This is a genomic window from Pseudomonas sp. Sample_21 (assembly GCF_004307525.1).
Classification (GTDB): domain Bacteria; phylum Pseudomonadota; class Gammaproteobacteria; order Pseudomonadales; family Pseudomonadaceae; genus Aquipseudomonas; species Aquipseudomonas atacamensis.
In genome coordinates, this window is record NZ_RCNZ01000066.1 from 57,106 (window position 1) to 113,804 (window position 56,699).

Below are 56,699 nucleotides of genomic sequence, written 5' to 3' on the forward strand. Positions count from 1 at the left end.
TATCTGCCTGTGCCGCGATCACAAGATGCCGCTGCGCGTATTCAACATGAACAAGCCCGGCGCCCTGCTGAACATCGTGCACGGCGGCGCTGAAGGGACTTTGATCGAGGAAGGCCAACAATGATCAACGAAATCAAGAAAGACGCCCAAGCGCGTATGCAGAAATCCCTGGAATCTCTGAACCACGCGTTCGGCCAGATTCGTACCGGCAAGGCTCACCCGAGCATCCTTGGCAGCGTCATGGTGCCTTACTACGGCACTGACACTCCGCTGAGCGGCGTTGCCAACGTCACCGTGAAAGATTCGCGCACCCTGCAGGTCGTGGCCTTCGAGCGCAACATGCTCGCTGCCGTCGACAAGGCAATCCAGAGCGCCGGTCTGAACCTCAACCCGACCAATCTGGGCGAGTTGCTGTTGATCCCGATGCCTGCCCTTACCGAAGAAACGCGCAAAGGCTTCACCAAGCAGGCCCGCAGTGCAGCCGAAGACGCGCGCGTAGCCGTGCGCAACATCCGTCGCGATGCCTTGGGCGAGCTGAAAAAACTGGTCAAGGACAAGGAAATCAGCGAAGACGAAGAGCGTCGTGCCATCGCCGATATCGATAAGCTGACCAAAGAATCCGAGGCCCAGATCACCAAGGCCACGGACGAGAAAGAAAAAGACCTGATGGCCGTATAAGGGTCGAGCTTTAAATGGACAAGACCAAGCAGACTGCGCCGTCCGCGGTGCCGCGCCATGTCGCGATCATCATGGATGGCAATAATCGCTGGGCGAAAAAACGCTTTATGCCGGGTGTCGCCGGGCATAAAGCGGGCGTGGATGCTGTGCGGGCGGTGATCGAGGTGTGCGCCGAGGCCAAGGTCGAAGTCCTGACCCTGTTCGCCTTCTCCAGTGAAAACTGGCAGCGCCCGGCCGATGAGGTCAGTGCCTTGATGGATTTGTTCTTCAAGGCGCTGCGTCGTGAGGCCAAGCGTCTCAACGACAACAACATCAGCCTGCGCATCATTGGCGATCGCTCGCGCTTCCACCCTGAGCTTCAGGCGGCGATGCGCGAGGCCGAGGCCATGACCGTCGGTGCCAACCGCTTTGTCCTGCAGATCGCCGCCAACTATGGCGGTCAGTGGGATATCGCTCAGGCTGCGCAACGTCTGGCGCGTGAGGTTCAGGCCGGGCATTTGCGTCCGGAGGACATCACCCCGGATCTGCTGCAAACGTGTCTGGCGACCGGCGATCTGCCGTTGCCTGACCTGTGCATTCGCACCGGTGGCGAGCATCGCATCAGCAACTTCCTGCTGTGGCAGCTGGCCTACGCCGAGCTGTACTTCTCCGACCTGTTCTGGCCGGACTTCAAACACGACGCCATGCGCACCGCGCTGGCCGATTTCGCTTCACGCCAGCGTCGCTTCGGTAAAACGAGCGAACAGGTCGAAGCTGGAGCCCGGGTTTAATGCTTAAACAACGAATCATCACTGCACTGATCCTGCTGCCGATTGCCTTGTGCGGGTTTTTCCTGCTCAAAGGTGCCGGCTTCGCGCTGTTCATTGGCCTGGTGGTGAGCCTCGGTGCCTGGGAATGGGCGCGTCTGGCCGGCTTCACCGCACAGTCGTTCCGCGTCGGCTTTGCCGCTGTGGTCGCCTTGATGCTGTTTGTCATGTATGTGCTGCCAGGCCTTGCGCCTTGGGTGCTCGGTGCATCGGTGATCTGGTGGGCGATTGCGACTTATCTGGTGCTGACGTATCCACGCTCCAGCGCGCACTGGTCCACGGCGGCAACCAAGCTGCTGATCGGCCTGCTTATCCTGCTGCCTGCGTGGCAGGGTCTGGTGCAGATCAAGCAGTACCCGCTGGGTAACTGGTTGATCATGGCGGTGATGGTGTTGGTCTGGGGCGCGGACATCGGCGCTTATTTCTCCGGACGCAAGTTCGGCAAGCGCAAGCTGGCGCCGCAGGTCAGTCCGGGCAAGAGCTGGGAGGGTGTTTACGGTGGTCTGGCGCTGAGTCTGGTGATTGCCGCGATCGTCGGGCTGGTGCGCGACTGGACCGTGGCCGAACTGCTCAAAGGCCTGATCGGCGCGGCAGTGATCGTCTTCATTTCCGTGGTCGGTGACCTTACCGAAAGCATGTTCAAGCGCCAGTCCGGCATCAAGGACAGCAGTAATCTGCTGCCCGGGCATGGTGGCGTGCTGGATCGCATCGACAGCCTGACCGCAGCCATTCCGGTATTCGCCGTACTGCTCTGGATGGCCGCACCGTGAGTCGTCCCCAGCAGATTACGGTGTTGGGTGCGACCGGTTCGATCGGTCTGAGCACCCTGGATGTGATTGCGCGTCATCCTGAGCGTTATCAGGTTTTTGCATTGAGTGGTTTCACCCGTCTTAGCGAATTGCTCGCGCTGTGCGTTCGTCATGTACCGCAATTTGCCGTGGTGCCTGAAGGTGCTGCGGCGCGTGGGTTGCAGGATGACTTGCGTGCAGCCGGTTTGCCGACTCGTGTGCTGGTAGGCGAGGAGGGCCTGTGTCAGGTTGCCTCCGCGCCTGAAGTCGACGCGGTCATGGCGGCCATTGTCGGTGCGGCGGGTTTGCGTCCGACACTGGCGGCGGTCGAGGCGGGCAAGAAGATTCTGCTCGCCAACAAGGAAGCGCTGGTGATGTCCGGCGCGCTGTTCATGCAGGCCGTGCGCAAAAGTGGCTCGGTGCTGCTGCCGATCGACAGTGAACACAACGCGATTTTTCAGTGCATGCCTGCGGATTTCGCGCGCGGCTTGAGCTCGGTGGGGGTGCGGCGGATCTTGCTGACCGCCTCTGGCGGGCCTTTCCGGCAGACGCCGATGTCCGAGCTGGCGCATGTTTCGCCGGAGCAAGCGTGTGCGCATCCGAACTGGTCCATGGGGCGCAAGATCTCCGTGGATTCGGCAAGCATGATGAACAAGGGTCTGGAATTGATCGAAGCCTGCTGGTTGTTCGATGCCAAACCGTCTCAGGTCGAAGTTGTGATTCATCCGCAAAGCGTGATCCATTCTCTGGTCGATTACGTCGATGGCTCGGTCCTGGCGCAGTTGGGTAATCCGGACATGCGCACACCGATCGCCAACGCCCTGGCCTGGCCGGAGCGTATCGATTCCGGCGTACCGCCACTGGATCTGTTCGCCATTGCGCGACTGGATTTTGAGGCGCCTGATGAAAGCCGTTTCCCCTGTCTGCGATTGGCCCGTCAGGCGGCCGAAGCTGGCGACAGCGCGCCGGCGATGCTTAACGCGGCCAATGAAGTGGCGGTTGCAGCGTTTCTCGACGGACGGGTTCGCTACCTGGAAATCGCGAGTATCATCGAGGAAGTCTTGAATCTGGAGCCGGTGGTGGCGCTGCACGACCTCGATGCCGTATTTACGGCGGACGCGAAAGCGCGATTGCTGGCCGAGCAATGGTTGAGTCGGCACGGCCGATAGTTTTTTGTAACGCAACGGCGACACGCGACACTGAACAGGATTGCGGAGAAAGTAGATGAGCGCGCTCTATATGATTGCCGGCACCCTGATCGCCTTGGGTGTGCTGGTCACCTTCCACGAATTCGGCCACTTCTGGGTCGCGCGTCGCTGTGGCGTCAAGGTTCTGCGTTTCTCCGTGGGCTTTGGCATGCCGTTGCTGCGCTGGCATGACAAGCAAGGCACCGAGTTCGTGGTCGCCGCGATTCCGCTGGGCGGCTACGTCAAGATGCTCGACGAGCGCGAAGGCGAAGTGCCGGTCGATCAACTCGATCAGTCGTTCAATCGCAAATCGGTACGTCAGCGTATCGCCATTGTTGCCGCTGGCCCGATTGCTAACTTCCTGCTGGCGTTAGTCTTCTTTTGGGTCTTGGCGATGCTCGGCAGCGAGCAAGTGCGTCCGGTCATTGGCGCGGTCGAGTCTGGCAGCATTGCCGCCAAGGCTGGTCTGAACGCTGGCCAGGAGATTGTATCGATCGATGGCGAGCCAACGTCAGGTTGGGCTGCGGTCAATCTGCAACTGGTGCGCCGTCTCGGTGAGAGCGGCGCCATTCAATTGCTGGTGCGCGAGCAGGGTTCGACGGCAGAATCGCCGCGCACGCTGGCCCTGGATAACTGGCTAAAAGGCGCCGACGAGCCGGATCCGATCCGCTCGCTGGGCATTCGTCCTTGGCGTCCGGCCTTGCCGCCGGTGCTTGCCGAGCTGGACCCGAAAGGTCCGGCTCAGGCGGCGGGGCTGAAAACCGGCGATCGATTGCTGGCGCTTGATGGCCAGCCGCTCGATGACTGGCAGCAAGTGGTCGATACCGTTCGTACGCGTCCTGATACCAAAATCATGCTGCGCATCGAGCGCGACAATGCTCAAATCGACGTCCCTGTGACCCTGGCGGCGCGCGGTGAAAGCAAAGCGCCAAGCGGTTATCTGGGCGCTGGCGTCAAAGCCATCGACTGGCCGTCGGAAATGATCCGCGAGGTCAGTTATGGCCCGCTGGCCGCGATTGGCGAGGGTGCCCGTCGCACTTGGACCATGAGCATTCTGACGCTGGATTCACTGAAGAAAATGCTGTTCGGCGAGCTCTCGGTAAAAAACTTGAGTGGACCGATAACCATTGCTAAAGTGGCGGGCGCTTCTGCCCAGTCGGGCGTCGCTGATTTCCTGAATTTCCTTGCTTATCTGAGTATTAGCCTGGGCGTTCTGAATTTGCTGCCCATTCCTGTACTGGATGGGGGGCATTTGTTGTTTTATCTGATCGAGTGGGTGCGTGGTCGCCCCTTGTCGGATCGGGTGCAAGGTTGGGGGATACAGATCGGTATCAGTTTGGTGGTCGGGGTGATGTTGCTTGCTCTGGTCAACGATCTGGGTCGACTGTAACGCTTCGCTGAATTGCGAATCTGCCGCATTTTGCGGCAGTTTGTTTATTGCCAGTTGGAATAAGAAAGGACTTCATGAAACGTCTGCTGCTAACTGCGGTTCTCACCGTATTGATGATCGCCGAAGTTCACGCCGAGTCCTTCACTATCTCTGATATTCGCGTCAATGGCCTCCAGCGGGTCTCCGCGGGTAGCGTCTTTGGTGCCTTGCCGTTGAACGTCGGCGAGCAGGCGGATGATCGTCGCCTGGTGGAATCCACTCGTGCGTTGTTCAAAACCGGTTTCTTTCAAGATATCCAGCTGGGCCGCGAAGGCAACGTTCTGGTCATCACCGTCGTCGAGCGTCCTTCGGTCGCCAGTATTGAAATCGAAGGCAACAAGGCGATTTCCACTGAAGACCTGATGAAGGGCCTCAAGCAATCCGGTCTGGCCGAAGGCGAAATCTTCCAGCGCGCCACCCTCGAGGGTGTGCGTAACGAACTGCAGCGTCAGTACGTTGCCCAGGGTCGTTACTCCGCTACCGTCGACACCGAAGTGGTTTCGCAGCCGCGTAACCGCGTGGGTCTGAAGGTGAAGATCAACGAAGGTACCGTTGCCGCCATCCAGCACATCAACGTGGTAGGCAATACGGTTTTCCCTGAGGAAGACCTGACTGACCTGTTCGAACTGAAAACCACCAACTGGCTGTCGTTCTTCAAGAACGATGACAAATATGCCCGTGAAAAACTCTCCGGTGACCTGGAGCGTCTGCGTTCCTACTATCTGGACCGCGGCTACATCAACATGGACATCGCTTCGACCCAGGTATCGATTACCCCGGACAAGAAGCACGTCTACATCACCGTCAACGTCACCGAAGGCGAGAAGTACACCGTTCGTGACGTCAAGCTCAGTGGCGACCTGAAAGTCCCTGAAGAGCAGATCAAGTCGCTGTTGCTCGTGCAGAAGGGCCAGGTGTTCTCGCGCAAGCTGATGACCACCACCTCCGAGCTGATCACCCGTCGTCTGGGTAACGAGGGCTACACCTTCGCCAACGTCAACGGCGTGCCTCAGCCGCACGATGATGACCACACTGTGGACATCCTCTTCGCTGTCGACCCGGGCAAGCGTGCCTACGTCAACCGCATCAATTTCCGTGGCAACACCAAGTCCGAGGACGAAGTGCTGCGTCGTGAAATGCGTCAGATGGAAGGTGGCTGGGCTTCGACCTACCTGATCGACCAGTCCAAGACCCGTCTGGAGCGTCTGGGCTTCTTCAAGGAAGTCAACGTTGAAACCCCGGCCGTGCCAGGTGTCGACGACCAGGTTGATGTGAACTACGCCGTTGAAGAACAGGCTTCCGGTTCGATCACCGCCAGCGTCGGTTTCGCCCAGAGCGCCGGTCTGATCCTCGGTGGCTCGATCACCCAGAACAACTTCCTCGGTACCGGTAACCGCGTCAGCATCGGTCTGACCCGCAGCGAATACCAGAGCCGCTACAACTTTGGCTATGTGGACCCGTACTGGACCGCTGATGGCGTGAGCCTGGGTTACAACGCGTTCTATCGCACCACTGACTACGATGAGCTCGATGCCGATATTTCCAGCTATGCGGTAGACAGCCTCGGTGCGGGCGTGAACGTCGGCTACCCGATCAGTGAGACTTCGCGTCTGACGTTCGGTCTGTCTGCCCAGCAGGACAAGATCAACACCGGTCGCTATACCGTTGACGAGATTTTCGATTTCGTCGAGAAGGAAGGCGACAACTACCTGAACTTCAAGGCCTCGGCCGGTTGGTCCGAGTCGACCCTGAACAAAGGCGTGTTGCCGACCCGTGGTCGTTCCCAGAGCCTGACCCTGGAAACCACCATTCCTGGCAGCGACCTGTCGTTCTTCAAACTCGACTACCGTGGTCAGTTGTTCCAGCCGATCACTGAAAACTACACCCTGCGCCTGCACTCCGAACTCGGTTATGGCGATGGTTACGGTTCGACCGATGGTCTGCCGTTCTATGAAAACTACTATGCAGGTGGTTTCAACTCGGTTCGTGGCTTCAAGGACAGCACCCTGGGCCCGCGCAGTACGCCGAGCCGTGGTAACAACCCGGGCACTATTGCAGACCCGGACCAGGATCCACTGCCGTTCGGTGGTAACGTCCTGATCCAGGGTGGCGTGGAAGTCCTGTTCCCGTTGCCATTCGTCAAGGATCAGCGTTCCCTGCGTACTTCGGTCTTCTGGGATGTCGGTAACGTCTTTGACTCGCAGTGCAAGGACACTACGAACGCCAATGGTTCGTCGTCCAACACCAAGTGCAACGACATCAGCCTGAGCAACATGGCCAGCTCCGTAGGTGTGGGCGTGACCTGGGTCACCGCACTGGGACCGTTGAGCTTCGCGCTGGCGATGCCGGTGAAGAAACCGGATGACGCTGAAACTCAAGTGTTCCAATTCTCCCTCGGCCAGACGTTCTAAGCGTCTGACCCAAGATAACGACAATGGATTTTGTAGGAGTGCATCGTGCGTAAGTTGACTCAATTGGTTCTCCTGGCCTCCGTACTGGTGGCAGGCCCGGCGTTCGCCGACATGAAAATTGCCGTGCTGAACTATCAGATGGCTCTGCTGGAATCCGACGCGGCGAAGAAGTACGCCGTGGATGCCGAGAAGAAGTTCGGTCCGCAACTGACCAAGCTGAAAACCCTGGAAAGCAGCGCCAAAGGCATTCAGGACCGTCTGATGGCCGGTGGCGACAAAATGCAGCAGGGCGAGCGTGAGCGTCTGGAGCTGGAATTCAAGCAAAAGGCCCGCGACTTCCAGTTCCAGTCCAAGGAGCTGAACGAAGCCAAAGCCGTTGCCGACCGTGAAATGCTCAAGCAACTGAAGCCGAAACTGGACAGCGCTGTGGAAGAAGTCATCAAGAAGGGTGGTTTTGACCTGGTGTTCGAGCGTGGCGCAGTCATTGATGTCAAACCTCAGTACGACATCACGCGCCAGGTTATCGAGCGCATGAATCAGCTGAAGTAACCCATGACCGTGACTATCAGGCTCGGCCAGTTGGCCGAGCACCTCGGCGCCACCCTGCGTGGCGACCCCGAGAGGCAAATTACTGGGCTAGCCACTTTGCAAGAGGCTGGCCCAGCTCAGTTGAGCTTTCTGGCAAATCCCCAATACCGCAAATACCTGGCCGGTTCTCAGGCAGCTGCACTGCTGCTCAAGGAAGCCGACGCTGAGGGTTTTGCCGGTAATGCCTTGGTGGTGCCGGACCCTTATCTGGCCTATGCACGTATCTCGCATCTGTTCGATCCAAAGCCAAAAGCGGCTGGCGGGATTCATCCGACAGCGGTGATCGCGGCGGACGCGGTGGTTGACCCGAGTGCCAGCATCGGTCCGTTCGTGGTGATCGAAGCCGGTGCACGCATCGCTGCACAGGTCACGCTGGGCGCGCATTGCGTAGTCGGCGCGCGCAGCGAAATCGGTGAAGGCGGCTGGCTCGCTCCGCGCGTCACGCTGTATCACGATGTGCGCATCGGCAAGCGTGTGGTTATTCAGTCCGGCGCAGTGATCGGCGGTGAGGGCTTCGGCTTCGCCAACGAAAAAGGTGTCTGGCAAAAAATCGCCCAGATCGGTGGCGTGACCATCGGCGACGATGTCGAGATCGGCGTGAACACCGCCATCGACCGCGGCGCTCTGGCCGATACCGTGATTGGCAATGGCGTGAAGCTCGACAACCAGATTCAGATCGCGCACAACGTCCAGGTCGGTGATCACACCGCCATGGCCGCGTGCGTCGGCATTTCCGGCAGCACCAAAATCGGCAAGCACTGCATGCTCGCCGGCGGTGTTGGTCTGGTCGGCCACATTGACATTTGCGACAACGTTTTCCTGACCGGGATGACCATGGTGACTCACTCGATTACCGAGCCGGGCGCCTATTCTTCCGGCACAGCCATGCAACCGGCGGCCGAATGGCGCAAAAGCGCGGCCCGCATCCGTCAGCTCGATGACATCGCGCGACGGTTGAAACAGCTGGAAAAGCGCGTTGGGGAAGTGACCCCTGACGGTAATGCTTCATCTGATGGCTGATACCATTTCCATATCAAGTGTGCACAGCCTCTGGACTGCCTCCTTGATTTGCTAGAGGAGTGCGCGTCAGTCGCGCTCCCAATCTTTACATAGGCTTTCCCCTGAAATGATGGACATCAACGAGATTCGCGAATACCTGCCTCACCGTTACCCGTTCCTGCTGGTGGACCGGGTGGTGGAACTGGACACTGAAGGCAAGCGAATTCGCGCCTACAAGAATGTCAGCATCAATGAACCGTTCTTCAATGGTCACTTCCCTGCGCATCCAATCATGCCGGGCGTGCTGATCATCGAAGCGATGGCTCAGGCTGCCGGGATCCTCGGTTTCAAGATGCTCGACGTCAAACCGGCCGACGGCACCCTGTATTACTTCGTCGGTTCCGACAAGCTGCGCTTCCGCCAGCCAGTCAAGCCGGGCGATCAGTTGATCCTTGAAGCGACATTCATCAGCTGCAAGCGCAAGATCTGGAAGTTCGAATGCCAGGCTTCGGTGGACGGCAAGCCGGTCTGCTCGGCAGAAATCATCTGCGCGGAACAGAAAGTATGAGTTTGATTGACCCTCGCGCAATCATCGATCCGTCCGCCGTTCTGGCTGACGGCGTCGAGGTCGGCCCGTGGTCGATCATCGGCGCAGGTGTGGAAATCGGCGAGGGTACCGTGATCGGGCCGCATGTGATCCTCAAGGGGCCGACCCGCATTGGTAAGCACAATCGCATCTACCAGTTTTCTTCGGTAGGCGAAGACACCCCGGATCTGAAGTACAAAGGCGAGGAAACCCGCCTGGTGATCGGCGACCACAACGTCATCCGCGAAGGCGTGACCATTCACCGTGGCACCGTGCAGGACCGTTCGGAAACCACCCTGGGTGATCACAACCTGATCATGGCCTATGCCCACATCGGCCATGACAGCGTCATCGGCAATCACTGCATTCTGGTCAACAACACTGCGTTGGCCGGGCATGTACACGTTGACGACTGGGCGATCCTCTCCGGTTTCACCCTGGTGCATCAGTACTGCCACATCGGCGCCCACAGCTTTTCCGGCATGGGCACGGCGATCGGCAAGGATGTTCCGGCGTTCGTCACCGTATTCGGCAACCCGGCCGAAGCGCGCAGCATGAACTTCGAAGGCATGCGCCGTCGCGGTTTCAGCGAAGACGCGATCCACGCCTTGCGTCGTGCTTACAAGACGGTCTATCGGCAGGGCCTGACGGTCGAGCAGGCGCTGGCCGAGCTGGCAGAGCCGTCTGCGCAGTTCCCTGAAGTCGCCGTGTTCCGCGATTCGATCCAGGCATCGACTCGCGGCATCACCCGCTGATCATGGCCAGTCTGCGTATTGCGCTGGTGGCGGGTGAGGCTTCCGGTGACATTCTCGGCGCCGGCCTCATGCGCGCGCTCAAGGCACAGCACCCGGCAGTCGAGTTCATCGGCGTCGGCGGTCCGTTGATGCAGGCCGAAGGCCTGACCTCGTACTTTCCCATGGAGCGCTTGTCGGTCATGGGGCTGGTGGAGGTCCTCGGTCGGCTGCGTGAATTGCTCAAGCGCCGCAAAGAGCTGATTGCCACACTGATTGCCGCAAAGCCAGACGTGTTCATCGGCATCGATGCGCCGGATTTCAACCTCAATATCGAACTCAAGCTGCGTCAGGCCGGGATCAAGACCGTGCATTACGTCAGCCCGTCGGTGTGGGCATGGCGGCAGAAACGGGTGCTGAAGATCCGCGAAGGCTGCGATCTGATGCTGACCCTGTTGCCGTTCGAAGCGAAATTCTACGAAGAGAAAGGCGTGCCGGTGCGTTTCGTCGGTCACACCTTGGCCGATACCATTCCGCTGCAAGCCGACCGAGCCGCTGCACGCGCCGAGCTGGGTTTGCCCGACGGCCCGCTGGTGGCGTTGATGCCCGGCAGCCGTGGCGGTGAAGTCAGTCGCCTCGGTGCGCTGTTCCTCGACACTGCCGAACGTCTGCGCGCCATGCGTCCGGGCGTGCGCTTTGTCATGCCTTGTGCAAACCCGGAACGCCGGGTGCAACTTGAGGCCTTGCTTGCTGGCCGGGATTTGCCGGTAACCTTGCTCGACGGTAAATCTCATCTGGCGCTCGCCGCGTGCAACGCCGTGTTGATCGCCTCTGGCACTGCTACCCTTGAAGCGCTGCTGTACAAGCGGCCGATGGTGGTGGCCTATCGGTTGGCGCCGCTGACGTTCTGGATTCTCAAGCGCATGGTCAAGAGCCCGTACGTGTCGCTGCCCAACTTGCTCGCCCAGCGCTTGCTGGTGCCGGAGTTGTTGCAGGATGATGCGACTGTCGAGGCGTTGGCGCAGACGCTGTCGCCCTTGATCGATGGCGGCGAGGAACAGACCCGCGGCTTCGACGAGATCCACCGCACGCTGCGGCGCGATGCTTCCAATCAGGCGGCGCAAGCCGTCCTTGACCTGATCGGCAAACCACAATGAGCAAGACAAGCATGCAAATGGGCCTGGATTTCACTCTGGTGGCCGAAGTCGAAGAACTGGTCGCCGGTGTTGATGAAGTCGGTCGTGGCCCGTTGTGCGGTGCGGTGGTAACGGCAGCAGTGATTCTCGATCCGAACCGGCCGATCCTCGGCCTCGACGATTCGAAAAAGCTCACCGAAGCCAAGCGCGAAAAGCTCTACGACGAGATCTGCGAGAAAGCCCTGAGCTGGTGTATTGCCCGCGCCGAAGTCGAAGAAATCGACGATCTGAATATCCTCCACGCGACCATGCTGGCCATGCAGCGCGCGGTCGCCGGTCTGCACATTCAGCCGAAACTGGCGATGATCGACGGTAACCGCTGCCCGCATTTGCCGATGCGTGCCGAGGCGGTGATTCAGGGCGACGGCAAGGTGCCGGCGATCGCGGCGGCGTCGATTCTGGCCAAGGTCAGTCGTGATCGCGAAATGGCGGCGTTCGAATTGATCTACCCGGGCTACGGCATCGGCGGCCATAAAGGCTACCCGACGCCCGTTCATCTGGAAGCACTGGCGCGGCTCGGCCCGACGCCGATTCACCGCCGCTCGTTCGCCCCGGTACGCCTGGCTTACGAGGCGCGGGAAAGCCTGACGCAGGTTTAGGCCCAAGGCTGATGTTTTAACCAAGGCCCGGTACAATCCGGGCCTCGTTGTCTCTATGTAACTGGACAGGATCACTATGCCGGCTTCATTCGTTCATCTACGCCTGCACACTGAATACTCCCTGGTCGACGGGCTGGTGCGGATCAAGCCGCTGGTCAAAGCGCTGACCGCCATGAACATGCCGGCGGTCGCGGTCACCGACCAGAACAACATGTGTTCCCTGGTCAAGTTCTATAAAAACGCCATGGGCGCCGGCATCAAGCCGATCTGCGGCGCCGACCTGTGGCTGGCGAACAAGGACCCGGATGCACCGCTGAGCCGCCTCAGCCTGCTGGTGATGAACGCTCAGGGTTATCGCAATCTCACCGAACTGATCTCGCGTGGCTTCATCGAAGGCCAGCGCAACGGCATGGTCATCGTCGAGCGCGAATGGGTGGCCGAGGCCAACGAAGGTTTGATCATGCTGTCCGCCGCCAAAGAAGGCGAGATCGGCATGGCCATGATCGGCGGCAACCCGGCGGAAGCCGAGGCCTTGGCGCGCGAGTGGATGGCGGTGTTCCCGGATCGTTTCTATCTGGAAATCCAGCGCACCAACCGTCCCAATGATGAAGAACAATTGCACGGCGCCGTCGCCCTCGCCGACAAGCTTGGCGCGCCGCTGGTGGCGACCAACGATGTGCGCTTCATCAAGCAGGAAGACTTCGCCGCCCACGAAACCCGTGTGTGCATCGGTGAAGGCCGCGCCCTCGATGACCCGCGTCGTTCGAAGAATTACAGCGATCAGCAATACCTGAAAAGCGCCGAGGAAATGCTCGAGCTGTTCAGCGATATTCCCGACGCCATCGAAAACACCGTCGAGATCGCCAAGCGCTGCAACATTGATGTGAAGCTGGGCACACACTTCCTCCCCAACTTCCCGATCCCCGATGGCATGACCATCGACGAATATTTCCGCAAGGTCTCCTTCGAAGGGCTCGAAGAACGCCTGGCAGTGCTGCTGCCCAAGGACACCACCGAAGACTACGAAGCCAAGCGTCAGGTCTACGTCGACCGTTTGAATTTCGAGCTGGATATCATCATCCAGATGGGCTTCCCCGGTTACTTCCTGATCGTGATGGACTTTATCCAGTGGGCCAAGAACAACGGCGTACCGGTAGGTCCGGGCCGTGGGTCGGGTGCCGGATCGCTGGTGGCTTACGTACAGAAGATCACCGACCTCGACCCGCTGGAATATGACCTGCTGTTCGAGCGTTTCCTCAACCCGGAACGGGTTTCCATGCCCGACTTCGACGTCGACTTCTGCATGGACGGCCGTGACCGGGTGATCGATTACGTGGCCGAGAAATACGGCCGCAACGCGGTGAGCCAGATCATCACCTTCGGTTCCATGGCCGCCAAGGCTGTGGTCCGTGACGTGGCGCGGGTGCAGGGCAAGTCCTATGGCCTGGCGGATCGTCTGTCGAAGATGATTCCGTTCGAAGTCGGCATGACCCTGGAAAAAGCCTACGAGCAGGAAGAGATCCTGCGCGACTTCATCAAGGTCGATGAAGAAGCGGCGGAAATCTGGGAGATGGCGCGCAAGCTCGAGGGCGTGGTGCGTAACGTCGGCAAACACGCCGGTGGTGTGGTAATCGCGCCGACCAAATTGACCGACTTCTCGCCGATCTATTGCGACGAGGCCGGCGACGGTCTGGTAACCCAGTTCGACAAGGACGACGTTGAGGCCGCCGGTCTGGTGAAGTTCGACTTCCTCGGCCTGCGTACCCTGACGATCATCGACTGGGCGCTGAAAACCATCAACCGCGACCGCGCCAAGGTCAACGAGCCGCCGCTGGATATCGCCTTTATTCCGCTGGACGATAAGCCGACCTACCAGTTGCTGCAAAAAGCCGAAACCACGGCGGTGTTCCAGCTTGAATCCCGGGGCATGAAAGAGCTGATCAAAAAGCTCAAGCCTGACTGCCTGGAAGACTTGATCGCACTGGTGGCACTGTTCCGTCCGGGCCCGCTGCAATCGGGCATGGTGGACGACTTCATCAACCGTAAGCACGGACGCGCCGAACTGGCCTATCCGCACTCCGACTACCAGTACGACGGGCTCAAGCCGGTACTGGCGCCGACTTACGGCATTATCCTGTATCAGGAACAGGTGATGCAGATTGCCCAGGTCATGGCCGGTTACACCCTCGGCGGTGCGGACATGCTGCGTCGAGCGATGGGTAAGAAAAAGCCCGAAGAAATGGCCAAGCAGCGCGGCGGTTTCATTGAGGGTTGCGCGACCAACGGCATCGACGCGGATCTTGCCGGTAACATTTTCGACCTGGTGGAAAAGTTCGCCGGTTACGGCTTCAACAAATCCCACTCCGCCGCTTACGGCCTGGTGTCGTACCAGACTGCCTGGCTGAAAGCCCATTACCCGGCGCCGTTCATGGCCGCGGTACTCTCGGCGGATATGCACAACACCGACAAGGTCGTGACCTTGATCGAAGAAGTGCGGACGATGAAGCTGCGCCTCGACGCGCCGGACGTGAACACTTCGGAGTTCAAGTTCACGGTGAACGACGACGGCCGCATCGTTTACGGCCTGGGCGCGATCAAAGGCGTCGGTGAAGGTCCGGTGGAAGCGATCACCGAAGCGCGTCAGGCCGGTCCGTTCAAGGATCTGTTCGATTTCTGCGCGCGGGTCGACCTCAAGCGCATCAACAAACGAACTCTTGATGGCTTGATTCGCAGCGGCGCGCTGGATCGCCTCGGCCCGTATTTCCACGACGAACAAAAGGCCTATCAAGCCAACATCGACCGTAACCGCGCGGTACTGCTGGCGGCGATGGAAGAGGCGATCAAGGCGGCCGAGCAGACTGCGCGGACTCACGACTCTGGCCACGCCGACCTGTTTGGCGGCTTGTTCGTCGAGGAAGATGCCGACGTCTACGCGTCCCATCGCAAGGCCAAGGAACTGACCCTCAAGGAACGCCTCAAGGGTGAAAAAGACACTCTGGGTCTGTACCTGACCGGTCACCCGATCGACGAGTACGAAGGCGAGATCCGCCGTTTCGCCCGCCAGCGCATCATCGACCTGAAGCCGGCGCGTGACACGCAAACCGTAGCGGGGATGATCATTGCCCTGCGGGTGATGAAGAACAAGAAAGGCGACAAGATGGGCTTCATCACCCTCGACGACCGCTCCGGGCGGATCGAAGCGTCGCTGTTTGCCGATGCGTTCCATTCGGCGCAATCACTGTTGCAGACCGACGCGATGGTGGTGGTCGAAGGCGAGGTCAGCAATGACGACTTCTCCGGCGGCCTGCGCCTGCGGGTCAAGCGGGTGATGAGCATGGAAGATGCGCGAACCAATCTGGCCGAGAGCCTGCGCCTGAAGCTGCACACCCAGGATCTGAAAGGCGATCAGCTACGCTGGTTGGGCGAACTGCTCAAGCGTCATCGCGGCGCGTGCCCGGTGACCATGGAGTACACCAGCCCGGATGCGAAGACCTTGCTGCAGTTCGGCGAGACCTGGCGGATCGACCCGGCGGATACCTTGATTCAAGCCCTGCGTGACCAGTTCGGGCGAGACAACGTCTTCCTCCAATACCGTTGACCGGCAAGTGCCATCATGGCGCTTGCCCGCAACCTGAATTTTTAATCTCGACCTCAGCGCGCCTCTCCCTTAAGGTAGGGCGCGAATAGACAACCGGCCGGCCCAAGCTCACTTGGGACACGACCCAAGACGGACGCCTATGAACCCGAATTTTCTAGATTTCGAACAGCCGATCGCCGACCTGCAAGCCAAGATCGAAGAGTTGCGCTTGGTCGGTAATGACAATTCGCTGAATATCGGCGATGAGATCTCCCGCCTGCAGGACAAGAGCAAGACGCTGACCGAAGACATCTTCGGCAAGCTGACCAGCTGGCAGATCGCACGCCTGGCGCGTCACCCGAAACGCCCTTACACCCTCGATTACATCGAGCACATCTTCACCGAGTTCGACGAACTGCACGGCGACCGTCACTTCTCCGACGACGCTGCCATCGTTGGCGGTATCGCCCGTCTGGAAGACCAGCCGGTGATGATCATCGGCCACCAGAAGGGCCGTGAAGTGCGTGAGAAAGTTCGCCGCAACTTCGGCATGCCGCGTCCGGAAGGCTACCGCAAGGCCTGCCGTCTGATGGAGATGGCCGAGCGCTTCAAGATGCCGATCCTGACCTTCATCGACACCCCGGGTGCTTACCCTGGCATCGATGCTGAGGAGCGCAACCAGAGCGAAGCGATTGCCTGGAACCTGCGTGTGATGGCGCGGTTGAAGACCCCGATCATCGCCACCGTAATTGGTGAAGGTGGTTCCGGCGGCGCACTGGCCATCGGCGTCTGCGATCAATTGAACATGCTGCAATATTCGACTTACGCGGTGATCTCGCCGGAAGGTTGCGCATCGATCCTGTGGAAGACCGCCGAGAAAGCACCGGATGCCGCTGAAGCGATGGGCATCACCGCTGAGCGTCTCAAAGGCCTGGGCATTGTTGACAAAGTGATCAGCGAGCCACTGGGCGGCGCCCACCGTGACCCGGCTGCTGCCGCTGCGTCGATCCGCGCCGAGCTGAGCTCGCAACTGGCGATGCTCAAGCAGTTCGATAACGAAGCGCTGCTCAAGCGCCGTTACGATCGCCTGATGAGCTACGGTCTCTAAGTCGAAGCGCGATACCCATGTGGGAGCGAGCCTGCTCGCGAAAGCGGTATAGCACTCGACGAATGTGTTGAATGTTAAACCGCCTTCGCGAGCAGGCTCGCTCCCACATTTGTTTGGGGCAAAGAGAAAGTTATGGGCCAGTCCCCGATTGATTTGCCATCCCGTCTTCTGCTGAACCTTGAGCCCTGGCGCCACGTCGCTCACTGGCGCATCGCCTTCTCCGGTGGCCTCGATTCCACCGTCCTCCTGCATCTGCTCGCCACCCTGGCGAACACTGAATCCCTCCCTGCGCTCAGCGCCATTCATATCCACCACGGCCTTCAGGCTGCGGCCGATGCGTGGCCGCAACATTGCCAAGACGTTTGCGATGCGCTGGGCGTGCCGTTGCAAGTGAAGCGGGTCACCGTGAAGGGCGGGGCGAGCCTGGAGCGGGCGGCGCGGGATGCGCGTTACGCCGTGTTCAATTCGCTGACGCAAGCCGATGATGCACTGCTGACCGGTCAGCACCGCGACGACCAAGCGGAAACTCTGCTGTTTCGGCTGTTGCGCGGTGCCGGTGTCCGCGGGCTCGGCGCGATGCCGCAGCAGCGTCCAGTGGGGCAGGGCACGCTGGTTCGACCGTTGCTGGATGTCAGCCGCGCCGAGCTGGAAAGTTATGCACAGGCGCATCGGTTGCGCTGGATCGAAGACCCGTCGAATCAGGATCGCCAGTTTTCCCGCAACTACCTGCGTCAGCAAGTCATGCCGCTGCTGACCGAGCGCTGGCCGCAAGCGCAGGCCAGCATGGCGCGCACCGCTGCGCATCTGCGTGAGGCGCAGGGCTTGCTCGATGAGCTGGCGCAGATCGATCTCGCACAAGCCGAAACGCCCCATGAATTCGCTTGGCTGGGTGTGCCATCGCTGGAGCTGACACCATTGAGGGCGTTGTCTGACGCGCGCCAGCGAAATGCCCTCAGCCACTGGCTCGAACCATTGACCCGGCTGCCAGATGCTGACCATTGGTCGGGTTGGACAACGCTGTGCAATGCCGGCGCCGACGCTTCACCGATCTGGCATCTGGCCGACGGAGAGCTGCACCGCAGCGCCGGTCGCGTCTGGTGGCTGAGCGACAGTTGGTTGGGTACGCCAGTGATCGGTGCCGACTGGCAGACCCCGACTTCAGCGCTACGCTTGCCGGATAACGGACGCGTCATGCTCCACGGGCAAGCTCCATCCGGGCCTTTGCGTATTGCCTATCGGCAGGGCGGTGAGGTCATGCGAATGGCCGAGCGCGGCAGTCGTGATCTCAAGCGTCTGCTCAACGAGCGCGCGGTCCCGGCCTTCGTGCGTGGCAGATTGCCGCTGCTGTTTCGTGGTGAAGAATTGCTCGCCGTGGCGAACCTGTCGGGTCTTGCTGGTCAGATGGACGAAGGCTGGACATTGCACTGGCAGCCAACAGACGAAGATCAAGGTTTGAGCTGAAAGGAGCATTCCGGTAGACTACGCTCCCTTCTTGATACAACTTCTGTGGATTCGCCTGAATTGCAGGAGTTGCCGATTACCAAGCAGTCTTTGCTGGGCGATTCCAAAAAATGTGTAGCGAGCAACGTACCGGTGTTTCATCTGCCGGTCTGTCACAACGCGGCGGTTTTTTCGAAAGGTGCACTGTGATTAATGCAGGTGATCGGGGGCTTCGGCCTTCCTTCGCTTTCCCCGGCGGCTCGTTCCGCTTTAACGCAGACTTCTAGGGTTTTTCATGACGCGCTACATATTCGTCACGGGCGGTGTTGTTTCTTCATTGGGGAAAGGCATTGCCTCGGCTTCATTGGCGGCTATCCTGGAGGCGCGGGGGCTTAAGGTCACCATGCTGAAGCTGGATCCGTACATCAACGTCGATCCAGGCACCATGAGTCCGTTCCAGCACGGTGAAGTGTTCGTCACCCACGACGGCGCCGAGACCGACCTGGATCTGGGGCACTACGAGCGGTTCATCCGCACGACCATGACCCAGAACAACAACTTCACCACCGGCCGTGTCTACGAGCACGTGCTGCGCAAAGAGCGCCGTGGCGACTACCTGGGTGCAACCATCCAGGTGATCCCGCACATCACCGACGAAATCAAGCGCCGCATCATCAAGGGTGCCGGTGACGCTGACGTGGCGATGGTCGAAATCGGTGGCACCGTCGGTGACATCGAGTCGCAACCGTTCCTCGAAGCCATCCGCCAGTTGCGTTTCGAAGTCGGCGCCAAGCGCGCGATGCTGATGCACCTGACGCTGGTGCCGTACATCGCCACCGCTGGCGAAACCAAGACCAAACCGACCCAGCACTCCGTCAAGGAACTGCGTTCGATCGGTCTGCAGCCAGACGTGCTGGTGTGCCGTTCCGATCACCCGATCGATGTGTCCTCGCGTCGCAAGATCGCCCAGTTCACCAACGTTGAAGAGCGTGCGGTAATCGCGCTGGAAGACGCCGATACCATCTACAAGATCCCGGGCATCCTGCATTCGCAGGGTCTGGACGATTTCGTCGTTGAGCGTTTCGGCTTGCAGTGCGGCAGCGCCGACCTGTCCGAGTGGGACGCAGTGGTCGATGCCAAGCTGAACCCGGAACACGAAGTGACCATCGCCATGGTCGGCAAGTACATGGAACTGCTCGACGCGTACAAGTCGCTGATCGAAGCGATGAGCCATGCCGGTATCAGCAACCGCACCAAGGTCAACCTGCGCTACATCGATTCCGAAGACATCGAGAACCAGGGCACTGCGCTGCTCGAAGGTGTCGACGCGATTCTGGTGCCGGGCGGCTTCGGTCTGCGTGGCGTGGAAGGCAAGATCACTGCCGTTCAGTACGCTCGCGAAAACAAGGTTCCGTACCTCGGCATCTGCCTGGGCATGCAAGTGGCGGTCATCGAGTTCGCCCGTAACGTACTGGGCTGGAAAGACGCCAACTCCACCGAGTTCGATCGTGCCAGCGGCCATCCGGTGGTCGGTCTGATTACCGAATGGGAAGACGCCACCGGTGCTGTCGAAGTGCGTACCGAAGCGTCCGATCTGGGCGGCACCATGCGTCTCGGCGCACAGGATTGCCTGCTTGAACCGGGCTCCAAAGTCCACGATTGCTACGGCAAGGACGTGATTGTCGAGCGTCACCGTCACCGTTACGAAGTGAACAACAACCTGCTGCCGCAGATCATCGAAGCCGGCCTGAAAATCTCCGGTCGTTCCGCCGATGCTGCGCTGGTCGAAGTGGTTGAAGCGCCGGATCATCCATGGTTCGTTGCCTGCCAGTTCCACCCTGAGTTCACCTCGACGCCACGCGACGGTCATCCGCTGTTCAGCGGTTTCGTCAAAGCCGCGTTGGCTCAACACCAGAAGAAGGCGTAACCCGATGGCACAGAAGATCATCCGCGTCGGCGACATCGAGATTGCCAACGACAAACCCATGGTGCTGTTCGGCGGCATGAACGTGCTGGAAAGCCGTGACATGGCCATGCAGGTTTGCGAAGAGTACGTAAAGGTCACCGAAAAACTCGGTATCCCTTACGTGTTCAAGGCCAGCTTCGACAAGGCCAACCGGTCTTCTGTGACTTCGTATCGCGGTCCTGGCCTGGAAGAGGGCATGCGCATCTTCCAGGACATCAAGCAAGCGTTCGGCGTGCCGATCATCACCGACGTCCACGAGCCGGATCAGGCTGCGGTCGTCGCTGAAGTCTGCGACATCATTCAGCTGCCGGCCTTCCTGTCGCGCCAGACCGATCTGGTTGTCGCGATGGCCAAGACCAATGCCGTGATCAACATCAAAAAAGCCCAGTTCCTCGCGCCTCAGGAAATGAAACACATCCTGAACAAGTGCGTGGAAGCGGGTAACGATCAGTTGATCCTTTGCGAGCGTGGTTCGAGCTTCGGCTACAACAACCTCGTGGTCGACATGCTCGGCTTCGGCATCATGAAGCAGTTCGAATACCCGGTATTCTTCGACGTGACCCACGCGCTGCAAATGCCTGGCGGTCGTGCCGACTCCGCCGGCGGTCGCCGTGCCCAGGTTCTGGATCTGGCCAAGGCCGGCATGAGCCAGTCGCTGGCGGGTCTGTTCCTCGAAGCGCATCCGGATCCGGACAACGCCAAATGCGACGGCCCTTGCGCCTTGCGTCTGGACAAACTGGAGCCATTCCTGGCCCAGCTCAAAGCTCTGGACGAACTGGTGAAGAGTTTTCCGACGGTAGAAACCGCGTAACGCTCGATTCTCCGGTAAAGTACCGCACGATTTGTCGCTCATGCCCTCGGGCGTGAGCGCTGTCGTCTGCAAGTCTGCCCGCTGTACTTCGCTTGCCGACGATAAAGATTTCCTCTAGCTGCGTCGTTTTCGTCAACTTTGGAGTGTTTACAACAATGGCAAAAATCGTCGACATCAAAGGTCGTGAAGTTCTCGACTCCCGTGGCAATCCCACCGTGGAAGCGGACGTGCTTCTCGACAACGGCATCATCGGTAGCGCCTGCGCGCCGTCCGGTGCATCCACTGGCTCGCGTGAAGCGCTCGAGCTGCGTGATGGCGACAAGAGCCGTTACCTGGGCAAGGGCGTGCTCAAGGCGGTAGCCAACATCAACGGTCCGATCCGCGATCTGCTGCTGGGCACCGACCCGAGCGACCAGAAAGCGCTGGATCAGGCGATGATCAAGCTCGACGGTACCGAAAACAAGGCGACCCTGGGCGCCAACGCCATCCTCGCCGTGTCCCTGGCTGCGGCCAAGGCAGCTGCGCAGGATCAGGATCTGCCGCTGTACGCACACATCGCCAACCTCAACGGCACCCCGGGTGTGTACTCGATGCCGGTCCCGATGATGAACATCATCAACGGTGGCGAGCACGCCGATAACAACGTCGACATCCAGGAATTCATGGTCCAGCCAGTTGGCGCCAAGTCTTTCTCGGAAGGTCTGCGCATGGGCACCGAGATTTTCCATCACCTGAAAGCTGTGCTGAAGGCTCGTGGTCTGAGCACTGCCGTTGGCGACGAAGGCGGTTTCGCGCCGAACCTGGCTTCCAACGAAGACGCGCTGAAAGTGATCTCCGAAGCCGTGGCCAACGCCGGTTACAAGCTGGGCACCGACGTGACCCTGGCGCTGGACTGCGCCGCGAGCGAGTTCTACGAAGACGGCAAGTACAATCTGTCCGGCGAAGGCCAGGTGTTCACTGCTGAAGGTTTCGCCGACTACCTCAAAGGTCTGACCGAGCGTTACCCGATCATCTCCATCGAAGACGGTCTGGACGAATCCGACTGGGCTGGCTGGAAAATCCTCACCGACAAGATCGGCGAGAAGACCCAGCTGGTGGGCGACGACCTGTTCGTGACCAATACCAAGATCCTCAAAGAAGGCATCGATAAAAAGATCGCCAACTCGATCCTGATCAAGTTCAACCAGATCGGCACCCTGACCGAAACCCTGGAAGCCATCCAGATGGCCAAGGCTGCCGGCTATACCGCAGTGATCTCGCACCGTTCCGGCGAAACCGAAGATTCGACCATTGCCGACCTGGCTGTGGGCACCTCGGCTGGCCAGATCAAGACCGGTTCGCTGTGCCGCTCCGACCGCGTTTCCAAGTACAACCAACTGCTGCGTATCGAAGAGCAGTTGAATGGCAAGGCCAAGTACAACGGCCGTGCCGAGTTCCGCGGTTAAGCGCAACCTGATCAAAGGACACCGGATTGTGTCGGAAAAGTCGTGACAGCGATGGATTTGCCACTAATCTGATGCCTTAAGCACAAGCCTGGATCTTTCCAGGCTTCGTGCTATCAGATGCTGCAACATTATGCGTGGCTGTCTTTTTTCACTGGATACCTGATATTCGATGCGCAGTCCTTACTGGTTGTTTCTTGTTTTGCTCTTGCTGCTGGCCGGTCTGCAGTACCGCCTGTGGGTGGGCAATGGCAGTCTGGCGCAGGTCGCCGAGCTGAAACAGCAGATCGCCGAGCAACATGCCGAAAACGAAGGCCTGCTGGAGCGAAACCGGGTGATGGACGCTGAAGTCAGCGAGCTGAAGAAAGGCATGGAGACCGTCGAAGAGCGGGCTCGTCACGAACTGGGCATGGTCAAGGACGGCGAAACCCTTTACCAGTTGGCCCAATGATCGATTCCCTGCCGGCCTTCTGGGCCGTGATTCCTGCCGCGGGCGTCGGTGCCCGAATGGCCGCGGACCGTCCCAAGCAATATCTGCAACTGGGCGGGCGCACAATTCTCGAACACAGCCTCGGCTGTTTCCTCGATCACCCGAGCCTCAAGGGCCTGGTGGTCAGTCTTGCTGTAGACGATCCTTACTGGACGAATCTGGCATGCGTCATCGATCCGCGCATTCAGCGGGTTGATGGCGGGGCGGAGCGTTCCGCGTCGGTGCTCAATGCCTTGCTGCATCTGCATGCGCAAGGTGCCGACGATGACGATTGGGTGCTGGTGCATGATGCGGCCCGGCCGAATCTGAGTCGCGATGATCTGGACAAGTTGCTTGCCGAACTCGCGGATGACCCGGTCGGCGGTCTATTGGCAGTGCCCGCTCGCGACACGCTTAAACGCGTCGATTACAACGGGCGTGTGGTTGAAACCGTGGATCGCAGCGTGATCTGGCAGGCGTATACGCCACAGATGTTTCGCCTCGGGGCGTTGCATCGGGCGTTGGCCGACAGCCTGGTTGCTGATGCGGTGATCACCGATGAGTCTTCGGCGATGGAATGGGCCGGTCTGGCACCGCGTCTGATCGAAGGGCGGGCGGATAATCTCAAGGTGACCCGACCGGAAGATCTGGAGTGGTTGCGCCAGCGGTGGGCGAATCGCCGCTGAGGTTTGGGGTCGCTGTGGCATTGCCTTCGCGAGCAGGCTCGCTCCCACAGAGGGAATGCATTCAGCTGTCGAACTCGAGTCAATTGTGGGAGCGAGCCTGCTCGCGAAAGCGGTCGCACAGGCAATCAATAACTCAAAGTTTGTACTCCGGCCTTTCAGCCAGTCCCACCTTCAAATAATCCACCAACTTGCGCACCTTCGGCGACAGATGCCGCTGCTGCGGATACAGCGCCCACACCGCCGTATTCGGCGGCTGATGCGCCTCGAGCAAGGAAATCAGCGCGCCGCTGTGCAGGTGCTCGAGCACGTAATAGTCCGGCAACTGACACAACCCGACACCCTGAAGCGCCGCATCCAGCACCGCCTGCCCACTGTTGCAACGCCAGTTGCCCTGCACCCGCTGGGAAAATTCCCGCCCGTTCTGTTCCAGTTGCCAGATATCCGAACTGCCGATCAGGCAATTGTGTCGACTCAATTCCGACAAACTGTGTGGGCGCCCATACCGTTCCAGGTAGGAAGGCGACGCGCACAGGTACATTCTCCGTGGCGCCAGGCGTGTCGCGACCAAGCGCGAATCCTGTAGCCGACCCAGACGAATTGCCAGATCCAGCCCTTCATGCACCAGATCCAGCTGGCGATTGCTCAGCTCGATATCGATACGCAGCTGCGGGTACAGCCCCATGAAGCGAGTCACCAGCGGCACGATAAAGCGTTCGCCATAGGCCACCGCGCAGGTCATGCGCAGCATGCCTTTCGGTTCGCTGGTCAGATCGCCTACCGCGCGCAAGGCTTCTTCGCGACCGTCCTGCAGGCGCTGACAATGTTGCAGGAAAGTCTGCCCGGCTTCGGTCAACGTAACTCGCCGGGTGCTGCGGTAGAGCAGGCGCGTCTGCAAACGCTCTTCGAGCCGTACGATTTGTCGACTGATGTGTGAGGAAGAAACCCCAAGACGCTCGGCAGCGGCGGTGAATTGATTGCATTCGGCGACGGCAACGAACTCGTCGATGCCTTCCCAGCGGTTTTCCGACACTTGGATTATCCCTGTATGGCAATAATGTTTTGCTTTCGTCCGGATTATTCCTCAGGGCGCGCTGAACTACACTATCTGTCTGCTTTTTTATTTACTGGATTCATTGGAGAGTCAGCATGATCAAGTCGCGCGCCGCCGTTGCCTTCGAGGCCAAGAAGCCGCTGGAAATCGTAGAAGTCGATGTCGCCATGCCGAAGGCTGGTGAAGTGTTGCTGCGCGTTGTCGCTTCCGGGGTGTGCCACACCGATGCCTACACCTTGTCCGGCGCAGACCCGGAAGGCATCTTCCCGTCGATCCTCGGCCACGAAGGTGGCGCCATCGTTGAAGCGATCGGTGAGGGCGTGACCTCGGTTGCCGTCGGCGATCACGTCATTCCGCTCTACACCCCGGAATGCGGCCAATGCAAATTCTGCAAGTCGGGCAAGACCAACCTTTGTCAGGCGATTCGCGCCACCCAAGGCAAGGGCCTGATGCCGGACGGCACTTCGCGCTTTTCCTACAAGGGCGAAACGATTTTCCACTACATGGGCACATCGACGTTTTCGGAGTACACCGTACTGCCGGAAATTTCCGTAGCGAAGATCTCCAAAGACGCGCCGCTGGAAAAGGTTTGCCTGCTCGGTTGCGGCGTAACCACCGGTATCGGCGCCGTGCTCAACACCGCCAAGGTCAAACCGGGTGACACCGTGGCCATCTTCGGTCTCGGTGGTATTGGCTTGTCGGCCGTGATCGGCGCGGTGAAAGCCAAGGCTGCGCGCATCATCGCCATCGACATCAATCCGGCCAAGTTCGAAATCGCCAAACAACTCGGTGCCACCGACTGCGTGAACCCGAAAGATTACGATCGTCCGATCCAGGAAGTGATCGTCGACATGACCGATGGCGGCGTCGACTTCTCCTTCGAGTGCATCGGCAATGTGCAACTGATGCGCGCCGCGCTTGAGTGCTGCCACAAAGGCTGGGGCGAGTCGGTCATCATCGGTGTCGCCGGTGCCGGCCAGGAAATCGCTACCCGGCCGTTCCAGTTGGTCACCGGTCGCGTCTGGCGCGGTTCGGCGTTCGGCGGCGTGCGTGGCCGTACTGAATTGCCGAGCTACGTCGACATGGCCCAGAGCGGCGAGATCCCGCTGGATACCTTCATCACCCACACCATGGGCCTGGAAGATATCAACAAGGCGTTCGACCTGATGCACGAAGGCAAGAGCATCCGCACCGTCATACATTTCTAAACAGCAGCTCCGAGCTGCAAGCTTCAAGCTGCAAGTAAAGGCGTTCGTGCTTTGTCTTGAAGCTTGCGGCTTGCGGCTTGCAGCTAGGGAGAATCCCTTGAATCTGGAAAACATTTCCTGTCAGAAGAGTTTCGGTGGCTGGCACAAGCGCTATCGCCATCGCTCCGAAGTGCTTGATTGCGACATGGTCTTTGCCGTGTACCTGCCGCCGCAAGCGGAGCAGGGCGGCAAGCTGCCAGTGCTGTACTGGTTGTCCGGGCTGACCTGCACCGATGAGAATTTCATGCAGAAGGCCGGCGCGATGCGCATGGCTGCCGAACTTGGTTTGATTATCGTCGCCCCGGATACCAGCCCACGCGGTCCGGATGTTCCGGACGATGCAGGCAAGGCTTGGGATTTCGGTCTCGGCGCCGGGTTTTATCTGAACGCCACGCAGGAACCGTGGGCGCGGCACTATCAGATGCATGACTATGTCGTGCAGGAATTGCCTGCTCTGGTCGAAGCGCATTTCCCCGCTTCCGACAAGCGCAGCATCAGCGGCCACTCGATGGGCGGCCACGGTGCTTTGGTCTGTGCCTTGCGCAATCCTGGGCGGTATAAATCGGTTTCGGCCTTTTCGCCGATCACCCGCCCGATCGATTGCCCTTGGGGTCAGAAGGCCTTTTCCAACTATTTGGGCGAAGACCGTTCGAAGTGGAAGGAGTGGGACGCCTGTGTGCTTATCGCGGAGGCGACGGAGAAGTTGCCGTTGTTGGTCGATCAAGGTGATCGTGACGATTTCCTCGCCACGCAATTGAAACCCGAGGCCTTGCAACACGCAGCAAAACAAGCGGGGCATCCGCTGGAGCTGCGCCTGCAACCGGGCTACGACCACAGCTATTTCTTCATCTCAAGCTTCATTGACGACCACTTGCAGCATCACGCACGCGCTCTGCGCAGTTAATGCAGGTAGAATCACGCCCTGACAAAAATCGGGGCGTTTTTTTATGCGTATTGGCCACGGCTACGATGTGCACCGTTTCGCTGAAGGCGATTTCATTACTCTGGGCGGCGTGCGGATTGCACACAGCTTCGGGCTGCTCGCTCATTCCGACGGTGACGTCCTGCTGCACGCCTTGAGCGATGCCTTGCTCGGCGCGGCGGCGCTGGGTGATATCGGTAAACACTTCCCGGACACCGACCCAAAATTCAAGGGCGCCGACAGCCGTGTGCTGTTGCGTCATGTGGTCAGTCTGATCCACGCCAAGGGCTGGAAAATCGGCAACGTCGACAACACCATCGTTGCCCAGGCGCCAAAAATGGCGCCGCATATCGAATCGATGCGCGCGCTGATCGCGGCGGATCTTCAAGTTGAGTTGGATCAAGTGAACGTCAAAGCTACCACCACCGAAAAGCTTGGCTTTGTCGGTCGCGAAGAAGGCATCGCCGTGCACTCCGTTGCCTTGTTGCTGCGCGCATGAATGAACTGCAATTACTCGGCCCACGGGCCTATGGCGAACCCCTCGGCACAGCGGTACTGAAAGCCATCGCCGAAGATTTTCAGGTCGATGAAGTGCTGGATATCCCGTTCAGCGGCGACGGCGAACATCTGTGGATCTGGGTGGAAAAGCGCGGCCTCAATACCGAAGAAGCGGCGCGGCGGATCGCCAAGGCAGCCGGCGTGCCGTTGCGTACCGTCAGCTATGCCGGCCTCAAGGACCGTCAGGCCCTGACCCGACAGTGGTTCAGCGTGCAATTGCCGGGCAAGGCCGATCCGGATCTGTCGGCGGCGGAAAACGACACGCTGAAGATCCTCAAGACCACGCGCCACAAGCGCAAGCTGCAACGCGGTGCGCATTCGGCCAACGGTTTCACGTTGCGCCTGACGCAATTCAATGGCGACAGGGACGCGATTGAACAGCGCCTGCAACTGATCGCCAAACAAGGCATTCCCAATTATTTCGGCGCCCAGCGCTTCGGCCATGACGGCGGCAACGTTGTCGATGCCCAGGCGTGGGCGGCGCGCAAGGCTTTGCCGGAACAGCGCAATGTGCGTTCGCGGTTGCTGTCGACGGCGCGCAGCTTTCTGTTCAACCAGGTGCTGGCGGCGCGCGTCGCCGATGGCACCTGGAACACCGCACTGGTGGGCGATCTGTTGGCCTTTACTGACAGTCGCAGCTTTTTCCCGGCCGGCGAAGCCGAATGCAGCGACCCGCGTCTGGCGATTCTCGACCTGCACCCGACCGGTCCGCAGTGGGGCGAAGGTGACTCGCCGGCTGCTGGTGCTGTCCATGAACTGGAGCAGGAGATCGCCGCCCGCGAAGCGGATCTGCGTGACTGGTTGATCCACGCCGGCATGAGCCATGAACGTCGCATCCTGCGGCTGCCCATTGGCGGGTTGACGTGGCATTATCCCCAACCTGACATTCTGCAACTGGAATTCGTCCTCCCGGCCGGATGCTTTGCCACCGTATTGGTGCGCGAGCTCGTTGATCTGGTGCCGGTGGGGCAGACGGACAGCCCATGCGTATTCTGATTTCTAACGACGATGGGGTAACCGCGCCCGGTCTCGCCGCGCTTTATGCTGCGCTGGCGGATTACACCGAATGCGTGGTTATCGCCCCGGAGCAGGACAAAAGCGGCGCCAGCAGTTCGCTGACGCTCGACCGTCCGCTGCACCCGCAATACCTGGCCAACGGCTTTATCAGCCTCAACGGCACACCGACCGATTGCATTCACCTGGGCCTCAACGGCTTGCTTGAGCGCGAAGCGGACATGGTGGTTTCCGGCATCAACCTGGGCGCCAACCTCGGTGACGACGTGCTGTATTCCGGGACAGTGGCAGCGGCGCTTGAAGGACGATTTCTTGAGCGTCCGTCGTTCGCGTTCTCACTGGTTTCGCGCCAGGTGGACAACCTGCCGACCGCGGCGTACTTCGCGCGCAAGCTGGTCGAGGCCCACGCTGGGCTCGATCTGCCACCGCGCACGGTACTTAATGTGAACATCCCCAATCTGCCTATCGATCACATCCGTGGCATTCAGTTGACCCGTCTCGGCCATCGCGCCCGCGCGGCGGCGCCGATGAAAGTGGTCGATCCGCGCGGCAAGGCCGGTTACTGGATTGCTGCTGCCGGCGACGCCGAAGATGGCGGCCCGGGCACCGATTTTCATGCCGTGATGCAGGGTTATGTGTCCATCACACCGTTGCAGCTCGATCGCACTTTCAATGATGCCTTCAGAAGTCTTGATGGCTGGCTGGGGGGGCTGAGCTGATGCGTGAACATGACGACCGCCTGCGCAGCGGCATTGGCATGACCTCCCAGCGTACGCGCGAGCGACTGATCCAGCGGCTGTATGAAGAAGGCGTATCGAACGCCAAAGTCCTGGAAGTGATCCGCCGCACGCCGCGTCATCTGTTTGTCGACGAGGCGCTGGCGCACCGCGCTTACGAAGACACCGCGCTGCCGATCGGCAACAACCAGACCATCTCCCAGCCTTACATGGTGGCGCGCATGAGCGAGCTGCTGCTGGAGGCAGGTCCACTGGATAAAGTGTTGGAGATCGGCACCGGTTCCGGCTACCAGACAGCGGTGTTGTCGCAACTGGTTGAACGGGTGTTTTCCGTCGAGCGCATCAAGGTGTTGCAGGATCGCGCCAAGGAGCGTCTGGTCGAGTTGAACCTGCGTAACGTGGTGTTTCGCTGGGGCGATGGCTGGGAAGGCTGGCCGGCGCTGGCGCCCTACAACGGCATCATCGTCACCGCCGTTGCCACCGATGTACCGCAAGCTTTGCTCGATCAGCTGGCCCCCGGTGGGCGCATGGTGATTCCGGTCGGCTCCGGTGAAGTGCAACAACTGATGCTGATCGTGCGCGAAGAACATGGCTTTTCCCGACACGTTTTGGGCGCTGTGCGTTTCGTGCCTTTGCTCAACGGGCCACTGGCCTGAGCATTTGCGAGCAGGCGCTGAATTCCTTTCAACGGCGCCGGTCTTACACCGACAGCCAGAGTTTAAACGCAGCGTACTTGCCCCTGGCAAACGTGTGCGTCCAGTGATTTCGCTTCATTAAAGGTAAAGCCGTTTCGGCCCGTTATACTTGCGACACTTCATGCCGCAGTGCGGCATTCAGAATTTTCAGCCACCACAAAGGGAGCGGCGGGTGAGTCTCACAGTCATTGCGCAGCGTATGGGTAACACGAGCTTTCAGCGCCTGGTGACTGGCCTTGTCTTGAGCACCTTGCTGGTCGGTTGCTCCAGCACCAAATCGAGCAACGTACGGGTTGTCGATCGCAATAATTCGGTCGCGCAACGTCCGACCGTTACTACCGGGCAATATGTAGTCCGCCCCGGCGATACCTTGTTTTCGATCGCCTTTCGCTACGGCTGGGACTACAAAACCCTCGCCGCCCGGAACAATATTCCTACGCCGTATACGATCCATCCGGGTCAGACAATTCGCTTCGACGGGCGCAGCGGTTCAACGCCGACAGCGGTGGTGAGCAACTCCAGTTCTTCACCTTCTTCGTCGAGTAAAACCACGGTAATCCGGCGCCAGGCGAATGGCACCACAACCACTACAACCACCGGTTCCAAAGGGGTTGTACCGTCCGTCGCGAGCAAACCTGCACCCGCTCCACTGCCTCCGGCAGGCCCGGCCCCGACCGGCTGGGGATGGCCATCTAATGGCGTTCTGATTGGAAAATTCTCTTCAAACGGTAGTTTGAATAAAGGAATTGATATCGCCGGAGATTTGGGACAGCCTGTTTTAGCTGCGTCTGATGGGACGGTCGTATACGCCGGGAGTGGCTTAAGGGGCTACGGCGAATTGGTCATCATCAAACACAGCGAAACCTACGTCAGTGCTTACGGACATAACCGCAGGCTGTTGGTTCGGGAGGGGCAGCAGGTCAAGGTCGGACAGACAATTGCCGAAATGGGGTCAACGGGTACAGACCGGGTGAAACTGCATTTTGAGATTCGCCGCCAAGGTAAACCTGTGGATCCGCTGCAGTTCCTGCCAAGACGTTGATTTGTAGGCCAGCCTGTTCCGTCGCGTAGAGGGGACAGGCTCCAGCGTTGCCAAGGATAAAGGCGTCGCTTGAGCTTGGGGTCGAACTCACCAAAGGACTATAACAATGGCTCTCAGTAAAGAAGTGCCGGAGTTTGACATCGACGATGAGGTTCTCCTTATGGAGACCGGCATCGATTCGGATTCGATGTTGAATGATGAAGGGGCTGCTCCACCTTCCGTTCGTTCCAAATCCAGACACTCCGCCACACTCAAACAACATAAATACATCGACTACACTCGGGCACTTGATGCCACGCAGCTGTATCTCAACGAAATCGGCTTTTCCCCTCTGCTCTCCCCGGAAGAAGAAGTTCATTTTGCGCGCTTGTCGCAAAGTGGCGATCCGGCCGGGCGCAAGCGCATGATCGAAAGCAACCTGCGGCTGGTGGTCAAGATCGCCCGGCGTTACGTCAATCGGGGGCTGTCGCTGCTGGATCTGATCGAAGAGGGCAACCTCGGCCTGATCCGCGCGGTGGAAAAGTTCGATCCCGAGCGCGGCTTCCGCTTCTCGACCTACGCGACCTGGTGGATCCGTCAGACCATCGAACGCGCGATCATGAATCAGACCCGGACCATCCGGTTGCCGATTCACGTGGTCAAGGAGCTCAACGTGTACCTGCGGGCCGCACGGGAGCTGACGCAAAAACTCGACCACGAACCTTCACCCGAAGAAATCGCCAACCTGCTGGAGAAACCGGTGGGCGAGGTCAAGCGCATGCTGGGCCTGAACGAACGGGTTTCTTCGGTCGACGTCTCGCTGGGTCCGGATTCGGATAAAACCCTGCTGGACACACTCACTGACGATCGTCCCACCGATCCGTGCGAACTGCTGCAGGACGACGACCTGTCGCAGAGCATCGATCAATGGCTGTCGGAGCTGACCGACAAGCAGCGCGAGGTGGTGATTCGCCGCTTCGGCCTGCGCGGTCACGAAAGCAGCACGCTGGAAGATGTCGGCCTGGAGATCGGCCTGACCCGCGAGCGGGTACGGCAGATCCAGGTGGAAGGCCTCAAGCGCCTTCGCGAGATCCTGGAGAAGAATGGCCTGTCGAGCGAGTCGCTGTTCCAATAAGCGCCTGATCGACCGCGCGCAAAAAAAGCCCCGGCTGATTCAATCAGTCGGGGCTTTTTGTTTATGCCTGTCTCGTGCATCGCGTTTGTCGGGAATGTGCCAGACGAGCGGTCAGCATTTTCTGAGTTTGTAGTCTCGCGCTGTAAGCCTTTGCTTACTGCGTCGTAAGTGTTCGTTATTTTTACACTTCGGCAGAAGGCGATTGCGATCAATGCTAAGCGGTAACTTGTTGATTTATCTGAATAATTTTCAATTGTTATGTCTTTATGTCAGCGCAGACCTGCGCCTGAGCCTGATTGCTCCGCTGCGGAAACTCTCTAATATCAGGGCTGTGTCGACGGACAGACACGCCCTTCACGGAAGAGGGGAACGGACATCGCAGGAGGCGATTCATCAGGACGATGAAAAGGACTACAGGGAATAGGGAAAAAATGTGGGCGGGTCATACCGCCCCTTTTTTCGTCTGCAGAAAAGTAAAACCTGCAAAAGCAAAAAGGCCCACAAGGGGCCTTTCAGTCGAGCGCGGGGTAGATCAGCGTTCGAGTTGTTCGATCTTGTTCGGCTTGCCATCCCAATCAGCAGAATCCGGAAGCGGATCCTTGCGCTCGGTGATGTTCGGCCAGATATCCGCCAGCTCGGCATTGAGCTCGATGAAGTTTTCCATGCCGCTTGGGATCTCGTCTTCCGAGAAGATCGCCACAGCCGGGCATTCTGGTTCACACAGCGCACAGTCGATGCACTCGTCCGGGTGAATCACCAGGAAGTTCGGGCCTTCGTAAAAGCAGTCCACCGGACAGACTTCTACGCAGTCGGTGTACTTGCACTTGATGCAGTTGTCGGTGACGACGAAGGTCATTTCTAATTTTCTCCTCAGGCGGCGGCAGCGTTGCCCCTTCACGGTTGGGGTCGCCAGGTTCGGGAGCGATACCTGCTGACCAGGCTATGAGCCAGCAGCATCCCGAACCGCGCGAGATTCTAACAGCTTGAAGCGATTTGCGTTATATCCGCTTCTTCAGTGCTTATATCCGGTTCTTCAGTGCATAGAGCATTTCCAGCGCACGCCGTGGTGTCATGTCGTCGAGATCCACCTTCGCCAATTCATCCAGCACCGGATGCGGCAGCGAGGCGAACATGTCGCTTTGCTGCGGTGTCGACGGCTTGCCCTTGGCTGCCGGTTTCGGCGTCTCGTGGGGCAGGGCTGTGTCTTCCAGACGACTCAGATGCTCACGCGCGCGCAGGATCACTTCGCTCGGCACACCAGCCAGTTGCGCGACTGCCAAGCCGTAGCTCTGGCTGGCCGGCCCAGGCAGAACATGGTGCAGGAACACGATGCGTTCGTTGTGCTCGGTCGCGTTGAGGTGGACGTTGGCCACCAACGGCTCGGCTTCCGGCAACACGGTCAGTTCGAAGTAGTGCGTAGCGAACAGCGTATAGGCACGCAGATGAGCCAAGCGCTCGGCCGCCGCCCACGCCAGCGACAGACCGTCAAAGGTGCTGGTACCGCGCCCGACTTCGTCCATCAGGACCAGACTGCGCTCGGTGGCGTTATGCAGGATGTTGGCGGTTTCGCTCATCTCGACCATGAAGGTCGAGCGACCGCCGGCCAGATCATCGCTCGAACCGATACGGGTGAAGATGCGGTCGACCAGCGACAACTCGCAACTGGCGGCCGGCACGAAACTGCCAATATGCGCCAGTAACACGATCAAAGCGGTTTGCCGCATGTAAGTGGATTTACCGCCCATGTTCGGGCCGGTGATGACCAGCATGCGCGTGTTGTCATCGAGGCTCAGATCGTTGGCCACGAACGGCGTGGTCAGCACTTGCTCGACCACTGGGTGACGACCCTGAGTGATGCGCATGCATGGCTCGCTGACGAAACGCGGGCAGTTCAGGTCAAGATTCAGCGCACGCTCGGCGAGGTTGCTCAGCACATCCAGCTCGGCCAAGGCGCCGGCGGTGTCCTGCAACGGCGGCAACTGGCTGATCAAGTCTTCGAGCAGTGCTTCGTAAAGCATTTTTTCCCGAGCCAGCGCGCGACTCTTGGCCGACAGCGCCTTGTCTTCGAATTCTTTCAGCTCGGGCGTGATGAAACGCTCGGCGCCTTTGAGCGTCTGCCGGCGGATGTAGTCGGCCGGCGCCGATTCAGCCTGCTTGCTCGGCAGTTCGATGAAGTAGCCGTGGATACGGTTGTAGCCAACTTTTAGATTGGCCAGACCAGTACGGGCCTTCTCCCGGGCTTCCAGATCGATGAGGAACTGGCCGGCGTTTTCGCTCAGCGATTGCAGTTCATCGAGTTCACTGTCGTAACCGGTTTTCAGCACGCCGCCGTCACGGATCACCGCAGGCGGATTGTCGATAATGGCTTTGGCCAGCAGCGCCGCCAGTTCTGGATAGGTGCTGGTGGTGACCGCCAGATGCTGCAGGTGCGGCGCTTCCAGATCGGCCATCGCCACTTGCAGTTCGGGCAGTGCGCCGAGAGCGTCACGCAGACGCGCAAGGTCACGTGGTCGCGCATTGCGCAGACCGATTCGCGCCAGGATCCGCTCGATGTCGCCGATTTCCTTGAGCTGCGGTTGCAGCTTTTCGAAGCGGTAGCCGTCGAGCAGGCAGCGGATCGAGGTCTGACGCGCCAGCAACACGGTGAGATCGCGCAACGGTCGGTTCAGCCAACGAGTCAGCAGGCGGCTGCCCATGGCGGTCTGGCAGCGATCGACCACCGATTGCAGGGTGTTGTCGCGGCCACCGGCCAGGTTGGTGTCGAGTTCCAGATTGCGCCGGCTGGCGCCGTCGAGCACTACGGTGTCATCGAGACGTTCGTGACGCAGGCTGCGCAAGTGGGGCAGGGCGGTGCGCTGGGTTTCCTTGGCGTAGGCCAGCAGGCAGCCGGCAGCGCCGATGGCCAGGGTCAGGTTTTCGCAGCCGAAGCCTTTCAGGTCTTGGGTGGAAAACTGCTGGCAGAGACTTTTCAGCGCCGAATCACGCTCGAAATCCCACGGCGCACGACGACGTACGCCACGGCGTTTTTCCGCCGGCAGGTCTTTTGGCCAGTCATCTGGAATCAACAGTTCCACCGGGTTGACCCGCTCCAGTTCCGCCAGCAGGTTTTCCCAGCCTTTGATCTCAAGCACGGTGAAGTTGCCGCTGGTGATATCCAGTACTGCCAGACCGAACAGACGCTCGTCACCCAATACCGCTGCGATCAGGTTATCGCGGCGTTCATCGAGTAACGCTTCGTCGCTGACCGTTCCCGGCGTGATGATCCGTACGACTTGACGCTCCACCGGGCCTTTGCTGGTGGCCGGGTCGCCGACCTGCTCGCAAATCACAACCGACTCGCCGAGCTTGACCAGTTTCGCCAGGTAACCTTCCGCCGCGTGGTAAGGAATCCCACACATCGGAATCGCCTGACCCGCCGACTGCCCGCGCGCGGTCAGGGTGATGTCCAGCAACTTGGCGGCTTTCTTCGCATCTTCGTAGAAGATTTCGTAGAAATCGCCCATGCGATAGAACATCAGCTGGTCCGGGTGCTGATTCTTCAGGCGCCAGTATTGCTGCATCATCGGAGTGTGGGAGGACAGGTCGGAGACGGCTTTATTCATCGGATTGTCGGGCAACTCGTTAAAAGATGTAGGGCAAAGCGCGGGCAGTGGCCGGGCTTTTCCGCGATGGGCGCAAGGTTACCATGGGCAGTCAGCCCGACGCAGGCACTGCGGTCGGGTGAGCGTTTACTTGCACAGAAAAGTTGATCTATGCACGATTTATGCAAATCAGCATTTGTCTTCGCGAAAAACTTCAAGCACTATGCGCGTTATGCAAAAACGCAACGTTTCCTCCGTCTTAAGAGCACTGCTCGACCAGCACGGGATCTCCCCCACGGAGCTCCACCGTCGCACCGGCGTGCCTCAATCAACGCTCTCGCGGATTCTCAGCGGGAAGATTGTCGATCCTTCGGATAAACACATCTCGAAGATCGCTGAATATTTCAACGTCAGCACCGATCAGTTGCGCGGGCGCGCGGACGTCGCGCCAACGACCGGCGGCACTCGCGCTGACGTGCATGCGGAACTCAAGGACATAAGCCTGTGGGACGACGACACGCCCGTCGATGACGACGAGGTGTCGGTGCCCTTTCTACGCGAGGTTGAATTGGCTGCTGGATCAGGAAGATTCGTCATCGAAGAGAGCGAGCGCTCTAGCCTGCGCTTCGGCAAGCGCAGCCTGCGCCACAACGGCGTGCAATTCGACCAGGCCAAATGCGTGACGGTGCGCGGCAACAGCATGTTGCCGGTTCTGCGTGATGGCGCCACCGTCGGCGTCAACGCCGGCAAGTGCGGCATCGGCGACATCATCGATGGCGATCTGTATGCGATCAATCACAACGGCCAGCTGCGCGTGAAACAACTCTATCGCCTGCCCACCGGCATCCGTCTGCGCAGCTTCAATCGCGACGAGCATCCGGACGAGGACTATAGCTTCCAGGAAATCCAGGAAGAGCAGATCGTCATCCTCGGTCACGTCTTCTGGTGGGGCATGTACGCCCGTTAACCCATTTCGATTTAACTGAAACCTGCCCCTCGGCAGGTTTTTTTTCGCCTGCAGAAATCTCCCCACCCCTTGGCCCGCTTGGTTTTCATGCATACGCGCAAATTTAATGCATAAATAAATGCATTTACGCATTGACTGTATATGCATCCATGCATATTCTTGCCACCAAGCCGCTCGACAAAGCGGCTGGCAAGACAAGCTCTTTAGTTCCACAAGAACAGGCAGCGATGAACCGGCCTCAACGGTTCAGAGGGTTGGCAACTGACCCGGGTGTGCAGCGTAAAACACCAGAAGCAGTTATCCGGCGGGCAGGGACCGCGGTCGGAAAAACAATTTGAATGGACTCGTACCGCGCCAGTAGCGCCGAAAAGTCAGCTCCCTTCATGACTACAGGATTTGAAGGGAGGCGAAGGAGCGCATTACTGAAAAGCCCGGTGTACAAGCGCCGGGCTTTTTGGAATGCCTACCGGGCAGGAACTGAAACGCCGGGATGCCGGCACTCAATAAGGATGATGAACATGAAGAAATACGCACGTGTCGTCGCTGGCAAAGTCGACAACATTTTTGAAACCGCAAACCCGATCACCGATGAGTTTCCGGCGGACCAAGTCTGGGTGGATGTCAGCGCATTGCCCAAGATCGATTATTCCTGGAACGCGGTGAACACCGACGGCGTCTGGACATTTACTGATAGCGATATGTGGGGGCAACCGTCCATGTTGGCTATGCAAATGCGTAACGAAAGAGTGACTCGTTTCGATAAAGTCAACTTCACCCTGACATCGTCCGCGCTGGTACAAAAAGTCGAGCTGGGGCTGGCTACACCTGCTGAAGAGGCCGCACTGCTGGCCTACAAGCAGTTCTTCATCGCGATGAGCCAAGTCAACAAACAGCCGGGCTATCCACTGAGCGTCATTTGGCCTGAAGTGCCATAAGCGACATTTGACGCATCCGCAATATTGAAATGCGCAGTGCATTACTGAAGAGCCTGGCCTTGTTGCCGGGCTTTTAAATACCTGCCAGTTGCACGGCGACATTCCTGCCAAAGAGTAAATGAGGAAGACCCAATGAGTCTTTATGCACTGGTTGAATACAACCGAGTTGTCCAGTTGGAAGAAAGTGAAGTGATTCTTGAACCACCTGCTTCGCCAACCTCGGTTTGGGTTGATGTAACCGGCAGTACGGATATTCGGGTGGGTTGGAGCGCAACCTTCAATGGGGTCTGGACCTTCTCTGCACCGACGAAGAAGAACTGCGAAACAAAGCCGAACAGCAGAAGTGGCAATTGCTGAATGGGGCCGCCAACTGGTTACTGATTAACTCGCTGCAGTTCAAAGCCGACGTCGGCGTCGCCACCAGCGACGACCAGGCTCGGCTGTTGGCCCACGAGCAATACTGCATCGCCCTCAGCGACATCGATCAGCAGTCGGGTTATCCGGCGAACATCGCGTGGCCAGTCGCACCTTACTGATTCCAACTCGAGTAATCGATCGGCGGGACCGCATTGCTGAAAAGCCTGGCGCAAGGCCGGACTTTTTGGAATGCCTGCCTGAAGAGACATTATTTGAACTCAATTCCCATCTATCACCCACTGCCCACGGAGGCGTGACATGACAAACGAGCAACAAGCGTTGGCGGACATGCCGATCTGGCTGGTCATCCTCCTCGCTGTCGTCGGCGGGGTGTCCGGCGAAATGTGGCGCGCCGACAAGGAGGGCGCTCGCGGCTGGTCGCTGGTGCGGCGTCTGGCTCTGCGTTCCGGCGCCTGCATGATCTGCGGCGTGTCGGCAATCATGCTGCTGTATGCCGCTGGCATGTCGATCTGGGCCGCTGGCGCTTTTGGCTGCCTGACGGCGATGGCCGGCGCTGATGTCGCCATAGGCCTTTACGAACGCTGGGCGGCCAAGCGCATCGGCGTCTGCGAAGTACCGCCGCGCGACCAGCCTTAACCCTGAATATTTTTCCGTGCCGCCATGTCGGCGGCAGGGCTGCACGTGGACGATTGAAAAGGAGGTCATGTATGCCCACACCGATCCAGCAGCCGTCGCAACTGTTCACAGCCATCGCGACGACACTTCGCAACACCGCCGGTCTCAACCTCACCGTCGGCAACCATGATGATTTCACTGCACCGGGCGATCAGGCCTGGGTGCTGATCGACTTCGACCGCAATGGACCCGGGGTGCGCGCCGCTGACGGGCGAATTGCTCATGTCATGACGGTCTCTTTGCAAGTCATCCCGGCCCTTGCCGCCAGTGCATTTTCAGCGTGCGATCTGATTGCCGTGCTGAAAAACCTGATGACTGACCACCGCTGGAACATGTCCGGCGATCAATGCGATCTGCCGATGAATATCGATGGCTTGCCGTCATTGCTCATCCGTGGCGATCAGCAATACAAAACCTGGACCCTGACGTTCAACCAGACACTCTACCTCGGCTCGACCTTGCTCGACGATCCACTGGGCATGCCGAAATTCGCTCGCACCTGGGAAGTCAGCGACATCGACGATCCAGACCAGTACACCGCGCTGGAGGGCTGACCGATGTTCGATGCATTACTGCGTATGCAGCTTGGCCCGATCATTGAGCGTCTGGCGGAAATGGAAGCGGAAATCGAAGACCTGCATCGCCGTGCCGAGAGTTTCTGTCGTATTGGCATCTGCCAGTTAATTGATGCGGCGAGTAACACTTGCCAGGTCAGCCATGGTGGATTGCTCACCCCGGCGATCAAGTTCTTCAACCCTAGCGCCGGTGCGCAAAGCGAATCGCGCATCCCCACGGTGGGCGAGCAGTGCCTGCTGTTCAACTATGGCAGCGGTGAAAGCGGTGCGCAGAGTGTCGCGTTGTTCGGCTTGAACAGTGACCGCTTTCCTCCCGCCTCGACTGTGCCGACGCTGACCCGTCGGGTGCATCGGGACGGCAGCGAAAGCGGTTACGACGACGCCAGCCACGCCTTGCACTGGCTCAACGGACCCGCGCAATTCAACGGGTCTCGCGAGTCGCTCGAACTGAGCATCGGCCCTGCACGTCTGGCCATGACGCCACAACTGATCACCCTGCAACTGGGCGCCGTCGGCCTGAGTATCGACGCCTCGGGCGTGCACTTCAGCGGCCCCTTGGTCGATCACCAGGGCCGCGTCATCAGCCCCTGATTCAAGAGCCTCCCATGATCGGAATCGATAGAGACAGCGGGGCCACGGTCGACGACTGGCTGCAATTCGTGCAGCGCGCGACCCGAGCCCTGACCACACCGCTGGGCACCCGGCAGAAACGACCTTTGTACGGTTCGCTGATTCCCACTCTCCTCGGGCAGAACCTCGGTGACGACATTCTGCTTCTGGCACAAAGCCACGCCGCGCAAGCGTTCTACAACTCGCAAAACGGCATCGACGATTTTCAGCCGCAAGTGATTGTCGCCAGCCGTCACGGCGACGGCCTGCTGCTGCGCTTTGCCGGTACCTGGAAAAACCGTCAACAAACCTTCGAGGTGGTGACATGAGCATGCTGATCCCTGGCCAGAACCAGCTGGCCGAACCCGCGCTGATCAAGGTCGAAGCGTTCGAAGACTTGCTCGCCGAGTTCAAGGCTTTCGTCATCGAGTACGTGGGGGCTCGCTCGCCGGCCAGCGCCGTGAAACTCAAGGCGAGTCTGGAAAGCGAAAGCGAATTGCTGACCCTGGCGCTGGAAGCGTTCTGCGTGCGTCTGCAAACCCATGAGCGTAAATACAATGCACGCATCAAGCAGATGCTGGCGTGGTGGGCGACCGGCAGCAATCTCGATGCGCGGCTGGCGGACATGGGTTTGGAGCGGCAATTGCTCGATCCCGGCGACCCGGCGGCATTCCCGCCGGTACCGGCGATTTATGAAAGTGATGACGACGCTCGGCTGCGTTATTACCTCGCGCCCCATGCACCGGCGGCGGGTTCGCGGATGCAGTATCGCCGCGAGGTGTTCACCCTCGGCGAGCGGCCCACGGTGCAGGTTGAGTCCACTGATTCCGGCGTGGTAAACGTCACCTACACCTTCGATCCCGACGGCCTCGCCGCGCAGGTCAAGGATGGCAATGGACGGCGCACTGCGCCGGGCGAAGTGCAGGTCACCGTGCTTTCGCGAGAAGGCGATGGCACACCTTCCGAGACATTGCTCGACGGCGTTCGTCAGCACTTTGCCCGCCCTGATGTGCGCCCGGAAACCGACCTCGTCACCGTCAAGGCTGCCGAGATCCAGCGCTACAAAATCCGCGTCATTGCCAAGATCAATTCCGGCCCTGATTCGGGCCTGACCAGGGTCGCCGCGCAAGCACAATTGCAGGCGTATGCCGACAGTTGTCATCGCCTCGAAGGTCGGGTCGATCCGAGCTGGATCGACTACACATTGCACAGCGCCGGCGCCGTGCAACTGCAGATTCTCGAACCGCTGACGCCGATCGTGACCACCGCGTTTCAGGCGCCGTATTGCACAGCGGTCGAAGTCGAGGTGCTGACGCTATGAGTGAAAAAACTCAGCGCCCGACCTTGCTGCCCGCCAACAGCTCGGCCCTCGAACGCGGACTGGATCTGGGCTTCGGCACCTTGCTTGATCGCATCGCACCGCCGTTCCCGGAACTGATGAACCCTAGCGAAACGCCGGTGGCCTTCCTGCCTTATCTGGCTGCCGATCGTGGCGTCGCCGAATGGAGCACTGATGCGCCGGTGGCGGAGAAGCGCCTCACCGTCGAACTGGCCTGGCCCACCGCGCGCCAGGCCGGCACTCGCAAGGCACTGGAAAACGCCGCCAAGGGTTTGCAATTAAGACCCGAGATCCGCGCCTGGTACGAGCAAACACCGTCCGGCGCGCCGTACAGCTTTTCCGTGCGTGCCTTCAGCGAACAACCCTATAGCGAAGAAATCGATGCACGTCTCGACCGACGTCTGGCCGATGCCAAAAGCGAGCGGGACATTCTTTCGGTGTCGGTGGGCTTGAGCGCGTTCGGCAATCACGTCATCGGCGCCGCTACGTTCTGCGGCGAACTGACCACCGTTTATCCGGTGTTCATCGAAGGGCTTGAAACCTCGGGAGAGGCGTTCATGGCTGCCGGCATGTACACCGTCGAAACATCCACTATCTATCCTCAGGGGGCCTGAATGGCTGACTATTACACCCTGCTCACCAACGCAGGGATTGCCTACGAAACGGCGTGCAAGGCCGCGGGTACGCCGATCAAGCTGACGCAGATTTCCGTCGGCGACGGCAACGGCGCGGTCTACAACCCGGCCGCCACCGCGACCGCACTGAAACGCGAAGTCTGGCGCGGGCCACTCAATGCACTGTTCCAGGATGAGAAAAACCCGAGCTGGCTGCTTGCGGAAGTGACCATTCCGCCGGATGTTGGCGGTTGGTATGTGCGGGAAGCAGGGCTGTGGACTGACACCGGGATTCTTTACGCCATCGTCAAATATCCGGAGTCGTTCAAACCGGTTCTCGCCACCTCGGGTTCGGGTAAAGAGTTCTACATTCGTTCGATTTTCGAGACGAGTAATGCGTCGCTGGTGACGTTGTTGATTGATGACACGGTGGTCAAGGCCACACGTGCCTGGGTCACGGATTATGTGGCGGCTGAGTTGGCGAAGCTTGATGCCAAGCAGTCGGTACGAGCGGCGACCACGGCAAATATTGTCTTATCGGGCGCTCAGACTATTGATGGTCGAGCATTAGTGGCCGGTGACCGATGCCTTGTTAAAAATCAGACACTTTCGACGGCGAATGGTCTATATGTTGTCGATAACGGGGCGTGGTCAAGAGCAGCGGATGCCAATAGCGATACCAAAGTAACGCCAAATATTGTGGTCGTTGTTGAAGAGGGACTATTGCAGGCTGACACAATGTGGCAGCTAATTACGGATGGACCTATTACATTGGGTGCAACCGCGCTGACCTTTCAGAATATAACGAATGGATTCGCGCGTTTACTCTCTCCGGGTTTCGCTGGGAATCCTACTGCGCCGACAGCCGTACAGTTTGATAGTTCCACCCGCTTAGCAACGACCGAATTTGTAAAGAATTCATTAGGTAATTACAGTAACGTCAGTATTTTTACATCTTCTACAAGTTTGACAGCAATACACTTCGGCAGAGTGTTACTTCTGAATGCTGCAGCCCCGGTGAGAATTTCACTTCCGCCCTCCCTAAGCGGAGTAACTGGTTCCACTATTATTTTACGAAATGTCGGGAGCGCTCCTGCAACGATAGTTACTTCTGGCAGCGATCAGATAGCGACCATCGCTACCAATCCTTTGCCGGCAATTGTTATCCAGCCAGGTTCATCTCTTGACTTGGTTCTCCAAGGGATAAGCTATTACGCTTCAGGTACTGCAGCATTGAAGTTTAGCTCTGAGCTCGCTTTCAATACGGCTGAAACTGGTTTCGCCAAGCAACCCTCAGGAATGATCGAACAGTGGGGGACGGGGGTAACGGATGCCGACGGTTACGTCTATATTACATTTCCAGTAGCTTTTCCGACCGCAATGCGAAATATATCGATATTGCATGTTGGCTCTCTCTCGGTTATGACCTGTTTAGTGGTTGGAACTTCAAAGACAACGGGCTGTACTGTTCGTCTACAGTTAGATGCTAGGGTTACTTCCGCATCGTGGATGATCCAGTGGCGGGCATTAGGAGTGTAATATGATCGAAGCTATTCTGTTTAGTCCAAGTACCTGTGGTGCATATTGGCCGAATGTTAATAGTCAGGATATTCCTGGTGACGTAATACCGTATCCATTGCGAGATTGGGAGTCGTTGCTTAAAACCCTCGCGCAAAGCCCTAAGAGACTAGTGGCAGGTATAGATGGTTTGCCAGTCTTGATTGATCCTCCTCAGCGTAATAACGAACAATTGATGGCTGCTGAGAGAGTCTGGCGAGATCACGAACTTTCTTCGACAGATGCAATGGTTGCAAGGCATCGGGATGAACTTGAAAGTGGGTTAAGTACGACGCTCACAGTAGATCAATACCTGGAACTGCAACTCTATCGCCGCCACTTGCGCGACTGGCCTCAGGGAGATGAGTTTCCCTTGATAGAACACCGTCCTGAGACGCCGGGCTGGCTTCTATTAGAGGTTCAATAAACACCCCGCACTTCTCGGGGCGTTTTCTTATCCGCTCAAAACACTCAACACCCGCCAAGCCCCTCCCTCAGAGGGGCTTTCCCGTTTATGGAGAAACGAAAAATGGCAACCCGCCAAACCTACACCGTGCTCGTTCCATTCCCCACCGGCGGTGGGCACTGGTCGAGCGTTGGTCAAGAACTCGATCTGCTCGATGTCGAGGCCAGTGCCTTGCACTTTGCCGGTCGACTTGAGCCGAAAACCCCTATCACCCAGGCCAAAAAGGCCGCTGCCAAGAAGGCTGACTGAACATGGCTGAGGTTCTGAACTTCGAGCACAACGGCATTACCGTCAATGCAACCGAATCCCCCGAGGCCATGGGTGGCCTGGGAGACAACGTCATCGGGCTGGTAGGCACTGCGCCGAAAGCCGATCCGCTGATTCCGCGAAACGCGCCGTTTCGCATCAACAGCTTCACCACCCATGCGCTGCTCGATCCGACCGGGTCGGAAGAGGGCACGCTGTACCACGCGGTCTACCAGATCCTCAAAGTGGTCAAGGTGCCGGTGTACGTAGTCATCGTCGAGGCAGGCGCAACTCCGGCCGACACGGTCAACAATGTGATCGGCGGTGTCGAGCCGGCCACTGGCCGCAAGCTCGGTCTGGCGGCGCTGGGCAGTGTCCCGGAAGACCTGACCATCATCGGTGCGCCGGGCTTCACCGGCAGCAAAGCGGTGGCCGGTGAGTTCGCCGCGTTCGGCAAGCGCATCAAGGCCCGTGTGGTGCTGGACGGCAAGGATGTCTCGGTGGCCGATCAGGTGCTGTACAGCCAGGAACTCGGCGGCGCCGAGCTCGGTTTCGACCGTTGCCTGGTGGTGCACAACATGCCCGCCGTGTATTCGAAAGCAGCGAAGAAAAACGTTTTCCTGTCGCCTTCCAGTCTGGCGATTGCCGCGCTGGCCAAGGTCAAGCAATGGGAGAGCCCGGGCAACCAGGTGACCTTCGCCGAAGACGTTTCGCGGGTCGTCGAGTACAACATCCTCGACACGTCCACCGAAGGCGATCTGCTCAACCGTTACGGCGTCAGCTACTACGCCCGCACCGTGCTTGGCGGCTTCTCGCTGCTGGGCAACCGCTCGATCACCGGCAAGTTCATCAGCTACGTCGGCCTCGAAGATGCGATCAGCCGCAAGCTGGTCAAGGCCGGCCAGAAAGCCATGGCCAAGAACCTCACCAAATCCTTCATGGATCAGGAGGTGAAGCGCATCAACGACTGGCTGCAGACCCTGGTCGCCGACGAAACCATTCCCGGCGGCAGCGTGTATCTGCACCCGGAACTCAACAGCGTCGAGAAGTACAAGAACGGCACCTGGTACGTGGTCATCGACTACGGCCGCTACGCGCCGAACGAACACATGGTTTATCAACTCAACGCCCGCGATGAAATCATCGAGCAGTTCCTGGAGGACGTTCTCTAATGTTTACCAACCGCGTAAGACAGGCCATCGCGGCCACCCTGCAAGGCCTGCCGTTGTCGGCGACCGTTGAAGAATTCACCCCGCCGAAAATCGAATTCGACATGGAAGAGATGCGCGGCGGGCGCTTCATCGTCGAAGAAATGGCCAAGGGCGGCAAAGCGCTCGGCGCCAAGCTGACCCTGCAAGGCCTCGGCGCCGAGGTGCTGCTGGCGCTGGGCGTGAAGCTCGGCGACGACATCCTGCTGAACGTGCGTGAAGCCGGTCAGGATCAGGACGGCAACACCTGGTTCACCTACCACACCGTCGGCGGCCAGTTGAAATCCCTTGAGGAAACCGCAGTGAAAATGGGCGAGAAGCCCAAGACCAACCTGGAACTGTCCTGCCGCACCTACAACCGCCTGGAAAACGGCGTGCCGGTGATCGACATCGACGTGCGCACGCAGAAGTTCGTGCTCAACGGCGTCGACATCCTTGGTGATGCACGGCGCGCGGTGTTGATGCCGTAAACCCCGCTTTACCGGCAAATCACAAAACCCTGTGGGAGCGAGCCTGCTCGCGAAAGCGGTCGTTCAGGTACATCAATGTCGAATGTGCCAAAGCCTTCGCGAGCAGGCTCGCTCCCACAGTGGATCTAAACGAATCACCAAGGAATTCATACATGCCGTGGATGCCACCCCAACACGAACTGCTGTCGCCAATCACCGGCGACGACGGTTCGCAGATCGAAACGATCCAGCTCAAACCGCTGCTCTACGCCGCACAGAAAGAAGCGCTGGAACGCGCCGGCGATGACGAAGACGATCAGTTCTTCGAGCTGGCGCTGCTCGCCACCGGCCTGTCGGTCAAGGAACTCGATCAGCTCAAGCGCCCGGACTACGTGAGCATCGCTCAGTACGTCCATGAGATGTCGACCCGGCCGAGTTCGTACTTTCTCGACCAGATCGAGGACGCGGAGAAATCCAACGATCCCGACCAGGTGCAATTGCTGCAGCCGCTCGCCGTAACCGGCCGCACCGTCGACTCGCTGAGCCTGGAAATGCCCGTGCTGCGCGCAACCAAAGTGATGAAGAAACTGAAAACGGCCAAGGAACGCGCCGAATTCATCACTGCCCACTGCACGGGCCTGATGATCCCCGATCTGGCCCAGCTGACCGTCCCCGACTGGACGCAATTGCAGGTGCGCATCGACGATTTTTTAAACCAGCCGGCGGCCTACTTTCGGAACGCGACATCGAAGTAATCCTCGATATCGTCCCGCTCATTTACCCGGTAAGTGAAGCGGAGATTCTGGAATGGGACGCCGAAAAGGCGTTGCGCCGCTACGACATAGCGATCACTCGCCTTGGCGTGAAACAGGAGTAGAGCGGCATGGCAGAGAGCAAATATGCGCTCACGTACGCCGGTGAGAGCGGCAATGCAACGGACGGATTTTCGTTGCCCGACAACCTCGGCAAACCGCTGCAGGATTTGAATGTGACGCTCGCGTTGGCAAGCGTGGATATTCGTTTGCTGACCCAGGAACAGATCAGGCTTCGCGAGTTGTTGGCAAGCCAGCAATCGCTATTCAAGGCCGGCGCTGCACCGGTCGCGAAGAGCGAACCAAAGTCAAAACTCAACGCCGGGATCGAGCAGCGTCCGCCGCCGAAGCTGATGCAGCCGGCGATGGCCAACGAGACTGCGCTGGTTGAACTCAATCAGTTGCTCAAGATGAGCAACGACCAGCTGCAAACGCATTCACAAAGCACTCTGGAACTCGCCAGCGAGAAACAGGTGGCGGCCAGTGGTGCCACCAACGCTGACCTGTTGCAAGTTCAAGTCGCCGCAGCACGATCCGGTATTGCCGATGGCGCCAAGGGTGAGCAACGGGCGAACGAGCTGAAGTGGTTCTCCCGTGATGCCGCGATCAACGCAGCGGCGTTCAGGATGGACGTCAAAACGGCTGGCGAGATGTTGGCGGCCTGGCGTTCATCGCTGAAGCTGGATCGCTATCAGAGCCAGGATCTGGCCGATGCAACGAGCTATCTCGGCAACAGTGGCCTGGATGCCAAGGCCGCCGACATCGGTTCGGTCGTGCAACGTTCCGGCGAGGCTGCAATTACTGCCGGTATGACTCCGGAACAAGCGGCCGCGTTTGCGGCGGCACTGCTCAACAGTGGCGCAGACAAGGAGGGCGCCAGCGCCGCGTTGAAGGGTGTTACTTCGCTGCTGGCGAAGGGCGCAGATGTATCGACCGAGCAACGTACGGCTCTGAGCCAGTTAGGGTTGAATCCCGAATCGTTGGCAGGAGAGATGCGCAAGGACGCTCCCGCTGCCATCAACTCGGTGCTTGCTGCACTCAATAAACAACCGCTGCAAGAACGGGCAACACTGACGAAGACGCTGTTTGGCGAAAACGACGTCAGAGTTCTTGAACTGCTGAAGAAACCAGAGGATGTAAAAAACGCATTCTCCCAAGTGGCCGACAAGCGCCAATACGCGACATCGGAACTGGGCGCCGATTCGGGGGCAGCCGCGAAATCCGCCGAAGTATTTGGCAATACGTCGCAAGGGCGCTGGAATGCGCTCGATGCGAGTCTGACCCGGATGACCACCGCATTCGGCACGGCATTGGCGCCGTTGGCCGATGGTGCCGCAGTGGTGCTCACCGCGCTGGCCAATGGCGTGAGTACTGCGGCGCAGGCTTTCCCGGCCCTTACTGCAGGATTGGTTCTGCTTGGTGCCGCTGCTCTTCCTTTTGTTGGAGGGGCGCTGAAAACCGGCGTTGCGTCAGTCATCGACACCGTTTCCGCGAAGCTGTTGCGTCTGGCGACGACGCGATTGCCCCCCGATATTGCTGATGCCATCGTCGGTGACGATGTCTCTGATGGCGGGCGGAAAAACAAACGAGCGGGTCGTCGACCGGGTCGACGCACGCCGGCCAGAACATCGACGCGCACGACAGTTCCACGCGCCAGTGGGAGCAGTCGTTTGGGGGGGCTCACGGCCAAGGTCGCGCCTCTGTTTGATGACATCAAAATGGGCTTCAAACTGTTCACCGATGGCTTGGGCAACAGCGAGATGGTATCGCGACTCAAAGGCGCCGTTGCCAAGCTTATGCCCTTGGTCGAAAGCGTTGGCGCCAAGGTCATGCCAAAAATCGCCCAAGCGCTGCCGGCGGTAAAACTGGGAGCGCCGCTGGCCATTGCGCACGCGGCCTATACCGGACTGAAAGGTTGGCGCGAAGGCGATGACCAAGCGGTCAAAGGTGCCGCCGGCGAGCTGGCCGGCACTGCCATTGGCGCCACGATCGGTACTTTCATTGCGCCCGGTATTGGGACATTCCTCGGTGGGACTCTGGGCGGAATACTCGGTTCTTACGTCGGTGAACAATGGGGCAAGCCTGCCGAGGACAAACTCGCGCCTCCCGCGCAAGTGGCCAAGGACCTGAGCAACGCTCAGACGCAAAACCAGCAGATCACCTATGCGCCGTCGATTCAGATCAGCGGCAGCGAAATCGCCAGCTCGGAAAAAGTCGGCGCGGTGATCTCTCAAGTGATGCAAAACCATTTCAGTACTCAGTTCATGTCGACAATGAGTACCAACCCCCTCGCCACCCGCCGCGACGCAGCCCTGACCGATGGAGTCGCCTGATGAAACAACAAATGGCACTGGGCAATTTCATCTTCGGCCTGTCGCGCAACTTTGCGTACCACCAGTTGCTGCGCAAGTCTGACGGCGGCTGGACCGAGATACAGATCCTCACCAGCAAACCCAAGTCCAGCCAGACCGGACAGAAACCGGAAACCCTGACCATTACCGGCAAGTCGATGTACGCCGTGGCCATGGATCGACTCGATGAGTTGCGTGCGCTACAGGCGCTGCGTACCCCGCTGCCGTTGATTGATGGCGTCGGTCGCAACTGGGGGTTGTGGCGGATCAATTCGGTTCAGGAAACACAGGGGCAGATCATCGATGACGGCACGGCGATGGTAGTCGATTGGGTCATCGAACTGGCGGAGTTCAACAATGCGTAAAGCACGAAGCGTGGCCGGTGATTCGGTGAATCTGCTGCTCTACCGCGAAACCGGGCGCAGTGATGACGCTGCCGAAGAAGCGCTGTGGAAGCTCAACCCGACCCTGGCCGAACACGGGCCGATTCTGCCCGCTGGCGTGTGGATCGTGCTGCCGGAACTGGATGTGAAACCCGCCGTGGTCAAAGCAGTAACGGCCTGGGATTAAGGAGGTGACATGGCACTGGGATTTACGCCCGCGGTAAATATCTACGGGGCCAACGCGGCCTTGCTCAATCAACGCCTGATCAGTTGGGAGCACATCGATGCCGCTGGATTCGAGTCCGATCAACTGACGCTGACCATCGATCTCGAGGGCCTTGAAGGGCTGCCGAGTCTGGGTGGAAAAATTGGCCTGCAAGTCGGTTATCGAGAAAACGCAATGGTCGATAAAGGCCAGTTCAAAGTGACGCGTCTGACGCCGACGCTGTTTCCGTTTCGCCTCACCCTGGTGGCCACTGCGGCGCCATTCAGCAAGGATGATGAAACCGGCTTCAAGCAGCGCCGCACCGCCAGTCATGGGCCAACGACGCTGGGTGGATTATTTCGCAAGCTGGTGGAGTCGCACGGTTTTTCGCCACGGGTTGCGCCGGAGATTTCGTTGATCCGCATCGAGCACATCGACCAGTCCAACGAAACTGATATGGGTTTCGTCACGCGGCTGGCGAAAAAATACAACGTCGTCGCCAAGCCGTATGGCGATGTCTATGTGCTGGCGCGGCCCGGGCAGACCAAGTCTTTGTCGGGGCAGATTCTGCCGGACGTGACGCTGTCGGTTACCCACAACAATCGCCCCGGTGATCACGCATTCATCAGCGCCACGCTGGAAGAATCGGCCCGCGAGCAGGCCAAGGGCTGCAAGACCTGTTTCTGGGATGCGGCGGCCGGGGTGTTGCGTTGGGTCGAGACGGGCGTAGCGCCGTTCAAGACGCTGCGCCAGAAGCAGCCCAGCGAAGCGGATGCCATCGCAGTAGGCGAGGGCGAAGTACGCAAGATGTTGCGCCACAAGTACAAAGTGAAAATCACCTGCCCGGGCGATCCACGCCTGGCGGCCGAAGGTCTGCTGTTGCTCGATGAGAGCTGGCCGGACTTCATGCGCGGACGCTGGTCGATCGACAAGGTCACCGCCAGCGGCAGTCGCGAGAACAGCTATCGCTGCCTGATTGATGCGTCGTGCCTGGATCCGAAGGCGGAACAGTAATCCTGAACCGAGTGCTTATTCCTGTGGGAGCGAGCCTGCTCGCGAAAGGGGCGTCAGCTTCAGCATCGATGTGACTGATCGACCGCTTTCGCGAGCAGGCTCGCTCCCACAGGGACTGCGGCGTTCACTGTAATTTCTCTTACTTCGGAACACCCCCATGAAGATCACCCCGATCCTCACGCAATTGCGTGGGCAATGCCCTGGGCTTGCCAATCATATTTCGGTGGGTGTCGATCTGGCGTTGCTGCAAAGCAACACCGATCTGCCAACACCTTCGGCCCACGTGCTGCCAATCGCCGATCTGGCCAGCAACAGCACCACCCAAAACCTCACCACCCAACCAATCCGCGACCGCTTTGAAATCGTCCTGGCCCTTGACGCTACCGACGCGACAAAAGCGCTGGATGGGTTGCACGACCTGCGCGCTGAACTGTGGCGCGCGCTGGTGGGGTTCAAGCCCGATGCCGACTACAGCGCCATCGCCTACGACGGCGGCGAGATGGTCTCGATCAACAGCAGCCGTGCCTTCTATCGGCTGCGTTTTTATGCCGAGTTCCAGCTCGGCCGCAATCTGCCAAGTCAGCCTGCGGAGAGTTGGCACGAGCGCGAACTGGACGCTTTGTCGTCCTTTACCGGGATGACGGTGCGGGTCGATGCGATCGATCCGGCTGACCCCAACCTGCACCGCCCGGGTCCGGATGGCCGGGTGGAAATGACTTTCTCTGGAGACGTAAACCCATGAGCAACCGCATCACCGTAGTGCCGGCCGCTGGCCGTGTCGTACCTGACCCGGAGGCGGGCGACCTGTTGCCGGCTGCAGGCCGTGAAGTGCTGGACAGCGCCTGGTGGCGCCGGCGTCTGGCCGACGGCGATATCACACTCAAAACCGCAAAAGCGGCTAAACCACAGGGAGCCAAATAATGGCGATCGGATTCAGCAACATCCCGGCGGACATTCGTGTGCCGCTGTTCTATGCCGAAATGGACAACTCGGCCGCCAACAGCGCGACCTCGGCCATGCGCCGTTTGATCGTCGCCCAGGTCAACGACAATATTGCCCCGAGTGAAGTCGGCAAACTGGTGCTGGTTTCCAGCGTGGCGCTGGCGAAAAGCATCGGCGGCCAAGGCTCGATGCTCGCCTCGATGTACGAGACCTTCCGCAAGGCCGACCCGATCGGCGAGATCTGGTGCCTGCCGCTGCACAACACTGAAGGCGCAATCGCCAAGGGTGCGCTGACCCTGACCGGCACTGCGACTCAGGCGGGCATGCTCAACCTGTATGTCGGCGGCGTGCGCGTGCAGGCCACCGTGGTCAATGGCGCCACCGCCGCGCAAGCGGCCACCGCACTGGCGCAGAAAATCAACGCCACTGCCGACCTGCCAGTCAGCGCTGCCGCTGCGGAAGGTGTGGTCACCCTGAACGCCAAATGGACCGGCGACAGCGGCAACGACATCAGCCTGCAATTCAATCGCCTGGGCAAGAGCAACGGCGAAGAAACCCCGGCTGGCCTGACCAGCGCAATCACCGCCATGACCGGCGGCGCCGGTGTGCCGGATCAGATCGCCGCCGTCGCGGCTCTAGGCGATGAGCCATTCGAATTCATCGCCTTGCCGTGGTCCGATCTGGCGACCCTCAATACCTGGCAAGCGGTCATGGATGACAGCACCGGTCGCTGGTCGTGGGCCAAGCAACTGTTCGGTCACGTCTACAGCGCCAAGCGCGGCACCGTTGGCACTCTGGTCGCCGCAGGCCAGGCCCGCAACGATCAGCACATGACCATTCAGGCGCTGGAGCCGGGCGTACCGCAACCGTTCTGGGTGCAGGCCGCCGCGCTGGCTGCGCGCACGGCGGTGTTCATCTCCGCCGACGCCAGTCGTCCGACGCAAAGCGGCAGTCTGCCGGGCGTTGACCCGGCGCCGGCAAGCGAGCGCTTCACCCTGACCGAGCGTCAGTCGCTGCTCAACTACGGCATCGCCACCGCCTACTACGAGGGCGGTTACGTGCGCATCCAGCGCTCGATCACCACCTACCAGAAGAACGCCTACGGCCAGGCCGACAACTCCTATCTGGACAGCGAAACCATGCACCAGTCGGCGTTCATCGTGCGTCGTCTGCAAAGCGTGATCACCAGCAAATACGGCCGCCACAAACTGGCCTCCGACGGCACCCGTTTCGGCGCCGGCCAACCGATCGTCACGCCAGCGACCATTCGCGGCGAACTGATCGCGCAGTACGCCAAGCTCGAACTCGAAGGCCATGTGGAGAACGCCGAGCTGTTCGCCGAGCACCTGATCGTCGAGCGCGACGTGCAGGACCCGAGCCGCGTGAACGTGCTGTTCCCGCCGGATTACATCAACGGCCTGCGCGTGTTCGCACTGCTCAACCAGTTCCGTCTGCAGTACGACGACGCGGCCTGATCCGCGCAGTCGGCGTTAAGCATGCAGCCCACCTCGCGTGGGCTTTTTATTTGAAGGGAGAAACACCATGGGTCAACTGATTGCAGGCACCTGCTACGTCAAGGTCGACGGCGCACAACTGACCATCAATGGCGGCTGCGAAGCGCCGCTGATGGCCGTCAAACGTGAAACCGTCGTGCCCGGTTTCTACAAGGAAACCGACATCGCGCCGTCGTTCAAAGTGACCGCGCTGCACACCGCCGACTTCCCGCTGAAGAAGCTGATCGAAGGCACCGATATCACGGTCACCTGCGAGTTCAGCAACGGCAAAGTCTACGTGCTGGCCGGCGCCTATCTGGTCGAGGAGCCAGTCTCCAAGGGCGACGACGCCACCATCGAACTGAAATTCGAAGGCATCAAGGGGACCTGGCAATGAGCGCCGCCGTGAAGCTTCAAGTAGCAATCGAAGCCCACGGCGAGCCTCTGACCGAACTCGTTCTGCGCCGTCCGACGGTGCAGGAAGTGCGAGCGATCAAGGCGCTGCCGTACAAGATCGACAAGAGCGAAGAAGTCAGCCTCGACATGGACGTGGCGGCCAAATACATCGCCGTATGCGCCGGCATCCCGCCGTCGTCGGTCAACCAGCTCGATCTGGCTGACCTCAATGCGCTGAGCTGGGCCGTCGCGAGTTTTTTCATGAGTGCGGCGTCGGCGCCATCACCGACCTGATCGCCGTCGCCTATGACCTGGCCTGGTTCTGGAAGGTTGACCCCGAACAGATGATGGCCAGGCCACTGGATGTGCTCCGCGAATCGCTGGAGCACGCGCAACGGATCAATGCGATGCAGCAGGTGCAGTGATGGCAGACGAAGAGAAGAAAACCCCGAAACCGGTGCTGATCACCGGCATCGATGAACTCTCGCCCAAACTGGGCGCCCTGCGCATGAAGGTTGAGAGTTTTAAAAACAATCTCGAGCAGACCGGCCTCGGCAAACTGGACATCAGTGGTCTGTTCAACGGCGGCAGCGTGATCACGCCGTTTGTAGACGGCATCAAATCGGCCGCAGCGTTCCAGGGAAAATTGAGCGAAGTCAGCGACACGGCGAAAACCGTCGACCTGCCCGCCGCGCCGACGGCAGCAACGCAGAACATGAACGTGTTCAGTGCGTCGATGCAGAAGGTTTCGGCGGCGGTGGACGCTGCGCTGGTGCCGGCGGTGGGGGCGTTGGTGGTCGGACTGGAGCCGATGCTGACGCAGGTCGGCAGCCTGCTCGCCGACAATCCGAAACTGGTCGAGGGCCTGGCGGCGGGGGCGATTGCCTTCTCCGCCATGCAAACCGCGGTCACCGGTATGACCCAGGTGATGGACGTCATGAGCATGGTGCTCAAGACCAACCCGATCATGCTGATCGCCATGGGCATTGCCGTGGCGGCCGGTTTGATCGTGGCCAACTGGACACCGATCAGCGCGTTTTTCACAGGGATGTGGGAAGGCGTGAAAAACATCGGTGCGAGTGCGATGGCGACGTTGCGCTCGGTACTAGACTGGCGACCGCTGGCGGCACTGGCTGCGCTGTGGGAACCGGTCACGGGATTTTTCTCGGCTATCTGGGACAAGGTCACGGTCGTGACGGCGCCAGTGATCGACTTCTTCAAGTCGGTTTTCGCGTGGTCGCCTGCGGGGATGATCATCGAAAACTGGGGGCCGCTGACCGGTTTGTTCTCGGCGATCTGGGAATTGCTCGAGGCCTTGAGTGTGCCGGTGATGGCGTTTCTCAGAAACCTGTTCGATTTCTCGCCGATGCAGATGATTACCGATGCGTGGGGTGGTGTCGTGACGTTCTTCGAACCGATGTTCACCACGCTGCAATCGGCCGTACAAAGCACCCGGGATATCCTGTGCACGCTGTTCGATTTTTTCCCGATGGAAATGCTCACCAGCGCCTGGGGTGGAGTTGTCGGGTTCTTCGAACCGATCTGGATGGCGCTGCAAACGTCTGTGCAGCGAGTCAGGGGCTTTTTCACCAGCCTGTTCGAGTGGTCACCGCTGGAGCAGATTGCCCAGTATTGGCAGCCGATCGGTGAGGTCTTTTCGGCGCTCTGGGGCGTTGTGTTGGCGCTGTCCGCGCCGGTCGTGGACTTTCTGCACAGTCTGTTCGAATGGAAACCGCTGGATCAGATCATCGAGAGTTGGGGGCCGATCACCGAGTGGTTCGGCGAGTTGTGGCAAAAGCTGCAAACCGTCATCGCGCCGATCAAGGAGTTGTTCGACGGTGGCTTCGCCGGACTGATCGCCAAGGTCACCGGCAAGGTTGAAACTCTCACTGAAGCACAACGCCAAACCAATGCCGAAGGCAAAGGCGAACTGGCGCCGGCGTTCTTCGCTGCCAGTCCGGCGCCTGCTGGCAACGGCACACTGCAAAGCGGTTCGTTGCCACAAACCTCCAGCGCGCTGATCCAGCAAAGCGCCGCCAACAACCGCACGCAGCTCGAAGGCGGGCTGACGGTGCGCTTCGAAAATGCGCCGGCCGGCCTGCGCACCGAACAACCGCAAACCAATCAACCTGGCCTGGCCGTGTCTTCACGCATCGGCTATCGCTCACTGTCGATGGGAGGTTCCCAATGAACTGGCGTGATCGTTTATTGCCGGCATCCTTTCGCGGTGTCGGTTTCTGGATCGACCAGGCGAAAACCCCGGTCGGGCGCAAAGGGCAGTTGCATGAATACCCGCAACGCGACCTGCCGTTTTTCGAGGACCTCGGCCAGCAGGCCAAGACCCACGATCTGACCGCGTTCATCATCGGCCCCGATTGCCTCGAGCAGCGCGACAAGTTGCTCAAGGCGCTGGAGCAGGGCCGTGGCGAACTGGTGCATCCGTGGCTCGGACGCCTGCAAGTCAAAGTCGGCGAATGCGACATGACCCACACCCGCCAGGACGGTGGGTTGGTGACGTTCGCCTTGAAGTTCTATCCCGACCAACCCCTGCCGTTTCCGACAGCCACGGTCAGCACGCAGAAAGTGCTGCTGGCCAAAGCCGACGGTCTGCTGGGTTCAGCGGTGGCGCGTTTCGAACAGGCGATGACTTTGATCAAGGCTGCGCGGATCGGCATCACCAACCTGCGCAACAGCCTCACCGGGGTTTACGAGGTGATCAAGGAGCAACTGAAACCTTTGATCGAGCAGTACCGCCAGATCACTGAGCTGGTCAAGGCCGTGAAGGAGCTGCCCAAGGAAGTGGCGGCGGAATTCAAGGGTTTGCTCGGCGATATCAAGGAGCTGAAAGCGTTCGCCAAGGAAGGCTACCGTGGCGTGATAGCCGACGTGTCGCAGCAACTCGAAGCGATTCGCAAGGCTGATGCGCCAAAGATCACCACGGGCAGAGACACCAATGCCGCAGCGCAGGCGATGGCGGATCTGGTGCAGGACACGATGCTGGTCAAAGTGGCGCAGTGGGTGGCGTCGATGCCGGTGGCGACCACGCCGGTGAAGCTGGCGTCGACACCGTCGGTGGCTCAACAGTCGACGTCGCCGGTGAGTCGTCAGGAAGTTCCCGTCAGCGATGACATGCAAGCGCTGCGCACAGCGGTGACTGCAGCGATCGACCCGATGCTGGCGAAAGCCGGACCTGCGCACTTCCAGGCCATCAACGATGTAAAGGAAGCGCTCGTGGCTCATCTCAAAGCGGTGGCGTCCTCCGGCGTGCGTCAAGTCAGCAAATCGTTTCAGGAAAGCTTTCCGGCAGTGGTCGTGGCCTACAAACAGTTTGGCGACGCCACGCGGGTCGAAGAAGTGACTCAGCGTAACGCGATTACCCATCCCGGTTTCTCGCCCAACGATGTGAAAGTCTCGCGGGAGTGACGCCATGAACGAGATGGACAATCACGTCACGCTGACAGTCAACAACATGGAATACGGCGGCTGGAAAAGCGTCGAAATCACCGCCGATCTCGAGCGCCAGTTCCGCACCTTCAAGCTCGACATCACCTGGCAATGGCCAGGGCAGGCCGTAGACCAAAGGATCAAACCCGGCGACCCCTGCGAGGTAAAAATCGGCAAGGACCT

The 56,699-nt window shown here is 59.4% G+C and carries 59 protein-coding genes (2 of these 59 only partly in view); 56 read left to right on the forward strand and 3 right to left on the reverse strand.

Features of this window, described 5'->3' with window-relative positions; genetic code table 11:
• The 21 genes from pyrH to ispD form a co-directional block, all read left to right on the forward strand.
• Positions 1-124, forward strand: the 3' end of a protein-coding gene (gene pyrH, locus D8U71_RS11365; protein ID WP_003222124.1) for a UMP kinase. 620 nt of this gene lie to the left of the window's left edge; 124 of the gene's 744 nt are visible here — the last part of the coding sequence; its start codon lies off the left edge, out of view; its stop codon occupies positions 122-124.
• Positions 121-678 (forward strand): ribosome recycling factor, encoded by a 558-nt coding sequence (gene frr, locus D8U71_RS11370; RefSeq protein ID WP_007954771.1) that lies wholly within the window; start codon positions 121-123, stop codon positions 676-678. Before pyrH ends, frr begins: the two co-directional genes overlap by 4 nt.
• 14 nt (positions 679-692) lie before the next feature.
• On the forward strand, positions 693-1,448 hold the full coding sequence (uppS, locus tag D8U71_RS11375) for a polyprenyl diphosphate synthase (protein ID WP_016771475.1): 756 nt from the start codon (positions 693-695) through the stop codon (positions 1,446-1,448).
• Positions 1,448-2,254 carry a phosphatidate cytidylyltransferase gene (locus tag D8U71_RS11380; RefSeq protein WP_130887783.1) on the forward strand — a complete coding sequence of 269 codons (807 nt, stop codon included), beginning with the start codon at positions 1,448-1,450 and terminating at the stop codon, positions 2,252-2,254. Before uppS ends, D8U71_RS11380 begins: the two co-directional genes overlap by 1 nt.
• On the forward strand, positions 2,251-3,441 hold the full coding sequence (gene ispC / locus D8U71_RS11385; RefSeq protein ID WP_130887784.1) for a 1-deoxy-D-xylulose-5-phosphate reductoisomerase: 1,191 nt from the start codon (positions 2,251-2,253) through the stop codon (positions 3,439-3,441). Before D8U71_RS11380 ends, ispC begins: the two co-directional genes overlap by 4 nt.
• Before the next feature lie 55 nt (positions 3,442-3,496).
• On the forward strand, positions 3,497-4,849 hold the full coding sequence (gene rseP / locus D8U71_RS11390; protein ID WP_130887785.1) for a sigma E protease regulator RseP: 1,353 nt from the start codon (positions 3,497-3,499) through the stop codon (positions 4,847-4,849).
• 74 nt (positions 4,850-4,923) lie between these two features.
• Positions 4,924-7,299, forward strand: coding sequence for an outer membrane protein assembly factor BamA (gene bamA / locus D8U71_RS11395; protein ID WP_130887786.1), 2,376 nt, complete (start codon positions 4,924-4,926; stop codon positions 7,297-7,299).
• A 45-nt stretch (positions 7,300-7,344) separates the two neighbouring features.
• The gene (locus tag D8U71_RS11400) at positions 7,345-7,848 is read left to right on the forward strand and encodes an OmpH family outer membrane protein (protein ID WP_003222140.1); all 504 of its coding nucleotides are present in this window, start codon (positions 7,345-7,347) and stop codon (positions 7,846-7,848) included.
• Between the two features lie 3 nt (positions 7,849-7,851).
• On the forward strand, positions 7,852-8,907 hold the full coding sequence (lpxD, locus tag D8U71_RS11405; RefSeq protein ID WP_016771470.1) for a UDP-3-O-(3-hydroxymyristoyl)glucosamine N-acyltransferase: 1,056 nt from the start codon (positions 7,852-7,854) through the stop codon (positions 8,905-8,907).
• A gap of 106 nt (positions 8,908-9,013) precedes the next feature.
• A complete protein-coding gene (gene fabZ / locus D8U71_RS11410; protein WP_016771469.1) occupies positions 9,014-9,454 on the forward strand; it encodes a 3-hydroxyacyl-ACP dehydratase FabZ in 441 nt (146 codons plus the stop codon).
• Positions 9,451-10,227 (forward strand): acyl-ACP--UDP-N-acetylglucosamine O-acyltransferase, encoded by a 777-nt coding sequence (gene lpxA / locus D8U71_RS11415; protein WP_016771468.1) that lies wholly within the window; start codon positions 9,451-9,453, stop codon positions 10,225-10,227. The genes fabZ and lpxA overlap by 4 nt, the downstream gene beginning before the upstream one ends.
• The gene (gene lpxB / locus D8U71_RS11420; RefSeq protein ID WP_162999776.1) at positions 10,227-11,360 is read left to right on the forward strand and encodes a lipid-A-disaccharide synthase; all 1,134 of its coding nucleotides are present in this window, start codon (positions 10,227-10,229) and stop codon (positions 11,358-11,360) included. The genes lpxA and lpxB overlap by 1 nt, the downstream gene beginning before the upstream one ends.
• Positions 11,361-11,371: 11 nt before the next feature.
• A complete protein-coding gene (rnhB, locus tag D8U71_RS11425; RefSeq protein WP_016771466.1) occupies positions 11,372-11,998 on the forward strand; it encodes a ribonuclease HII in 627 nt (208 codons plus the stop codon).
• Positions 11,999-12,074: 76 nt separating this feature from the next.
• The gene (gene dnaE, locus D8U71_RS11430) at positions 12,075-15,596 is read left to right on the forward strand and encodes a DNA polymerase III subunit alpha (RefSeq protein ID WP_122698404.1); all 3,522 of its coding nucleotides are present in this window, start codon (positions 12,075-12,077) and stop codon (positions 15,594-15,596) included.
• Between the two features lie 139 nt (positions 15,597-15,735).
• Entirely contained in the window at positions 15,736-16,683 is a 948-nt protein-coding gene (locus tag D8U71_RS11435; protein WP_016771465.1) for an acetyl-CoA carboxylase carboxyltransferase subunit alpha, read from the forward strand.
• A 132-nt stretch (positions 16,684-16,815) separates the two neighbouring features.
• Positions 16,816-18,144, forward strand: a complete 1,329-nt coding sequence (gene tilS / locus D8U71_RS11440; RefSeq protein WP_130887787.1) for a tRNA lysidine(34) synthetase TilS — start codon at positions 16,816-16,818, stop codon at positions 18,142-18,144.
• Positions 18,145-18,418: 274 nt separating this feature from the next.
• Entirely contained in the window at positions 18,419-20,050 is a 1,632-nt protein-coding gene (locus tag D8U71_RS11445; protein WP_016771462.1) for a CTP synthase, read from the forward strand.
• A gap of 4 nt (positions 20,051-20,054) precedes the next feature.
• Positions 20,055-20,900, forward strand: a complete 846-nt coding sequence (kdsA, locus tag D8U71_RS11450; RefSeq protein WP_016985082.1) for a 3-deoxy-8-phosphooctulonate synthase — start codon at positions 20,055-20,057, stop codon at positions 20,898-20,900.
• Positions 20,901-21,055: 155 nt separating this feature from the next.
• Entirely contained in the window at positions 21,056-22,345 is a 1,290-nt protein-coding gene (gene eno, locus D8U71_RS11455; protein ID WP_041478121.1) for a phosphopyruvate hydratase, read from the forward strand.
• A 169-nt stretch (positions 22,346-22,514) separates the two neighbouring features.
• Positions 22,515-22,793, forward strand: coding sequence for a cell division protein FtsB (ftsB, locus tag D8U71_RS11460; protein WP_016771460.1), 279 nt, complete (start codon positions 22,515-22,517; stop codon positions 22,791-22,793).
• Positions 22,790-23,497, forward strand: a complete 708-nt coding sequence (gene ispD, locus D8U71_RS11465) for a 2-C-methyl-D-erythritol 4-phosphate cytidylyltransferase (protein ID WP_125925194.1) — start codon at positions 22,790-22,792, stop codon at positions 23,495-23,497. The genes ftsB and ispD overlap by 4 nt, the downstream gene beginning before the upstream one ends.
• A 133-nt stretch (positions 23,498-23,630) precedes the next feature.
• On the opposite strand, the gene D8U71_RS11470 is transcribed toward ispD, so the two are convergent.
• Entirely contained in the window at positions 23,631-24,527 is an 897-nt protein-coding gene (locus D8U71_RS11470) for a LysR substrate-binding domain-containing protein (protein WP_056783227.1), read from the reverse strand.
• A gap of 116 nt (positions 24,528-24,643) precedes the next feature.
• On the opposite strand from D8U71_RS11470, the gene D8U71_RS11475 reads away from it, so the two are divergent.
• From D8U71_RS11475 to rpoS, 8 genes are all read left to right on the forward strand, one after another.
• A complete protein-coding gene (locus tag D8U71_RS11475) occupies positions 24,644-25,756 on the forward strand; it encodes an S-(hydroxymethyl)glutathione dehydrogenase/class III alcohol dehydrogenase (protein ID WP_110600129.1) in 1,113 nt (370 codons plus the stop codon).
• Positions 25,757-25,853: 97 nt separating this feature from the next.
• Positions 25,854-26,699, forward strand: a complete 846-nt coding sequence (fghA, locus tag D8U71_RS11480) for an S-formylglutathione hydrolase (protein ID WP_130887788.1) — start codon at positions 25,854-25,856, stop codon at positions 26,697-26,699.
• Between the two features lie 43 nt (positions 26,700-26,742).
• Entirely contained in the window at positions 26,743-27,216 is a 474-nt protein-coding gene (gene ispF, locus D8U71_RS11485) for a 2-C-methyl-D-erythritol 2,4-cyclodiphosphate synthase (RefSeq protein ID WP_110600127.1), read from the forward strand.
• The gene (truD, locus tag D8U71_RS11490; protein ID WP_130887789.1) at positions 27,213-28,271 is read left to right on the forward strand and encodes a tRNA pseudouridine(13) synthase TruD; all 1,059 of its coding nucleotides are present in this window, start codon (positions 27,213-27,215) and stop codon (positions 28,269-28,271) included. Before ispF ends, truD begins: the two co-directional genes overlap by 4 nt.
• Positions 28,259-29,008 (forward strand): 5'/3'-nucleotidase SurE, encoded by a 750-nt coding sequence (surE, locus tag D8U71_RS11495; protein ID WP_024011837.1) that lies wholly within the window; start codon positions 28,259-28,261, stop codon positions 29,006-29,008. The genes truD and surE overlap by 13 nt, the downstream gene beginning before the upstream one ends.
• A gap of 38 nt (positions 29,009-29,046) precedes the next feature.
• Entirely contained in the window at positions 29,047-29,682 is a 636-nt protein-coding gene (locus D8U71_RS11500) for a protein-L-isoaspartate(D-aspartate) O-methyltransferase (RefSeq protein WP_160768345.1), read from the forward strand.
• A 211-nt stretch (positions 29,683-29,893) separates the two neighbouring features.
• Positions 29,894-30,763, forward strand: coding sequence for a peptidoglycan DD-metalloendopeptidase family protein (locus D8U71_RS11505; protein ID WP_016771452.1), 870 nt, complete (start codon positions 29,894-29,896; stop codon positions 30,761-30,763).
• Between the two features lie 106 nt (positions 30,764-30,869).
• Positions 30,870-31,877 carry an RNA polymerase sigma factor RpoS gene (rpoS, locus tag D8U71_RS11510; protein ID WP_016771451.1) on the forward strand — a complete coding sequence of 336 codons (1,008 nt, stop codon included), beginning with the start codon at positions 30,870-30,872 and terminating at the stop codon, positions 31,875-31,877.
• A gap of 532 nt (positions 31,878-32,409) precedes the next feature.
• Here the strand turns inward: rpoS and fdxA are convergent.
• Entirely contained in the window at positions 32,410-32,733 is a 324-nt protein-coding gene (fdxA, locus tag D8U71_RS11515; RefSeq protein WP_016771449.1) for a ferredoxin FdxA, read from the reverse strand.
• Positions 32,734-32,896: 163 nt separating this feature from the next.
• On the reverse strand, positions 32,897-35,479 hold the full coding sequence (gene mutS / locus D8U71_RS11520) for a DNA mismatch repair protein MutS (RefSeq protein ID WP_130887790.1): 2,583 nt from the start codon (positions 35,477-35,479) through the stop codon (positions 32,897-32,899).
• A 202-nt stretch (positions 35,480-35,681) separates the two neighbouring features.
• On the opposite strand from mutS, the gene D8U71_RS11525 reads away from it, so the two are divergent.
• The 27 genes from D8U71_RS11525 to D8U71_RS11655 all read left to right on the forward strand — a co-directional run.
• Positions 35,682-36,425 carry an XRE family transcriptional regulator gene (locus D8U71_RS11525; RefSeq protein WP_110600122.1) on the forward strand — a complete coding sequence of 248 codons (744 nt, stop codon included), beginning with the start codon at positions 35,682-35,684 and terminating at the stop codon, positions 36,423-36,425.
• Positions 36,426-36,943: 518 nt separating this feature from the next.
• The gene (locus D8U71_RS11530; RefSeq protein WP_024011843.1) at positions 36,944-37,360 is read left to right on the forward strand and encodes a tail fiber assembly protein; all 417 of its coding nucleotides are present in this window, start codon (positions 36,944-36,946) and stop codon (positions 37,358-37,360) included.
• Between the two features lie 263 nt (positions 37,361-37,623).
• The gene (locus D8U71_RS11535) at positions 37,624-37,896 is read left to right on the forward strand and encodes a tail fiber assembly protein (protein ID WP_241664220.1); all 273 of its coding nucleotides are present in this window, start codon (positions 37,624-37,626) and stop codon (positions 37,894-37,896) included.
• A 139-nt stretch (positions 37,897-38,035) separates the two neighbouring features.
• On the forward strand, positions 38,036-38,374 hold the full coding sequence (locus tag D8U71_RS11540; protein ID WP_024011844.1) for a phage holin family protein: 339 nt from the start codon (positions 38,036-38,038) through the stop codon (positions 38,372-38,374).
• A 71-nt stretch (positions 38,375-38,445) separates the two neighbouring features.
• Positions 38,446-38,967, forward strand: a complete 522-nt coding sequence (locus tag D8U71_RS11545; protein WP_130887791.1) for a hypothetical protein — start codon at positions 38,446-38,448, stop codon at positions 38,965-38,967.
• Between the two features lie 3 nt (positions 38,968-38,970).
• Positions 38,971-39,579 carry a phage baseplate assembly protein V gene (locus tag D8U71_RS11550; RefSeq protein WP_130887792.1) on the forward strand — a complete coding sequence of 203 codons (609 nt, stop codon included), beginning with the start codon at positions 38,971-38,973 and terminating at the stop codon, positions 39,577-39,579.
• A 14-nt stretch (positions 39,580-39,593) separates the two neighbouring features.
• The gene (locus tag D8U71_RS11555; RefSeq protein WP_130887793.1) at positions 39,594-39,926 is read left to right on the forward strand and encodes a phage baseplate protein; all 333 of its coding nucleotides are present in this window, start codon (positions 39,594-39,596) and stop codon (positions 39,924-39,926) included.
• Entirely contained in the window at positions 39,923-40,918 is a 996-nt protein-coding gene (locus D8U71_RS11560; RefSeq protein ID WP_130887794.1) for a baseplate J/gp47 family protein, read from the forward strand. The genes D8U71_RS11555 and D8U71_RS11560 overlap by 4 nt, the downstream gene beginning before the upstream one ends.
• Positions 40,915-41,550, forward strand: coding sequence for a phage tail protein I (locus tag D8U71_RS11565; RefSeq protein ID WP_130887795.1), 636 nt, complete (start codon positions 40,915-40,917; stop codon positions 41,548-41,550). The genes D8U71_RS11560 and D8U71_RS11565 overlap by 4 nt, the downstream gene beginning before the upstream one ends.
• Positions 41,551-43,089 carry a phage tail protein gene (locus D8U71_RS11570; protein ID WP_130887796.1) on the forward strand — a complete coding sequence of 513 codons (1,539 nt, stop codon included), beginning with the start codon at positions 41,551-41,553 and terminating at the stop codon, positions 43,087-43,089. It abuts the gene before it with no gap.
• 1 nt (position 43,090) lies between these two features.
• Positions 43,091-43,534: a phage tail assembly chaperone gene (locus tag D8U71_RS11575; protein ID WP_130887797.1), complete on the forward strand. Its 444-nt coding sequence runs from the start codon at positions 43,091-43,093 to the stop codon at positions 43,532-43,534.
• A 102-nt stretch (positions 43,535-43,636) separates the two neighbouring features.
• Positions 43,637-43,822, forward strand: a complete 186-nt coding sequence (locus tag D8U71_RS11580) for a hypothetical protein (protein WP_039762525.1) — start codon at positions 43,637-43,639, stop codon at positions 43,820-43,822.
• A 2-nt stretch (positions 43,823-43,824) separates the two neighbouring features.
• The gene (locus D8U71_RS11585) at positions 43,825-44,991 is read left to right on the forward strand and encodes a phage tail protein (RefSeq protein WP_110645911.1); all 1,167 of its coding nucleotides are present in this window, start codon (positions 43,825-43,827) and stop codon (positions 44,989-44,991) included.
• On the forward strand, positions 44,991-45,497 hold the full coding sequence (locus D8U71_RS11590; RefSeq protein ID WP_039762530.1) for a phage major tail tube protein: 507 nt from the start codon (positions 44,991-44,993) through the stop codon (positions 45,495-45,497). Before D8U71_RS11585 ends, D8U71_RS11590 begins: the two co-directional genes overlap by 1 nt.
• Positions 45,498-45,649: 152 nt before the next feature.
• On the forward strand, positions 45,650-46,231 hold the full coding sequence (locus D8U71_RS11595; RefSeq protein WP_130887798.1) for a phage tail assembly protein: 582 nt from the start codon (positions 45,650-45,652) through the stop codon (positions 46,229-46,231).
• Positions 46,232-46,359: 128 nt separating this feature from the next.
• Positions 46,360-48,621: a phage tail tape measure protein gene (locus tag D8U71_RS11600; protein ID WP_130887799.1), complete on the forward strand. Its 2,262-nt coding sequence runs from the start codon at positions 46,360-46,362 to the stop codon at positions 48,619-48,621.
• Complete coding sequence (locus tag D8U71_RS11605) at positions 48,621-49,004, forward strand: phage tail protein (protein WP_130887800.1); 384 nt, start codon at positions 48,621-48,623, stop codon at positions 49,002-49,004. The genes D8U71_RS11600 and D8U71_RS11605 overlap by 1 nt, the downstream gene beginning before the upstream one ends.
• Positions 48,997-49,209, forward strand: coding sequence for a tail protein X (locus D8U71_RS11610; protein WP_016771432.1), 213 nt, complete (start codon positions 48,997-48,999; stop codon positions 49,207-49,209). Before D8U71_RS11605 ends, D8U71_RS11610 begins: the two co-directional genes overlap by 8 nt.
• A 9-nt stretch (positions 49,210-49,218) precedes the next feature.
• Positions 49,219-50,241, forward strand: coding sequence for a phage late control D family protein (locus D8U71_RS11615; RefSeq protein ID WP_130887801.1), 1,023 nt, complete (start codon positions 49,219-49,221; stop codon positions 50,239-50,241).
• Between the two features lie 157 nt (positions 50,242-50,398).
• On the forward strand, positions 50,399-50,983 hold the full coding sequence (locus tag D8U71_RS11620) for a hypothetical protein (protein ID WP_130887802.1): 585 nt from the start codon (positions 50,399-50,401) through the stop codon (positions 50,981-50,983).
• Entirely contained in the window at positions 50,980-51,162 is a 183-nt protein-coding gene (locus D8U71_RS11625; protein WP_024011856.1) for a DUF2635 domain-containing protein, read from the forward strand. The genes D8U71_RS11620 and D8U71_RS11625 overlap by 4 nt, the downstream gene beginning before the upstream one ends.
• A complete protein-coding gene (locus D8U71_RS11630) occupies positions 51,162-52,658 on the forward strand; it encodes a phage tail sheath subtilisin-like domain-containing protein (protein ID WP_130887803.1) in 1,497 nt (498 codons plus the stop codon). Before D8U71_RS11625 ends, D8U71_RS11630 begins: the two co-directional genes overlap by 1 nt.
• Positions 52,659-52,725: 67 nt before the next feature.
• Complete coding sequence (locus D8U71_RS11635; protein ID WP_007908779.1) at positions 52,726-53,073, forward strand: phage tail tube protein; 348 nt, start codon at positions 52,726-52,728, stop codon at positions 53,071-53,073.
• Positions 53,070-53,366, forward strand: a complete 297-nt coding sequence (locus D8U71_RS11640) for a phage tail assembly protein (protein WP_024011858.1) — start codon at positions 53,070-53,072, stop codon at positions 53,364-53,366. The genes D8U71_RS11635 and D8U71_RS11640 overlap by 4 nt, the downstream gene beginning before the upstream one ends.
• 130 nt (positions 53,367-53,496) lie before the next feature.
• Entirely contained in the window at positions 53,497-55,263 is a 1,767-nt protein-coding gene (locus D8U71_RS11645) for a phage tail protein (RefSeq protein ID WP_130887804.1), read from the forward strand.
• Entirely contained in the window at positions 55,260-56,495 is a 1,236-nt protein-coding gene (locus D8U71_RS11650; RefSeq protein WP_130887805.1) for a DNA circularization N-terminal domain-containing protein, read from the forward strand. Before D8U71_RS11645 ends, D8U71_RS11650 begins: the two co-directional genes overlap by 4 nt.
• 4 nt (positions 56,496-56,499) lie before the next feature.
• Positions 56,500-56,699, forward strand: partial view of a phage baseplate assembly protein gene (locus D8U71_RS11655; RefSeq protein ID WP_130887806.1) — the 5' portion only. Its footprint extends 850 nt past the window's final position; only the first 200 of its 1,050 coding nucleotides appear in the window; it begins with the start codon at positions 56,500-56,502; its stop codon lies beyond the right edge, outside the window.

Excerpts from the sequence above, each read along its gene's own strand:
- D8U71_RS11575 (WP_130887797.1), top strand. The coding sequence starts at position 43,091 with ATGATCGAAGCTATTCTGTTTAGTCCAAGTACCTGTGGTGCATATTGG.
- D8U71_RS11590 (WP_039762530.1), top strand. The coding sequence starts at position 44,991 with ATGTTTACCAACCGCGTAAGACAGGCCATCGCGGCCACCCTGCAAGGC.
- D8U71_RS11580 (WP_039762525.1), top strand. The coding sequence starts at position 43,637 with ATGGCAACCCGCCAAACCTACACCGTGCTCGTTCCATTCCCCACCGGC.
- kdsA (WP_016985082.1), top strand. The coding sequence starts at position 20,055 with ATGGCACAGAAGATCATCCGCGTCGGCGACATCGAGATTGCCAACGAC.
- D8U71_RS11545 (WP_130887791.1), top strand. The coding sequence starts at position 38,446 with ATGCCCACACCGATCCAGCAGCCGTCGCAACTGTTCACAGCCATCGCG.
- bamA (WP_130887786.1), top strand. The coding sequence starts at position 4,924 with ATGAAACGTCTGCTGCTAACTGCGGTTCTCACCGTATTGATGATCGCC.
- fabZ (WP_016771469.1), top strand. The coding sequence starts at position 9,014 with ATGATGGACATCAACGAGATTCGCGAATACCTGCCTCACCGTTACCCG.
- D8U71_RS11565 (WP_130887795.1), top strand. The coding sequence starts at position 40,915 with ATGAGTGAAAAAACTCAGCGCCCGACCTTGCTGCCCGCCAACAGCTCG.
- D8U71_RS11570 (WP_130887796.1), top strand. The coding sequence starts at position 41,551 with ATGGCTGACTATTACACCCTGCTCACCAACGCAGGGATTGCCTACGAA.
- surE (WP_024011837.1), top strand. The coding sequence starts at position 28,259 with ATGCGTATTCTGATTTCTAACGACGATGGGGTAACCGCGCCCGGTCTC.
- dnaE (WP_122698404.1), top strand. The coding sequence starts at position 12,075 with ATGCCGGCTTCATTCGTTCATCTACGCCTGCACACTGAATACTCCCTG.
- D8U71_RS11475 (WP_110600129.1), top strand. The coding sequence starts at position 24,644 with ATGATCAAGTCGCGCGCCGCCGTTGCCTTCGAGGCCAAGAAGCCGCTG.
- mutS (WP_130887790.1), bottom strand. The coding sequence starts at position 35,479 with ATGAATAAAGCCGTCTCCGACCTGTCCTCCCACACTCCGATGATGCAG.
- D8U71_RS11550 (WP_130887792.1), top strand. The coding sequence starts at position 38,971 with ATGTTCGATGCATTACTGCGTATGCAGCTTGGCCCGATCATTGAGCGT.
- D8U71_RS11595 (WP_130887798.1), top strand. The coding sequence starts at position 45,650 with ATGCCGTGGATGCCACCCCAACACGAACTGCTGTCGCCAATCACCGGC.
- rpoS (WP_016771451.1), top strand. The coding sequence starts at position 30,870 with ATGGCTCTCAGTAAAGAAGTGCCGGAGTTTGACATCGACGATGAGGTT.
- D8U71_RS11630 (WP_130887803.1), top strand. The coding sequence starts at position 51,162 with ATGGCGATCGGATTCAGCAACATCCCGGCGGACATTCGTGTGCCGCTG.
- D8U71_RS11555 (WP_130887793.1), top strand. The coding sequence starts at position 39,594 with ATGATCGGAATCGATAGAGACAGCGGGGCCACGGTCGACGACTGGCTG.
- rseP (WP_130887785.1), top strand. The coding sequence starts at position 3,497 with ATGAGCGCGCTCTATATGATTGCCGGCACCCTGATCGCCTTGGGTGTG.
- D8U71_RS11620 (WP_130887802.1), top strand. The coding sequence starts at position 50,399 with ATGAAGATCACCCCGATCCTCACGCAATTGCGTGGGCAATGCCCTGGG.
- D8U71_RS11625 (WP_024011856.1), top strand. The coding sequence starts at position 50,980 with ATGAGCAACCGCATCACCGTAGTGCCGGCCGCTGGCCGTGTCGTACCT.
- ispF (WP_110600127.1), top strand. The coding sequence starts at position 26,743 with ATGCGTATTGGCCACGGCTACGATGTGCACCGTTTCGCTGAAGGCGAT.
- D8U71_RS11600 (WP_130887799.1), top strand. The coding sequence starts at position 46,360 with ATGGCAGAGAGCAAATATGCGCTCACGTACGCCGGTGAGAGCGGCAAT.
- D8U71_RS11615 (WP_130887801.1), top strand. The coding sequence starts at position 49,219 with ATGGCACTGGGATTTACGCCCGCGGTAAATATCTACGGGGCCAACGCG.
- fdxA (WP_016771449.1), bottom strand. The coding sequence starts at position 32,733 with ATGACCTTCGTCGTCACCGACAACTGCATCAAGTGCAAGTACACCGAC.
- lpxD (WP_016771470.1), top strand. The coding sequence starts at position 7,852 with ATGACCGTGACTATCAGGCTCGGCCAGTTGGCCGAGCACCTCGGCGCC.
- D8U71_RS11525 (WP_110600122.1), top strand. The coding sequence starts at position 35,682 with ATGCGCGTTATGCAAAAACGCAACGTTTCCTCCGTCTTAAGAGCACTG.
- D8U71_RS11605 (WP_130887800.1), top strand. The coding sequence starts at position 48,621 with ATGAAACAACAAATGGCACTGGGCAATTTCATCTTCGGCCTGTCGCGC.
- D8U71_RS11540 (WP_024011844.1), top strand. The coding sequence starts at position 38,036 with ATGACAAACGAGCAACAAGCGTTGGCGGACATGCCGATCTGGCTGGTC.
- D8U71_RS11530 (WP_024011843.1), top strand. The coding sequence starts at position 36,944 with ATGAAGAAATACGCACGTGTCGTCGCTGGCAAAGTCGACAACATTTTT.
- ftsB (WP_016771460.1), top strand. The coding sequence starts at position 22,515 with ATGCGCAGTCCTTACTGGTTGTTTCTTGTTTTGCTCTTGCTGCTGGCC.
- rnhB (WP_016771466.1), top strand. The coding sequence starts at position 11,372 with ATGCAAATGGGCCTGGATTTCACTCTGGTGGCCGAAGTCGAAGAACTG.
- D8U71_RS11435 (WP_016771465.1), top strand. The coding sequence starts at position 15,736 with ATGAACCCGAATTTTCTAGATTTCGAACAGCCGATCGCCGACCTGCAA.
- ispD (WP_125925194.1), top strand. The coding sequence starts at position 22,790 with ATGATCGATTCCCTGCCGGCCTTCTGGGCCGTGATTCCTGCCGCGGGC.
- D8U71_RS11585 (WP_110645911.1), top strand. The coding sequence starts at position 43,825 with ATGGCTGAGGTTCTGAACTTCGAGCACAACGGCATTACCGTCAATGCA.
- D8U71_RS11445 (WP_016771462.1), top strand. The coding sequence starts at position 18,419 with ATGACGCGCTACATATTCGTCACGGGCGGTGTTGTTTCTTCATTGGGG.
- D8U71_RS11635 (WP_007908779.1), top strand. The coding sequence starts at position 52,726 with ATGGGTCAACTGATTGCAGGCACCTGCTACGTCAAGGTCGACGGCGCA.
- D8U71_RS11645 (WP_130887804.1), top strand. The coding sequence starts at position 53,497 with ATGGCAGACGAAGAGAAGAAAACCCCGAAACCGGTGCTGATCACCGGC.
- eno (WP_041478121.1), top strand. The coding sequence starts at position 21,056 with ATGGCAAAAATCGTCGACATCAAAGGTCGTGAAGTTCTCGACTCCCGT.
- uppS (WP_016771475.1), top strand. The coding sequence starts at position 693 with ATGGACAAGACCAAGCAGACTGCGCCGTCCGCGGTGCCGCGCCATGTC.
- truD (WP_130887789.1), top strand. The coding sequence starts at position 27,213 with ATGAATGAACTGCAATTACTCGGCCCACGGGCCTATGGCGAACCCCTC.
- D8U71_RS11560 (WP_130887794.1), top strand. The coding sequence starts at position 39,923 with ATGAGCATGCTGATCCCTGGCCAGAACCAGCTGGCCGAACCCGCGCTG.
- D8U71_RS11380 (WP_130887783.1), top strand. The coding sequence starts at position 1,448 with ATGCTTAAACAACGAATCATCACTGCACTGATCCTGCTGCCGATTGCC.
- D8U71_RS11640 (WP_024011858.1), top strand. The coding sequence starts at position 53,070 with ATGAGCGCCGCCGTGAAGCTTCAAGTAGCAATCGAAGCCCACGGCGAG.
- D8U71_RS11650 (WP_130887805.1), top strand. The coding sequence starts at position 55,260 with ATGAACTGGCGTGATCGTTTATTGCCGGCATCCTTTCGCGGTGTCGGT.
- D8U71_RS11610 (WP_016771432.1), top strand. The coding sequence starts at position 48,997 with ATGCGTAAAGCACGAAGCGTGGCCGGTGATTCGGTGAATCTGCTGCTC.
- frr (WP_007954771.1), top strand. The coding sequence starts at position 121 with ATGATCAACGAAATCAAGAAAGACGCCCAAGCGCGTATGCAGAAATCC.
- lpxA (WP_016771468.1), top strand. The coding sequence starts at position 9,451 with ATGAGTTTGATTGACCCTCGCGCAATCATCGATCCGTCCGCCGTTCTG.
- D8U71_RS11500 (WP_160768345.1), top strand. The coding sequence starts at position 29,047 with ATGACCTCCCAGCGTACGCGCGAGCGACTGATCCAGCGGCTGTATGAA.
- tilS (WP_130887787.1), top strand. The coding sequence starts at position 16,816 with ATGGGCCAGTCCCCGATTGATTTGCCATCCCGTCTTCTGCTGAACCTT.